Here is a 55,829-nt window from a genome sequence, read left to right as displayed (position 1 = left end):
GCAGCGGGTCGAGCGGTCGCAGCGCGGCGGGCTGCTTGCCGCACACGATCTGCTCCGACAGCAGCTGCCCCGTGACGGGCCCCAGCGTCAGACCCCACATGCCGTGCCCGCCCGCGACGAAGACGCCCGGCATGCGGGTGGCGCCGACGAGCGGGAGCCCGTCGGAGGTCACCGGCCGCGGCCCCACCCACTCGTCCTGGCGAGCGCTCCAGTCGACGCCGCGCAGCAGCGGACGGGCCGAGCGCACGATCGCCTCGATGCGAGCCGGCTCCGGCGGTGCGTCGGGGTCGCGGAACTCCATGGTCCCGGCGACCCGCATCGCGCCCTGGTAGGGCGTGCAGGCGACGCGCACGGCGGGCAGGTAGACCGGCCCGGGAACGGGATGCTCGGTCGGGACGGTGAAGGAGTAGCCGCGCCCCGCGCGCACCTGCCTGCGGACGCCGAACCCGCGGGCCAGCGGCGACAGCCACGCGCCCGTCGCCAGCACCACGGCGTCGGCGGTGATCCCGTCGTGCTGTTCGCTCCTGACGACGAGCCGCGAGCCGCTGCGGAACACGTCGCGCACGGCGAAACCGGTGCGGATGCTCGCCCCGCGCGCTTCGGCACCGCGAGCGAGGGCGCGCGTGAACTCGCCGGGGTCGACGAAGCGCTGCCCTTCCAGCCGCAGCACCGCCTCGATGCGCGAGGACAGCTGGGGCACGTCGACCTCGGCGATGTCCGGCTCGCTGAACTCGACGTCCTGCCCGGCCTGCCGGATCTTCTCGAACTCGTGGCGCAGCTCGGCGACCTGCTCGCGCCGCTCGAACGCGGCGGTGATCGGGGCGGGCACCGCGCGAGCCCGCACACCGCCCCGGGCCAGCTCGTCGAACGCTCCGAGGCAGGCGGCGTTGAGCGGTGCGAAGGCTTCCATCGACCGGCGCCATGCGCGCGCCGTGCAGTGGCGGGCGAACCGGGCGAGAAACGACCAGAGCCCGGCGTCGGCTGATGCGGGCACGTACAGCGGCGCGTCGCGGTCGGTCAGCGAGCGCAGCCCGTAGCGCAGGACGCCGGGTTCGGGCAGCGGGACGGTGAACCCGGGGGAGACGTATCCGGCGTTGCCCCAGGAAGCACCGGCGGCGACCGCCCGCCGGTCCACGACCGACACCTCGACGCCGTGCTCCCGCAGGAACCACGCCGTCGACAGCCCGACCACACCGGCACCGACCACGACGACCTTCTCCGGGGCCCGGTCCATCCCGTCCTCGCGCATGTCCTCCACCTCTCCTGCTCCGACAGCGACGAGCATGGCTCCGGCTGGCGGCGAAGTCGCTGTGGATTTCGCACAATTCGAGCGGCTCAGATTGGCCGAACCGCACCGTCTCCGGGTTCGCGCTTGACCTTCACATCTGTGTGAATGTTTCACCGTGGGTGCCATGGACAACGAACTCTTCGGCTACAGCCCGATCGTGGAGCGGGAGCCGATCCACTGGCCGGGTGGTGCGCGGGTCGCCTTCTACGTGGGCGTGAACATCGAGCACTACCGGGTCGACCGCCCGGCGACGAGCATCTTCGAGGGCACCGCGCGGCTGGTGCCGGACCCGCTGAACTACGGATGGCGCGACTACGGGCCTCGGATGGGCCTGTGGCGGCTGGTCGACAGCCTCGACCGGCACGGGATGCGCGCGAGCGCGCTGCTCAACTCCGACGTGGTCGAGCGGTACCCGCAGATCGTCGAGGCCGGGCTGGCCCGCGACTGGGCGTGGCTGGCCCACGGCAAGAACAACTCCACGTTCCAGGCCGACCTGCCAGCCGACGAGGAACGCGCCTACCTGGGCGAGGTCGTCGGCACCATCGAGAAGGCGACCGGTCGCCGGCCGCGCGGGTGGATGGGACCGGGGCTCACCGAGAGCTTCCAGACGCCGTCGCTGCTGGCCGAGCTCGGCCTGAGCTACGTCCTCGACTGGACCAACGACGACCAGCCGTACCGGCTGAACGCACCGGGGATGCTCAGCGTCCCCTACGCCATCGAGCTGAACGACATCAGCCTGTTCGTGGGCAAGAGCCTCAGCGGGCCGGACTTCGTGCGGATCGTGGAGGACCAGCTCGAGCAGCTCCACGCCGACGCGGCGGGCAGCGGCCGGGTGATGGCGCTGGCCCTGCATCCCTTCGTCATCGGCCAGCCCTTCCGGGCCAAGTACCTGGACCAGGCGCTGGAGCACGTCGCGAACCACCCCGGCGTGTGGCTCACCACCAGCGACGACATCGCGGAGCACTACCTGCGTTCGGCATAGCCTGAGCTGTCGTTGAACCGACTCATCCTGCTTGGCGGCGCGGGTGGCGGAACCTCAGGCGCCCTCTGGCTCCGGGATCTTTTTCTCACGTATCCAGCCATACGCCGCGAAAAATGCGGGGGTGGGCCAAGCGGCTTCGCTGCTTTGGAATCTAGACAGCCAGGGCGATGATCATGGCGAGCCGGGCGTCCGGGTCGTCCAGTTCCAGCGGGACGATCTCGGCCATCTTCCGCATCCGGTTGCGGACCGTGTTCGGGTGGATGCCCAGGCGCGCCGCGGCCGCGGCGAGGTCGGACTGGCACTCCAGCCACGCGCGCAGCGTCTCGGCGTAGTGCGTCCCGTGGACCTCGTCGTGGCGGCGCAGCCGGGCGACGGGGCCGCGGGCTGGCTGGCGGCCGGCGCCCGCGGCCCGGCGCAGCCGCTGGAGCAGGATCTCGTGCCAGTCGTCGTCGTAGACCACGGCGACCTCGGCGCCGCCGCGGGCGGCGTGCAGCGCCAGGCTCTCGTCGGCCTCCTGCCTGCTGCTCACCAGCTCTCCCGGTCCGGCGGCTCCGCCGATCCCGGCGAGCACGGTGATCCCGGACGGGATGTCGCGCGCCAGCGTGCGCACCCACTCGCGGGCGCGGGCCGCCTCGTCGTACGGGAGGACCGTGTAGACGGTGTTGGCGAACAGGGCGCTGCGCCCCGGACGCGTCCAGCCGAACCCGGTCGTCGCGCGTTCGAAGGCCAGCAGCGCCGACGCGGCGTGCTCGCCGCCGTCGTGGGCCTGCACCGCCACGACCCGGAAGCTCGCCCCCCGGAATCCCAGCCTGCTCAGTTCGGCGGCGGGGTCGCCGTCGCCTTCGACGAGCCCGATCACCAGGTCGGACTCGATCTGGCGTTCCAGGTCCGCGCTCGCGCGACTGCGCAGCATGTGCAGCGCGGCCGTGCGCGCCCCGTTGACCAGCGCGGTCTCGCCCGCCGGGCCCAGCGGAGCGGGCGTCTCCACCCAGATCGAGCCGAGCAGCTCCCGGCCCGCCCGCACGGCGGCCACCGCTCGGCCGCGCCCCGCGCCCGCCTCCAGCGGCTCCACGAAGAGCGGCTGGTCCGACGCCGCGAGGTGCTCGAACACGCCTCGGGCGGCCAGCTCGCGCCGCACCGCCTCGGGCACCCTGCGTCCGAGGATCGTCTCCAGCCGGGCGGGGTCGGCACCGGTCTGCTCGCTGGAGTAGGCCAGCACGCCGCAGTGGTGGTCCTCGATGGTCACCGGCCCGCCGACCGACCCGGCCAGCGTGTCGGCGAGCGCGAACAGGTCGGTCGGCCCGCGTCCGGCCTCGGTCTCGCGCCCCTCCAGCACCAGGCCGTAGACGACACCGGCGAGCTGGCCCCACGACACCTCCGGGGCCGCGACCACGACCGCGACACCGCGCTCCCCGGCGGTCGCCAGCGCCCCGTCGCCGAGTTCGGATGCCCGGAAGACGACGACGGCGGCGCGCGTGGACGCGAGCAGTTCCGCCGCCGCCGATGCGTCGACCCCGACGGCGAGCAGCACGTCGTCGGACCGGTCGGCCGGTTCGGCGGGATCGTGCAGCGCCACCGAGCGCAGCTCGGTCCGCCTGCTGCGCGGCGCGCACACGAGCCTGGCGCCCAGTCCACCGAGGACGTTGATCAACCGGTCCAGCTTGACCATCTGGTGCTCCGCTACCCGGCGGCCCCGCCGCTGCGGGGACCGCGCTCACCCTTCGGCATCGAAGCTAACCGCCTCCGCGCGCGGGCCGCGCGCGGGCCGGGGACACCACCGATGGGCTGTGGGCGCCCCCCGGCTCGCGTCCCGGCGAGGGTCAGCAGGTCACCAGATGTCGAAGATGCCCCGGTGGGCCAGCCACTGGTTCAGGTCGCGGTGCAGGCTGATCTCCTCCAGCGTGCGGTGCACGGTCCGCAGCGCGTAATCGGCTTCGCTGAGCCGGATCAGCCCACCGGAGACCGCGTCGGCGAACTCCTCGTACTGGGCGATGCGCGCCGGCCCCTGGTCGGGCACCTCCAGGCCGAGCAGCAGGTCGGTGGTGGTCCAGGAGCGGGTGTCGCGCTCGACGTGCACCGCGGTCAGCAGGCTCGGCCCGCGGCGGGAGTGCCTGCGGCGCGGGCGGTGGCGGGTGAGCTTGAGGCCCAGGTCGGGCAGCAGCCAGGTGACCTCGCTGTCTGCGGCGGGGTCCTCGGGCGTGGAGCACTCCAGCGACAGCCCCCAGGGTTCTACGCGGCACACGTCCAGTCCCATCACGGCGCCCGAGGAATGGGACCGCCGAGCGCTGAACAGGTCGATAACGTCCACCAGCCGAGGAGAAGAAGCCACCATGCCCACGGCGCAGAGATTAATGGCAAAAAGCGTGGTGTAGATCAACAGTAGCGACTTTTAACATAACTTTTCAGAGCTCGTCGGATATCGATTCCGCGCGTGCCGCCTCCGTCACCGGGATGGCGGTAGCGGGAGTGCGCACCGCTTCGGCAGACTCAAGAACGGTGCCCGGGCCAGGAGAGTTCGATTCCGTTGTGCCGCAACCACTCCGCCAGGTCGTAGCCGTGCCGGGCCAGTCCCTCGACGGCGGCGCAGGCGGTCTCCAGCGCCTGCCGCGCGGTTGGCTCGTCGAGCAGATCCGCTTTGGTGGCAACCAGGAACTCGTCGACGTCGAGCAGCCGCGCCTCGCGGCCGGCGCGGACTTCGATGTCCAGGTAGTGGTCAACGGTGCGCCAGCTCTCCTCGCCGCGCTCGACGCCGACCACGTCGAGGTAGAAGTCCAGATCCCGCTCGTGGCCGGGGTGCCAGTCGAAGCGGCTGATCCGCAGCCCGAGTCCGGGCAGCAGCCACGACCGCAGGTAACGAAGCCGCGGGTGGCCCGGCATCGGGCGCGCGAGGTAGAGGCCGAACGGCTCCACGCGGTAGAAGTCGACGTCTCGCACGATCTGCTTCGGATCGGTGTTCGTGCGCGCGGCGAGGTCGAAGATCTCGGTCTTCGGCGGGTGGACCGGCAGCCCCAGCCGGTTGGCGATGTCGCGCTGGGTCGTCACGTCCGCACCCTATGCAGGGGCGCGACGTCGCGTCCAACGCCGCGCCCGGTTTCCTGCGACAATACTCGCCACCTCCGATCCGGTCGGGGTCAAGCTCTCCTCCCCCCACGCTGCGGCATCATCGAGGGGGCCATGGTGGCCAGGCCCGCCAGCAGCACGACCGCGCCGCCGATGACGTTGCAGAGCACGGTGGTGGCCGTGATCGCGGTCCCGCTGATGACGAATACCGACAGGATCGCCCAGAGACCCAGCACCGGGCAGACCCACGCGATCCCGTGCGTGCGGTGGAAAGCCGCCGCGAAGCACAGGCCCAGGACCGCCGTGGCCAAGCCGGTGACGAAGTTGTTCATCGCCAGCGAGCCCACCCCGCTGAACCCGGCGATCCATGGGGAGAGGGCGATGAACAGCCCGCCGAGGACGATCGCCCCGTCGGCGGCCTGCGCGGTGGGGGTCTCGGCGGCCCGGTCGTAGCGGGCGCGCAGTTCGGCAAGGTCAGGATGCCCGGTGATCGGTGTACTGGTGGACATCACACCACCTCCAGAAGCGGCTGCGACCGTCCCCGGTGGCAGAGCCGCCGGAGCGGTCGACCCCAGTATCAGCCCGCGGAAGCCGTTCGGCAGCGGCTCACCGGCAACCAGGGACGCCAGTGCCAACTGCGTTGCGGGAGGCGCGGCGGCGGTCTGTGGCGGCGGTGACCGGTGTGGCGCCTGGGGCGGCGCGGCGGCGACATCGGTGCGGTGTCGGTGCCTGGGGGTAGCGTGGACAACCGACGGCGGCGACGCCGGGAAGTGTCCACCCCCAAGATCTGGTTCGGCAGGCTATGGCTTTCGCGACTGAGCACCCCGTCCTGGCCCACTCCGAGTTCCGCCCCGTGAGCGACATCCCGCGCACGGGCGGGCGCTTCCGCATGGTCAGCGACTACCAGCCCGCGGGCGACCAGCCGCAGGCGATCGACGACCTGGAGCGCCGCATCAACTCGGGCGAGACCGACGTGGTGCTGCTCGGCGCCACCGGTACCGGCAAGTCGGCGACCACCGCGTGGCTGATCGAGCGGGTCCAGCGGCCCACGCTGGTGCTGGAGCCGAACAAGACGCTGGCCGCCCAGTTCGCCAACGAGCTGCGCGGGTTCTTCCCGGACAACGCCGTCGAGTACTTCGTCAGCTACTACGACTACTACCAGCCCGAGGCCTACGTCCCGCAGACCGACACCTACATCGAGAAGGACTCCTCGATCAACGAGGACGTCGAGCGGCTGCGCCACTCCGCGACGTCGAACCTGCTCAGCCGCCGCGACTGCGTGGTGGTCTCGTCGGTGTCGTGCATCTACGGCCTGGGCACGCCGCAGTCGTACCTGGACCGCTCGATCCAGCTGCAGGTGGGCGGGGAGACCGACCGCGACGTGCTGCTGCGGGCGCTGGTCGACGTGCAGTACACGCGCAACGACATCGCGTTCGCCCGCGGCACCTTCCGGGTGCGCGGCGACACCGTCGAGGTCATCCCCGCCTACGAGGAGCTGGCGGTGCGCATCGAGATGTTCGGCGACGAGATCGACCGGCTCTACTACCTGCACCCGCTGACCGGCGAGGTGGTCCGCGAGGTCGACGAGCTGCGCATCTTCCCGGCCACGCACTACGTGGCGGGCCCGGAGCGGATGGAGAAGGCGATCCGCAGCATCGAGGCCGAGCTCGACGAGCAACTCGCCAAGCTGGAGAAGCAGAACAAGCTGCTGGAGGCCCAGCGGCTGCGGATGCGCACCCAGTACGACATCGAGATGATGCGCCAGGTCGGCTTCTGCTCCGGCATCGAGAACTACTCGCGGCACGTCGACGACCGGCCCGCCGGTTCGGCCCCGGCGACCCTGCTCGACTACTTCCCGGACGACTTCCTGCTGATCATCGACGAGTCGCACGTGACCGTCCCGCAGGTCGGCGGCATGTACGAGGGCGACGCCTCCCGCAAGCGGACCCTGGTCGAGCACGGCTTCCGGCTGCCCAGCGCGCTGGACAACCGCCCGCTGACCTGGGAGGAGTTCGCCGACCGGATCGGGCAGACGGTGTACCTGTCGGCGACGCCGGGCCCGTACGAGATGGGGCAGGCCGGCGGCGAGTTCGTCGAGCAGGTCATCCGCCCGACCGGGCTGGTCGACCCGGAGGTCGTGGTCAAGCCGACCGAGGGCCAGATCGACGACCTGGTGCACGAGATCCGCGAGCGCGCCGAGCGCGACGAGCGGGTGCTGGTGACCACGCTGACCAAGAAGATGGCCGAGGACCTCACCGACTACTTCCTCGAGCTCGGCATCCGGGTCCGCTACCTGCACTCCGAGGTCGACACGCTGCGCCGGGTGGAGCTGCTGCGCCAGCTGCGGCTGGGCGAGTACGACGTGCTGGTCGGCATCAACCTGCTGCGCGAGGGCCTGGACCTGCCCGAGGTGTCGCTGGTGTCCATCCTGGACGCCGACAAGGAGGGTTTCCTGCGCTCCGGCACCAGTCTGATCCAGACGATCGGCCGCGCGGCGCGGAACGTCTCCGGGCAGGTGCACATGTACGCCGACCGGATCACCGACTCGATGCGGCACGCCATCGACGAGACGAACCGGCGGCGCGAGAAGCAGATCGCCTACAACGAGGAGAAGGGCATCGACCCGCAGCCGCTGCGGAAGAAGATCGCCGACATCCTCGACCGGGTCTACAGCGAGTCGGAGGACACCGAGGAGGTGGCCGTCGGCGGTTCGGGCCGCAACGTCTCGCGCGGCAAGAAGCCCAGCGGCGAAGCGGTGGGCAGCGCCGGCCTCCTGGAGGACCGCGACATCAAGTCGATGCCGCGCGCCGAGCTGGCCGACCTGGTCCAGCAGCTCAACGACCAGATGATGAGCGCGGCCCGCGACCTGCAGTTCGAGCTGGCGGCGCGCCTGCGCGACGAGATCCAGGACCTGAAGAAGGAACTGCGCGGGATGGACGCCGCCGGCATCGAGTGAGGCGGTCGGCGCCGCCGGCTCCGTCAGCGGCGCACGACTCGGTCGGGACGCCGTTCTCGGTCGGGATGCAGTACTGGATCTGGGCGCCGCGCCGCCGGATCTCCGTGCGCAGCACCGCGCACAACTCCGTGCGGCGCAACCGCGAAGCCGCACTGGGGATCTGGTTGCGGCTTCGGAAGACCCGGTCTGCCGCGGATTCCCCAGCGCTGGGCGGGAACCCGAGCCGCACCGCCCACGTCCTACGCCACGAACGGGATCGTGCGGGAGTGCACGGTCGAGGCGGCGGGTTCGCGGATGGTGGACGACATGGGGTACGGCACTCTGGAGCTCAGCGACTACGAGCGCCGGTACGTCGCGATGCTCGACGAGCTCCGCGGCGCCGGGGAAGTGGACCTCGTGCACGAGGAACTGGGGCCGGTCGCCGACATCGGGGACGCGCAGAACGCGTTCGGGCTGATCGCCGACCAGCACGGGGTGGTGCTGGATCCCGCGCTGCGGCGGCACTTCCTGGGCTTCGAGGTCGTCGGCTGCAAGTGGCGTGCGGGCGACCTGGTGGGCGAGTTCTCGGTGTGCCACCTCGCCGGGGCGATGGCGCAGACGGGCGCCTACCTGGAGACCGAGTTCGCGACCGAGGCGGAATCGCAGGTGTACCAGCACATGCACCCCTTCGACGAACATCCGGTGTCCGGCGACGGCGTGCTCTCGGCGCTGCTCTTCCCGGCCGGTGCCACCTCGCCGGAGGTCTGGTACTTCGACGGCACCAGCGAGCTGTACCGGCTCGACCTCGACTACGGCGGGTACCTCGACGCGCTGCTGGTGACCAAGGGCGTGGTCGGCTGGCAGCTGCTGTTCGCGGACGTCGACCGCGGATGCGACGAGTTCGATCTGGTGGCCGACGACCTGCGGGAAATGCTGGAGGTCTTCCCGCGGATCTTCCCCGGCCACGACTACGAGCCGCTGCGGGACCGGCTGGACGAGCGGGTCTGAGGGGTTCTGAATTCGCTTTTGGACTCGCCTTGCGCAGCGGGTCCGGTGGCGGAACCTCAGGCGCCCTCTGGCTCCGGGATCTTTTTCTGACGTATCACCGCGGGTTCAGGGGGTGGTTGCAACTCAGGGGTCGCTGGAGGCGGCCAGCGAGGCCGCGGGGGTGTCCGCGCCGACTGGGGGAAGTGGTTCCGGCAGGCTGGCGGGGTGATCAGCAACGTGAGAGCGAGATCTCGGGTCGGTATCTGTCGCTGGCGGGGCGGGAGGAGATCGCGATCCTGCACGCCTGGGGGCACGGCCGGGCCGAGATCGCCCGCCGGCTGAAGCGGCATCGCTCGACCATCGGCCGGGAGCTGGACCGCAACACCACCGGCCGTGACGGGTATCGGGCCAGCACCGCCCAGGTGGCCGCCGAACAGCGCGCCAAGCGTTACTGCTCGGCCACCCGGGAGGCTGGGGACCGCCGCACGGCGGTGGCCCCGGCTGGATCATCGGCCTGTTCTTCCTGCTGCTGCTCGCGGGCCTGATCACCGCCGTGGTCTGGCTGGCCGTCCGCGGCTCGCGGCAGCGCGACCGCTCCGGCGCCCAGCGCGCCAAGGACGTTCTCGCCGACCGCTACGCCAGAGGCGAGATCAGCACGAAGGAGTACCGGGAGCGGCTCGACCAACTGGGCTGACACGGTCGGGCGCGGCCGCTGCGAACGGCCGCGCCCGGCGGCACCGGTTGGGCGTCGGGTTCGGCGGGTAGCTTGGGCGCGGAGGTGTTTGGGCACCAGACCCCGCCCCGGCCGCGGATCTGGGACCTGGCCGCCTACCTCAAGTGCACCAGCACCATCCCGTCGTTGCCGGGGGCCACCTCCACCCGCCGGTACAGCTTCTTGATGTGGGGCTGCTTGAGCATCGCGAGAACGCGGTTCTTGAGCTTGCCGGAACCCTTGCCTGGAATGATCTCGACGAGCGGGACGTTCTCGCCGGCCGCGCGGAAGATCACGTTGCGCACCGCGTTGTCGATGTCCCTGTCGCTGCGGAAGATCGGGTGAAGATCCACGGTCAGCTTCGCCGGCATCGCGTTCTCCTTGATGTGATTCACTGACTTTACTCCCGCTGGACCCAAGCACGAAGCGAGCGAGGACCCAAGCCCTGTGCACGGATCGAGCGCGAACGCGCTGGGAAGCGTGCCCGTAAAGGACGCTCGGTCTGCCCTACGCCGAAGACCTCGCGGGCCGCTTTGCCGAGCGAGACACCTACAGCTTGGAATCTATCCTAAAAGGACCAGCGGGCGCTCATGCGGCGCTGTCCGATCCGGTCCTTCACGGTGGCGGGCGATCTCGCGCGACGCCGGCCGCATGATCGGGCAGAGGTGTTGCCCGGAATTGCCCTAGCGGCCACGGCGGCCTCGCCCGGTGGCAGGGGTGGAACAGCTGAATCAGCTGGCCGGTACCCGTCGCTGGAGTCACGTGTGATCAGGAATCGAAGCAGAGCCCGGCGGGGATGGCTTCCGCCGGGCTCGGTCCCGCTTGGGCGAGCCCGGGTGTGGCTTCCGCCCAAGGCGGACGGGCGGATGCGGACGCCCGACGAAAAGAGCCCCCGCACTGCTCGTGGTGGGTGGACATTTCTATCGCCGTCGGAGGGCCGGTCGTTGCGCGGCGGGCCGGGATTGCTCTTCGCCGGACCGGAAACAACTCGTTCGTCCGCATCGTCGTGCCGTCCAGCGCACCGAACGTGATCGGCGAACCCGTGTGACGCAGCGGAACTGCTCCATCGGAGCGCCACCGCGCTACCTTCGGGTGTTCCTGCTCTTCGCCGCTATTCCTTTTCCCGGAACTGAGTAATCTCATCCCTGCCCTGGGGGTCAGGGTGAGAAGAAATCGGTCACCATTCATGGTGGTCGCGTGGAAACACGGGGGTTTTGAATGAGGAGAAGAATCACGGTGTGCGCTGCCGCCTTCGGCCTGGTGCTGGGATGGACGGGGCTCGCCCATGCGACTCCGGCGACCGGCGAGGTGCGGGCAGCCGCGCCGAGCGCCACCGTCTCGGTGCTGTCCGGCGACGGTGACGCCGTCACGGCGGCGGAGTGCTACTACCCCGTCTACTCCGGGGACGGCGGCGCGATGGTGTGCTTCAACCCCACCGGGGAACACCTCTACATCTGCGACAATGCCTCGGACGGGCACCACCCGGTCGCCCGCTACTACCGCAGCGACAGTTCCGGGCTGAAGACCAAGCACGCCGACGTCGGGTTCGGCACCTGCCTGGACCACAACCTCTCCATTCCCGACTCGGGCTGGATCAATTACCAGGCGTGCAACTACGAAGGCAGCACCCAGCTCAGTTGCGGTTCTTTCTCCGGCCGGATTTCAGCGAACGGCTGATTCGGTCACGGTTTCCGAATGATGTTCCCGGGGCGGTGTGCGCCGTCCCGGGAACACCGGTCGGGTGTTGACTTCGAGTCCGCTGGAGCTCCTACCGTCGGCGCACCGGCAGCAGAGGAGGAACCCGTGACCGACCACTCCAGCCCACTCGACCACCCCGCCCCACTCGACCACCCCGCCCCACTCGACCACCCCGCCCCGCTCGACCATCCCGCCCCGCTCGACCGCGCCGCGGTCGCGCGCTGGGTCGGCGAGCGCGCCCACCCCATCAGCACCGGCACTTCGGACGTCGACCCGCTCAGCGACCTGGAACCGTTGCGCGGCATCGTCGGCGATGCCCAGGTCGTCGGCATCGGCGAGGCGACGCGGTTCGCCCACGAGCTGTTCGCGGTCAAGTTCCGCCTGCTGAGGTTCCTGGTCGAACGCATGGGTTTCCGCGCGCTGGTGATCGAGGAGGACTGGACGAAGGCCCAGCAGTTCGACCACCACATCCGCACCGGCGAAGGCGATGTCCGAGCGCTGCTCGACGACGCTTGGGGCGTGTGGCGCACCGAGGAGTTCGTGTCCGCGCTGGCGTGGCTGCGAGCCTACAACCGCGACCACCCCGGCGATCCCGTCCGTCTCGTCGGCATCGACTACGCGCGCGTGCGCGCCGACGCCTACGACGCGGTGCTCGTCCACGTGCGCCGGCACAGCCCGGACTCCGCCGAAGCGGAGCGGCACTACGCCGAGCTGCGGCCGAACGGCGCTGTCGCCGACCACGTCGAGTGGGTCCGTTCCCATCACGACCGGGCGGGACTGCTGGCGCGCGCCCGCCGGGTCCACCAGATCGTCAGCGCGCTGCCCGCGCACGAAGGGCAGGCCGAGGCCGAGTGGAACGCCCGCATCGTCGCCGGTTTCTTCGCCTACCACGCGGGAGAGCACGACAGCACTCTGATGGCCGACGGCATCATCCGCTGGCACGAGGTGACCGGCGCGCGCATCGTCTACTGGGGAGGGACGGGGCACTCCGCGGTGCACCGCCCGCAGGGAGCCACGCGCACCGCGGTGACCGACGGCACCTACCTCGGCGACCACTTCGGCGCCGAGTACGTTTCGGTCGCGCTGACCTTCGACCACGGCAGCCTGCTGTGGGAGGTGGTGCCGGCCTCGCCGGTGCTGGCCGAGTCGGTCTTCGCCGAGATCGACCAGGACGCGTTCGTGCTGGACCTGCGCGGCCCCGTGCCGAGCGAGGTCCGGCGCTGGCGCGACCTGCCGACCCGCACGCGCGTCATCGGCCCGCGCTACGACGCCGCCGCCGACGCCGACCACAGCCTGTCCGGCTGCGCGTTCGGCACCTGGTTCGACGCCGTGGTCCACATCCGGGAGGTCACGGCGGTCCGGTTCATCGAAGAACCCGCGCGTGCGGCACAGCGCGTCAGCGGAGGAGTTCGAGGTCGGCCTCGACCCGGAGACCGGGGACGCCGGAGCTGACGATCGCGAGGTCGTGGGGATGGTGGTGCGTACCCGGCTGCCACTGCCCTCCGGCCAGCGGGATGGTCGCGACGTTGGGGACCGGTCCCCGCGTCCAGTCCAGGACGCCGGCGATCGTCTCCAGCCGGGTCGTGCTGATCGCCTCGGCCACCGAGCCCCGTTCGGTGGGGTCGGAGGCGGTCGACAGGGCGTGCGCGGCGACCTCGAAGAGGGCGTAGGCCAGGCCGAGCGGCTGGAGCCACTGGTTCCCGGTCTGCCGCTCGTACGCCTGGACCAGCCCGTCCGGGCGCATGCCGTCGATCGACGAGCGGTACGGGTGGCGCGGCGTCCAGTAGACCAGGGTCGCCACCTTCGCCTCGGCCAGGTCCGGGCCGCTCGGGTAGGCCAGCCAGCGCGAGCAGGTGATCAGCCGAGGGAACAGGCCGCTCTCAGCCGCCTGCTTCCGGAACAACGCGAGATCGGCGGCGGTGGCGGTGCTGGTGATGACTTCCACCCCGGAGGAACGGAATCGCGCGATCTGGTCGTCGAAATCCGTAGCGGGTTCGTGGTATGCGGGCGCATCGACCAGTTCGTGGCCCCGCGCTTCGGCGACCGGGAGGAACCCGTGTTCGCGGTGGCGTGACCAGTTGCCCTGTTGGTCGTCGTTCCACAGCGCGCCGACTTCCACCTCGGGACCCACTCGTTGCCACATATCGGCGAATATCCCGGCGATGTCGCCGAGCCCCCAGCAGAAGTGGTACGTCCACCGGAACGGCCGGTCGGCGGTCGCGCCGCGCCCGTAGTAGTAGACCTGCCACGGGAAGGTGCTCGACACGCACGGCACGCCCAGTTCCTCGCAGGTGTCGGCCACCGCGGGCAACACCTGCGTACCTGCGAGCGTCACGACGACGGCGGCGCCTTCGTCCTGGACCAGTTCCCTGGTCGCGGTGCGCGCGGCGGTGGGTTCGGAACGGCTGTCCCGGCTCACGAGCCGGACCTCGTACTGGCGACCGGAGTTGGTGATCCGACGCAGCTTCGGCGCGAGCAGGTCCATCGCGAACTGCAGCGGGTCACCCAGCTTCGACAGCCGCCCGGTGCGCGCGACGACGACACCGGTGGTGAGTTTCCTGCCACGGCTTTCCGACATCCGCTCCGCCTTCCGTCCGGCGCGGCGATCCGCCGGCGCGACCATGTCTTCACGCTAGCGAGCGCGGCACCGCCCGGCGATCACAGCGAACGACGTCCACTCGGCCGAGCGAACAGGCGTTCAGAACCGGCGCAGGAGGCGGTGAAGGCGAGGGCTGGCCGTCGGGGTCGCGTCCGGGTCACGGGCGCAGCTCCGCGGGGAACCCGGTCCACCGCAGGGTCTCCGGAAGATGGCTCAGGTCGTTGAAGCACAACAGGGATGGAGGCCGGCCGGGGTGGTAGCGGATGATGGTGAGCGAGCAGTTCGCCGCGTTCAGGCCCATCCAACGCCAGTCCGGCGCGTCGAGGGCGTGCCGGACGAACCAGCCGATGACGAAGGCGTGCGTGACCAGCAGCTCGTGGCTGTCGGACTCGGCCTCGCCGGTGAAAAGCCGGATCGCGGCTTCGGCAAGCGAAGCGCCCCGCTCCAGTTCGACCGCCGGTTGGGCGTTGATGAACTCCCGATATGCGGCCGGAAGCTCAACGCCGTCCGTTACCGGAGGCACGTGGTCACCGAGCGCTTCCGACACCGTGACCGCAACGTTCGGGACCTTCTCGGCGACCAGCTTCGCGGTCTCGACGGCGCGCGGCCACGGGCTGTGGTGGATCGCGGAGAGAGGGACGTCGCGCAGGCGTTCGCCGAGCAGCGCGGCCTGGGCGCGGCCTGCTTCGCTCAGCGAGTCGCCGGCCGGGGCATCTCCGTGTCGTGCGAGGTAGAGGGTGCGAGACGCCATCGAAGGCCGTCCCTGGTTCAGAGCCGACGCAGGAAGGCGGTGAAGGCAGTGGGGGTGAAGACGAGGGCGGGGCCGTCGGGGTCCTTGGAGTCCCGGACGGCAACGGCCTCGGGCACCCGGGCGACCTCGACGCAGTTGATGTTGCTGCCGCTGTAGCTGCTCTTTTGCCAGGTCAGGGTGTGCGCATCGATGGTGGTCATGTGCCGGTCGCCTCCGAGTCCAGCCGTCGAGCCAGGTCCGTCATCAACTGTACCGACTGCCGTTCGTCCAGAGCCCGTTCTGACAAGGTGCGGAGAGCGGACTCGTACCGCTCTATCTCGATGCGGTCCTCCAGGAATATGCACGAGGTCAGGGTTTCCGCGAAGATGACCGGCGACCGGCCTGAGCGTCGTAGGACCGTGAACGCTCCCTCGATCCCAGGGTGCGCGAGCCCGTCGTTCGGCACGACGCGGACGTTGATGTTGGGCAGCGTGCTCGCCTCGACCAGGAACTCGAGTTGGCGACGCAGTACGTCACCGCCGCCGATGCGCCGGTGCAACACGAGTTCGTCGAGTATGGCGAGCAATCGCGGTGGTCGCTCCCGCCGGAGCACCTTGTGCCGGTGGAGCCGTGTGACCATGCGTGCCTCGATCTCGGACTCGGGCTTCACGCCAACGCCCTGCATGATCGCCCGGGTGTACTCACCTGTCTGGAGCAGTCCCGGCACCACGATCGCCTCGAAGTTGACGATGCTGTCGGCTTTCGCCTCCAGCGACACGAGTGTTCGTTGCCGTTCCGCGAAGCCCGGGTGGTTGCGCTGCCACCAGCCTCGGCGTTCGGACTCCCTTGCCAGAGCGAGGAGCTCCCTGCGCTTCTCGCCGGTCACGCCGTAAAGCACCAGCAGGCCGGAGACGTCTTCGGCCGACGGGGCGCTGATGCCGGTTTCGATGCGGCTGAGCTTGCTGCCGGAGGCGTCGATGCGCCTGGCCGCGTCGACGAGGCTGAGGGTGTTGGCCTCGCGCAGCGCGCGGAGTTCGTCGCCGAGTTCCTGGCTGCGGACCGTTGGGTCGGACTGCGTCATGGGGTTCCCCCGGGGTTCGAGTGGAGGCGCCATGATCCCGGCGCCGAGGTGCGCGAAACAGCCGGGCGCGCCGGTGTTCGCGCACAACCACCCCAACGCTCGACGTTTTGCCCTCGGTGCAAACGAAAGGCGGGCCGCCGGCACTGCCGACGGCCCGCCCTTCGCTTCCAGGATCAGGCGAAGGCGCTGATGCCGGTGATGGACTTGCCGACGATGAGAGTGTTCATCTCCCGCGAGCCTTCGAAGGAGTACACCGCCTCGGCGTCGGAGAAGAACTTCGCGATCTCGTGGTCGAGCACGATCCCGTTGCCTCCGAACAGCTCCCGCGCCCAGGACACCACCTCGCGCATGCGGGTCGTGGTGAACGCCTTGGCCAGCGCGGCCTGGTCGGCGCCCGCGGTGCCCTGCTCGGTGAGCTGCGCCAGGCGCACCACCACGCCGAACATGGCCGTGACGTTGCCGAGCATCTTCACCAGCAGGTCCTGGATCATCTGGAACGACGCGATGGGCTTGCCGAACTGCACGCGCTCCACCGCGTACTCGCGCGCCAGCTCGTAGGCGCGCATCGCCACGCCGACGGCCTGCCAGGCCACGCCGCCGCGGGTCTTGGCCAGCACGCGCGCGGTGTCGCGGAAGCTGTTGATGCCCTGCAGCCGGTTGGCCTCCGGCACGCGCACGCCGTCCAGGACGATGTCGGCGTTCTGCACGGTGCGCAGCGCGATCTTGCCCTCGATCTTGGTTGCGGTGAAGCCGGGCGTGCCCTTCTCGACCACGAAGCCCTTGACGTTGCCGTCGGCCTCGTCGCGCGCCCACACCACGACCAGGTCGGCGAAGGTGCCGTTGCCGATCCAGCGCTTGGCGCCGTCGAGCACCCACTCGTCGCCCTCGCGCCGCGCGGTGGTGCGCATGCCGCCCGCGACGTCGGAGCCGCCTTCGGGCTCGGTGAGGGCGAACGCGCCGATCTTGTTCATCGCGACCATGTCCGGCATCCAGCGGTCCCGCTGCTCCTGGTCGCCACCGCCGTGGATGCTGCCCATCGCCAGTCCGCTGTGGACACCCGAGAACACCGCGAGGGACGGGTCGACCCGGTTCAGCTCGACGCTGAGGAACCCGGTGAACAGCGCGCTGCGCGGCTTTCCGTCGCCGTAGTCGGGGTACTGGACGCCCGCGACGCCGAGCTTGGCGAACTTCTCGATCGCCTCGGCGGGGAACTCCGCGTTCGCCCACGCCTCGTTGGCGATCGGCTTGATCTCACGCTCCAGGTACTCGCGGATCTCGGCCAGCTCGGCGCGCTCGGACTCGGAGAGCAGCTCGGCGAAGCCGAAGAAGTCGGGGTTGGGGTTCACCTTGGCCATTTCTGATCAGTCACCTTCGATCTGGGAAATCGTGTTGATGGCGTTCTGCTTGCGGTCGCGGATGCGCGCGCGGGTGCGGTAGGCATCGGGGCCGGCGCCGTAGGCGTCCTCGGTCTGCTCGACCACCAGGGCGATGTCCGACGGGGTCGGCTCGGGCTGCCCGAGCTCCTTCCAGCGCTCGGCCATCCCGGCGCCGAGGTGGCGCATCATGTGCCGGATGCCACCGGGACCGCCGCCGAGGTGGAAGCTCTCGAACGGCCCGACCGCGGCGTAGCGTCCGCCCAGCGACGACTTCATGACGGTGTCGAGCTCGTCGGCGCGCACCACGCCTTCCAGGACCAGGTGGGTCGCCTCGCGCATCACCGCGCTCTGCAGCCGGTTGGCGACGAAGCCCGGCACCTCCTTGCGCAGCCGCACCGGCGTCTTGCCCAGGGCGGTGTAGAAGGCGGTCGCCGCCTCGGTCACCCGCTCCTCGGTGCGCTCGCCGGGGACGATCTCCACCAGCGGCACCACCTGCGGTGGGTTGAACGGGTGCGCGATGAGCAGCCGTCCCGCGACGTCGTCGGGCAGGTGTTCGGCGATGGCGCTGGCGACGATGCCGGAGCTGGACGATGCGAGCACCGCGCGCGGGGGCGCGTGACGGGCGATGTCGGCGAAGAGATCCTGCTTGAACTCCAGGCGCTCCGGCCCGTTCTCCTGCACCAGGTCGGCGTCGGAGACCGCGTCGGCGAGGCTGTCGGCGATCTCGATGCCGGCGAGCAGCTGGTCGGGATCGCGCCCCATGCTCTCGGCCAGCAGCGGCATCGCGTCGCCGACGACGGAGGCGAGGTCGTCGCGCGGGTCGGTGATGCGGACCTCCAGGCCGTGCGCGGAGAACAGCGCCGCCCAACCCAGCCCGATGGTGCCCGCACCGACCACCGCGATCGTGTTGCTACCTCCGGGATTCCACTCAGGACTCATGACCATTCCAGGTAGTCGTGGACGGGAACCGCACCGCCGAGGGTGAGGTCGGTGACGATGTGGCTGGCCGAAACGACTTCCCGCACCGGCAGGTCGGCCAGCGGAGCCAGCACGTGCTCGAAGAGCTGCAAGCGAGCCGGACCGGTGTAGGACTCCTTGACCACGATGTCGGTGATCTGGCTGCGCACCAGCTCGCAGACCCTCGGCTCGCCGCCGTAGCCCGGCACGATCTTGAGCATGAACGTGGGCACCGTGATCCGCGTCCGGGCCTCGTCGGCGTCGAGCGGATGGTGCTTGTAGCCCATGGTCGCGTTGGCCACGCGCAGGCTCCCGACGTCGACGGTGCCGACCAGCGCGGCGCCGTCGGCGTACAGCGCCGGCTTTCCCATCACCTTGGGGTATGCGCTGATCTCGCGGCCGGCGGCCGTGGCGGGGAAGTTGTCGAGGTACATGGCGTGCAGGTACTCGCCGCGCTCGTCGCCCAGCCGCACCGGGATCGCCTGCCCCGCCTCGACGTAGGGCCCGAACGAGGTGACGTCGCCCATCTTCATGATCTCGAACCGCACCAGCGGCTCGTCGATCTCCAGCGGTTCGGGCACCGCGGCCCGCAGCGCGTCGGCATCGGTGCGGTAGACGATGTTGAGGTACTCGCGGTCGGTGAAACGCGCCGCCACCGGCGCGTAGGCCGGACTGGTCAGCGGTGTGCTCACGCTGCGCAGGATCTGCTCGCGGTCCATCAGCGTCCCGTCCATTCCGGACTCCGCTTCTCACCGAACGCGCGGACGCCCTCGGCGAAGTCGTCCGAGCGCACGAGTGCCGCGATCTCCTTGTGCTGCTTGGCGAACGCTTCCTGCTCGGGCGCGGCCCCGGCCTCGCGGACGATGCGCTTGACCGCCGCCAGCGCCAGCGGCGCGTTGCGGCTCAGCTCGTCGGCCACCGCGAGCGCGGCGTCCAGCGCGGTGCCCTCCGGCACGACGTCGTTGGCCAGACCCAGCGCGTGGGCGCGTTCGGCGGTGATCGTGCGCCCGGTCAGCAGCAGCTCCATCGCCACGTGGTGCGGAATCCGCTTCGGCAGCCGGATCACGCCGCCACCGCCCGCGATCAGGCCCCGCTTGACCTCCGGCAGCGCGAAGCGCGCGGTATCAGCGGCGACGACGAGGTCGCACGCCAGCGCCAGCTCGAAACCGCCGCCGAACGCGAAGCCCTCGACCGCCGCGATCAGCGGCTTGGCCGTCTCGGCCTCGGTGATCCCGGCGAAGCCCTTGCCCGCGACGCTGACCGACTCGCCGCGCGCGGCGGCCTTGAGGTCCATGCCCGCGCTGAACGTGCCTTCCGCGCCGGTGAGCACGCCCACCCGCAGCGCCGGGTCGGCGTCGAGCTCGTCGACCGCCGCGGCGATGCCCTCGGCCACCTCGGCGTTGACGGCGTTGCGCGCCTTCGGGCGGTTGATGGTGATCACGAGTGCGTCGCCGCGGGTCTCGGTGCGCACCGCCGTGTCGGGAAGTGCGGTGGTCATCACTGCTCCTCGTGGGCGTCTGAGTTCGCTTCGGTGCTCGCGGAGTGCCTGGCGAGCTCGGCCAGGACCTCCTCGGTGTGCTGGCCGGGCAGCGGGGCGTGCCTGCGGACCGAGGCAGGGGTGGCGGAGAAGGACATCGGCACACCGATCACGCGGTAGGCGCCCTCGCTGGGGTGCTCGGCGACGTCGAGCAGCCCGCCCTCGCGCACGTAGGGGTCGGTCGCGGCCTCGTCGAGCCGCAGCACCGGGCCGACCGGGATGCTGTGCTTGGCGCACACCTCGATCCACTCCGCGGTGGTGAGCTCGGGCGTGACCTCCTCGATCATCCGCGTGATCGCCTCGCCGTGGCTGCGCGCGTCCAGGAACTCGCCGTTGACCCGCGGGTCCTCGGCCAGGTCCGGGCGGCCGGCGGCGTGGAAGAGGTCGCGGCAGTTCTGCGGGGTGTAGGGGATGATCATCGCCAGTCCGTCCTTGGTCGGACGGGCCCGGTGGCCCTTCATCAGCGACTGCGGGAAGCCGGTCGGGCCCATCGCGGGCTCGAACGTCCGCCCCTGCAGGTGCTCGACGAGGTTGAACGACAGCAGCGTGTCGGCCATCGGGACCTCGACCAGCTGGCCCTGCCCGGTCGCCCGCTGGTGCACCAGAGCGGCCAGCGCGGAGTAGGCGATGGTGAGGGCCGCCACCTTGTCGGCGAAGATGCTCGGCAGCACCGCCGGCGTGCCGATGTCGCCGGCGCGCTGGGCGAGGTCGAGCAGCCCGGAGGCGGCCTGCACGGTCTCGTCGTAGGCGGCCAGCTCGGCCCGGTCGGAGTCGGGGCGGAAGCCCTGCGCGTGGGCGTAGACCAGGCGCGGGTTGGCCTCGGCGAGGGCCGCGTAGTCCATGCCCAGGCGTTGCAGGGCGCCGATGCGCATGTTCGTGATGAGGATGTCGGCCTCACCGATGAGCTCCAGCGCCCGCGCGCGGCCGTCGTCGTCCTTGAGGTCGAGCTCGACGCTGCGCTTGTTGCGGTTGACGTTGAGGTTCAGCGGGGTCATGCCGGGTGTGCGGTGCAGCGTGCCGTAGCGGACGGTGTCGCGGGGCGACTCGATCTTGATCACGTCGGCGCCGAGGTCACCCAGGATCTGGGCCGCGTAGGGCCCCATCACCACGGTCGCCATGTCGATGACGCGGACACCCGCAAGCGGGCCCGTCCTGTTCCCGGTGGCGCTCGTCACGGAATTCGTGGGCGCGGTCATCACCACTCCTGATTCGAAGAGAAAGGCGCGGCGTCTGCTTTTCGCGGCGCTTGTTTGGCTCGCTAACGACGCTAGTGATGACTTCCCGGAGGTCGCAATCGATCAGTGACACCAATGCGCGAAAGGCGGCGTGACCGCAGCGGTCACGCCGCGTCCGGCACGATCTCCGCGGCCCGTTCCACCAGCTTGCGCAGGTCGGACTCGGCCCGGTCGCTCCGCCACACCAGGCCGGTGGCCAGCGCGGGATCGAAGTCGTCGAAGGGCAGCACCACGTTCGACTCGGTGCGGTAGCGGTGCATGCTGCTGCCCGGATCGAGCATCGAGATGGAGAAAGCCGATCCGTTGGAAATGATTTCCGCGCTGGCGCCGTAGTCGCCGGAATTGAGCGTGATGGTGTTTCGGATGCCGGCGTCGGCCAGCCGAACCTTGAGCTGTTCGAAATAGGTCGGCACCATTCTCGGCGCCGGGCTGACGTAGGTGTGGTCGACCAGCTCCGACAGCGACACCGACTCGCGCCCGGCGAACTCGGCGGCGGGCACCACCGCGCCCAGCGGCTCGCGCATCACCTCGAGCACGCTGACGCCCTCGGCGTGCACCGGCAGGTGCACCAGCGCCATGCCCAGCTCGCCGCGCTGCACGGCGGCCAGCAGGTCGGCGCTGCCGCCGGGCCACCGCTTGAGCACGTACTCCTCGGCGCAGGCCCGCTCCAGCTCCTTGACGCGCTCGCGCATCCGCTGGTGCAGCCCCGGCGGGATTCCGATGTAGACGGTCGGGCGCGCGGAGCTCGTCTTCTCCCGCAGCCGCCAGGGGATGTCGTCGAAGCGGCCCAGCACGTCCTTGGCGATCGGCAGCAGCGCCGAGCCCGCCTGCGTCAGCCGCACGTGGTGGGAGTCGCGTTCGAACAGCCGGGTGCCCAGCTCGTGTTCGAGGTCGCGGACCCGCCTGCTGAGCGGAGAAGTCGCCATGTGCAGCCGGCGTGCGGCCTGCGAGAAGCTCAGGTTCTCGGCGACCGCCACGAAATACCGCAGGTGGAACATCTCCATGGTGCGCTCTTGACCTCGGTGGCACTCGGCGGCGGGAACGGGCGCGCGGCGGGATGCGGTGCGGTGGTGCTCGTTCGCCCCCGCCCGGCACGGGCCCCGGCGCGGGCCTCATCGTACGCCGGGCGCGGGGTGGCGGCCGTGCGCGACGACAGGGGAGCCGGTCGCGGGGATCAGGAACGGACCTCGGCGAGGTAGTCGGCGGCTCCGGCCGGATCCATGAACCAGAGGAAGAAGTCGCGCGGCTCGTCGAAACCGTTGACGAAGCGGCGCGCGACCCGCGGGTTTTCCGCCGCGGTGGCCAGGAGTTCGAGCACGTGCGGCGGAGGAGGAGCCAGCAGCGCGTTGGTCCAGCCGGTGGGGAAGCGCGCGTAGTCCCAGTACAGCTCGAAGGCGCCGCGCATGAACTCCGCGTCGAACGGCCGGCCTCCGTGCGCGGTGATGCTCGCCAGGTACGAGGCCGCGCACTTGCTCGCGTTGTTCGAACCCTGCCCGGTGATCGGATCGTTGAGCACCACGACGTCGGCCATGCCGAGCACGACCGCTCCGGACGGCAGGACTCCCACGGGGTGGCGCACGGTGGGTGCGAAACGTCCCGTGAGGACTCCGCCGTCGTCGGTCAGCGACACGTCCCGCGAGCGCTCGCCCTCCCACGGCACGAACGTGTCGAGCACCCACTTCGACCTGGCGAGGTGCTCGGCCGGGGTCCGCACGTCGCCCCAGCAGTCCATGGGTCCGCCGGGCACGCCCTCGAAGACCATGATGTCGCAGGGTCCGCTCGTGGTCAGCGCGGGCATCGCGAAGTACTCGCCGACGCCCGGGATCACGTTGAAGAAGACCGCCGAGTGCTCCGGCACGGGACGCATGCCGCGGACGTAGGTCAACGCCAGCGCGCGCTGCGGCGTGGCGTGGGCGGACCTGCGCTCGTCGCGCGGGAACAGACCGGAGATCTCGCCCTTGCCCGCCGCGACCACGACCAGGTCGGCCTCCCGGGCGTACTCCTCCAGATCCGGCACGGTCGCCTCGGCGTGCTCGACCTCGCCGCCCCGGCGCTGGAACTCCCGCAGCCAGGCCGGGAACTTCACGCGCTGGTCGACCGACTGCGCGGGCAGGTCCAGCCGCGCGATCCAGTCGACCGACCGGCCGCCGGCACCGTCGGCGATGCTGAAGCCCATCCCCTCGACCGGCGGGCACGACTCGTCCCAGAACCCCAGCCCCAGCGCGCGTTCGCGGGCGAGCGCGCTGCCGAACATGCACTGGCTGGACATCACCCGCCCGTCGCGGATCTGCTCCGCGGTGCGGTCGGACACGACGGTGACGCGATGACCGGCGTCCAGCAGACCGACGCCGAGCTGGAGCCCGGCCTGGCCGGCACCGACGATGACGATGTTGCGCATCGGGAGGGACCTCCCCGGTGGGCGGCGATCATTCGACGATGTGTTGATCGGTGCGGTGCGCGGACCCGTTGCACCCCGATGTGGTGATCGTGTGGGGCGTTCTCGTCGTTTCCGGTTTCAGCAGGTGCCGAGGGCGGTGTCGAGGGCGCCCTTCTCGGAGTCGGTGATGGTGAGCTTGTACTTGTGCTTGGAGGCCACCCACATCGAGGCGTAGGTGCAGTGGTAGCCGGTCTTGGACGGCATCCACTGGTCGGGCGTCTGATCGCCCTTCTCCTGGTTGATGTTGTCGGTGACGGCGATCAGCTGCGGGCTGTCGAGGTCGTTGGCGAAGGCCTCGCGCTGCTGCTGGGTCCACTGGGCGGCGCCGGAGCGCCAGGCGGCGGCCAGCGGGACGACGTGGTCGATGTCGACGTCGCTGGGCTTGGTCCAGCTGCCGCCGTCGTAGGGGCTGTTCCAGGTGCCGGAGGTGGGGTAGCAGTCGGAGCCGGTCTGGACGTTCTCGCCGTCGCGCTTGAGCACGGCCTCGCGGGTGTTGCAGTTGTCGGGGCCGTTGCTCCAGTGCGGGAACTTCTCGCGGTCGTAGCCGTCCATGGAGCCTTCGGGGGCCACGGTCAGCTCGGCGAGCCAGCTCTTGGCGGTGGCGGCGTCCGGGATTCCGGGCGGGGAGGCATCGGAGGGCGGCGCGTCGGTCTGGGGTTGCGAGGCGTCGGCCTCGGGCGGAACGGCGACCTGCGGCGGCGGGGCGTCCTGGGACGCGGCGGTGCACCCGGTCAACACCGCGACGGGCAGGCACAGAACGCCCGCGAGGAGACAACGGAAGTCCATGGCCGCCCCACCTCTCGATCGATCACCGACCCTACTGAACGACGCACCGGTCGATCGCCGGTCGTACGAGTGAAGGCTGTGGGCGAACCGTGTGGCCGCCGCCGCCCGAACGGGTGCAGGAGCGACGAGGCGGCCGCCGCGGTGTGGAGCGCGCCACCACGGAGCCGCTACACTGCACGTGCTGCGACCCGTTGGGGGATGCAGAAGAAGGGCCAGGCCGCCTGGGGCACTACCGGGAGCCTGGCCTGACGTTTTGCGGCGACGTCGCGCTCAGCAGCCCGTGTCGAGGCAGACGTCGTAGATCCGGTCCGCCAGCACATCGCGGTATTCCGCCTGCCCCAGGCGGTCCGCACGGCAAGCGCCTGCGGTGATGTCAGCCGCGGCAAGCAGGACCTCATGCGTTCCGGGGCAGTGGTCGACGTGGAAGCGGGTGCCCCTCGGCAGTGCGGCGTGACGGACGCCTGCCACCGTGCGCACGTCTCCCGCGTCCTGCACCTTGTGCCGCGCTTCCAGGATGAGCGTGTCGACGCCCGCACCGTGCAACTCGACTACCAGTCTCGCCAGGCACAGCGCGCGGGCGCGTTCCTGTCGACGCGGCGGTACAGGAGTGCCGATGACGACCATGTGCAACCCGTCGACGCCGGCGAGTTGCTTGGCGGCGTGGCGACGCTGCTCGTCGTCCATGGCGGTCCAGTGGATCTTCCTGCTGGGGTGGTGGCGTTGCAGGTCCTGGAGCACCGCACGCGCATGATCGAGAGCGTGCGGTTCGAACACTGCCGCCGAAAGCACGTAGAACCCTGCGTCGGGGTGTTCGTGGAAAGACTCGTCTCCGTAGGCGTGCACCGTTTCCCCAGTCTGGTCACCGACCCGGAACGGGCGGCGGTAGGACAGTGCCGGACACACTACGGGCGGACAGGGTCGAGGCCGCAAGTTCGGTAACTGGAACGGGAGTCTTCTTCGTCCGCGTGGTGGACAACCTCGCACGACACCGGCCGTGAGCACGGAAGCCGAACCACGCGTCGCCCCGCTAGCTGCTGATGTCCTTCTTGGCGAAGCGGCCGAAGGCCAGCAGCAGGAAGACGGTCGCGTACAGCAGGCCCGAGAAGGCGCCGTTGGCCATGCCGGTCCAGTCGACGTCGGCCGAGAGCAGGTCCGACCACGCCCGCGAGTGGTGGGTCGGCAGGTAGGCGCGCAGGTCGCCGAGCGCGGTGATCTGGTCGAGTATCTGCGACACGATCGACACCAGCACCGCCCCGCCGACCGCGCCGAGGGGGGAGTCGGTGCCCACGCTCAGCCACAGCGCCAGGCCCGCGATCCACGTCAGGTGCGCCGCCAGGTAGGCGCTCGCCACCGCGACCCGGACCACGCCGCCCGAGAACGGCACCGCCTCGCCGGTGGTGCCCATCATCTCCGCGGCGCCGAACCACACCACGCCGACCACGACCGCCACCGCCGCCAGCAGCAGCAGCCCGACGGCCGACAGGATCGCCGCGGCCACCGCCTTCTGCCGCAGCAGCCTGCCGCGCGGGACCGGCGCCGCCAGCAGGTACTTCAGGCTCGCCCACGACGCCTCGCCGGCCACGGTGTCGCCGAAGAACAGCGCCACCATCACCACCAGCAGGAAGTTCGTCGACACGTACAGCGTGAACATCGCGAAGTTCGGCCCGCTGGAGGTGGCGAGCTCGGCGAGGTTGCGCGACCGCCCCCGGCCGTCGTCACCGAGCTCGAACGCGAGCAGGAGCAGCAGGGGCAGCACCGCCAGGAACCCCAGCGCGAGCCGGGTGCGGCGCCTGCGCAGCTGGCGCGCCAGCTCCACCCGCAGCGGCAGCGTGCGGGTCGCCCGGTAGCCCTCGATCCCGCCGTCGGGCTGGCAGGGTCTGCGCGGGCCGGCCTTGACGACCCTGGTCTCCGGCTCCGAGTCGGTCATCCGCGAGCGTCCTCTCCGACCAGTTGCAGGAAGGCGTCCTCGAGCCTGCGGCGCGGCCCGACCTGGCTGACCATCACCCCGGCGGCCACCAGCGCGTTCACCGCGATCCCGGCGCTGTGCCCGCCGAGGTCGGCGTGCACCACCTCGCCGTCGGCGGTCACCTCGCCCAGACCCTCGATCGACCGCAGCGTGCGCACGGCCAGATCCGGCGCGTCTACCCGGAAGCTCACCTCGCCGTCGACGGCGATGATCTCCTCCACCGGGCCCGCGCTGACCAGCTCACCGCGCTGCATCAGCACCACGTGCGTGCAGGTCCGCTCGACCTCCGAGAGCAGGTGGCTGGACAGCAGCACCGCACGCCCGGTCGCGGCGTAGCGCCGCAGGATCTCGCGCATCTGGTGGATCTGCGGCGGGTCCAGGCCGTTGGTCGGCTCGTCGAGGATCAGCAGCTCCGGCAGGCCGAGCATGGCCTGCGCGATCGCCAGCCGCTGCTTCATGCCCTGGCTGTAGGTGCGCACCGGCCGGTCCGCGGTCTGACCCAGGCTGGCGATCCGCAGCACCTCGTCGAAGCGCGCCTGCAGCATCGGCCGCCCGGTCGCCGCCCAGTAGTACTTGAGGTTCTCGGTGCCCGACAGGTGCGGCAGGAACCCCGGCGTCTCCACCAGCGAACCGACCCGCGACAGCACCGGAGCGCCCGGCACCAGCCGGTGCCCGAACAGCCGGACCTCTCCGTCGGTGGGCCGCAGCAGGCCCAGCAGCATCCGCAAAGTGGTGGTCTTGCCCGCGCCGTTGGCTCCCAGCAGACCGACGATCTGCCCGCTCTCGACCCGCATCGACAGGTCGCTGACCGCGGTCAGCTTGTCCGAGTACTGCTTGGTCAGGCCGCTGATCACCAACGGCGTCCCCGTCAGCGCCGGATCGACGTCGGGCACGTGCCTGCGGCGCACGCGGGCGACCACCCAAGCCAGCAGGCCCACGACGACGATCCCGGCGATGCCGATCAGCGGCAGCACCGGCACGCCGGCATCGTTGATCGTCGTGCCGCGCACCGACGGCACCGAGAGCTGCTCCGCGCCGGCCAGCGCGATGCGGTGCACCGCGGGCTCGGTGGGCGTGGCGTAGGCCCAGTCGGTGGTGGTGACGGCGAGCTCGAGGTGGTGGCCCGGCTCCAGCGATCGGACCACGCCGGGCAGCGCCACGTCGACCTCGCGCTCGGTGCCGTCGGGCGTCAGGCCGGTGACCCGCATCGGCGACACCCCGTTGCCGAGCAGCGTGCGCTGTCCCTCCGGGCTGATGTCGTAGAGCTTGGCGAACAGCACGGCCTCGCCGGTGGTGGGCTGCCCGGGGACGGCCGCCACCGAGATCCGCGTCTGCGGCACGCCGGAGATCATCGTGCGCGTCCGCGCCGGATCGGTGCGGAACACCGCGGCCTGGCCCGGCAGGTCCGAGGCCAGCGTCCGGCCGAGGGCGCTCGCGGCGTCCTCGACGTCGCCGGCCCCCGGCAGCGAACTGGTCGACGACGGGCTGCCGCCGGGCGGGTTGATGACCGGCTGCGCCTCACCGAGCAGCGGCAGCGCGAAGCGGGGAGTGCGCTCCGACCGCACGCCCGGGTACTCGGGCGCGGCGACGGTGCGCACCGGGACCTCGCCGTTGCGGCGCGGGTTGCCGGGGATGTCGTACTCGAACACGGTGCCCGGGTCGGGGACCGTCTCCGGCGGCATGCCCGGCTCCTGCGGGCTGCTCACCCCGAGGTGGAAGGCGAACCAGTCGGCGATCCGGGCGCGCACGGCCGGGCCGGGCGGCTCCCCGTCGTGGCCACCGGCGTACCAGACGACCTTGACCTTGGTGCCCGCCTCGGCGATCTGGCGGGCGTTGGCGTCGGCCTGGTCCAGACCGAACAGGGTGTCGCGCTCGCCCTGCACCAGCATCGTCGGAGCCTTGATGTTGCGGGTGACGCTCTTGGGCGAGACGGCGTCGAGCAGGGCGAGCGTCCGCGCACCGGCCCGGCCCGTCTGCGAGACCTCGTTGTAGGCGGCGCAGACCTCCGGCGTGAAGTTCCCGCACGTCAGCGGAGACGGACCGGCGGGCCCTTCGGTCGGCTCGGACACCGGGGGATGGCCTGTCCGGGTCGGCTCGGCGGGACCGCCGGGCTTTTCGGCGGGCGCAGTCCGGCTGCCCGCCGAGAACAGCAGTCCGGCCCACCCCTCCTTGAACACGCCGTGCTCGCCGTAGGAGCCGCGGGCGGCCGTGTCGTCGGGGATGGGAGCGGCCGAGGCGGTGTTGGGGATCAGCGCCTGGCCGAGGTCGTTGTAGGTCATCACCGGTGCGGTGACGTCCACCCGGGGGTCGGAGCCGGCCAGCAGCAGGCTCAGCGCACCGCCGTAGGACGAGCCGGTGACCCCGACGCGCGGGTCGCCGTCGTGGTCGCGCAGCACCTCGGGCTGGCGGGCGAGCCAGTCCAGCAACTGGCGGGCGTCGGCGACCTCGTACTCCGGCGCGTTCAGCGCGATGCGGCCGGTGCTGGCGCCGAAACCGCGCGAGGAGTAGGTCAGCACGGTGAACCCGCGCGCCGCCAGCTCCTTCGCCTCCTGCGCGACGCTGTTCTTGTCCCCCCCGAAGCCGTGCGAGAGCAGCACCGCCGGCGCCGGCGTCTCGGCAGGCGCGTAGAGCGTGAGATCGATCTGGACCCTCTCGTTGCCCCCGGGCCCGTCGACGACGTCGAGCAGGGCCTCGCGCGGCGGTGCCGGCTCGGAAACCGCCGTCCGCCGTTCGCCGCCGGAGAGCAGGAAGACACCGAACCCGAGAAGGGCGACAAGGATCACTGCCGCAAGGACGAGGCCCTTGCGGCGCCGGGGGGTGGGGGACACGAAGCCGACACTAGGTGAAGACAGCGGCACCAGTTCCATCCAGACGCGGGCGAAGACGAAGACGCTATGAACCAGAGACCAAACAGCAACCGGACGAGTCGATTCTCGCCCGAGTGGGTGAGGTCGTCGCCGCATCCCCGCGTGCGGTCCGGGCGGCCTCGGCCGACCGGCGGGCGTGATCATAACCAGTCAACCACGCGTTCGATCAATGCCGGAACCGAGAAGGTCGAGGAAAAATCCCAGCGGTGCCCGGGACGGAAAAATTCACACGTGCCGCCGGCGCTGCGGTTTCCCGCCGATTCCCGCGAAGTTCTCCCGGGGCGGCGGCTCGGCGTGACTTTCACCTCTCCATGCGGACCAGGGTGTGCAGGCGCATCCGGGCGTACCGCCCACCGGGCGCCATCGGCGCGTTTCGGTCGTGCGACGACGGGCCGCCTGTCGCCCTGGCTTACCGGCCGGCCGACGCCCGCCGAGCCTGCTGCACCGCGCCGCTGGGCGGTCGTCCGCCGCCCTGCGCCCGGGCGTCGGTGGCCCAGCCCGCCCAGCCGTCGTCCAGCCGAGCCGCGCGCCCCGGGGTTCGCCACGGCGTCGAGCCATGGGCCCACGGCGCCGCGAGGCTGCGCGTGCCGCCGCCCGCGAGGCTCCGCCCGCCGCGCCGCGAGGTTCCGCGTGCCGCCGCCCGCGGGCCGCGCGAACCGCCGCCAGACGGCCCGGGCCGGCGCCGGGACTGCCCACCGCCGGCTGCGTGCCCACGTCGGCCGGCGTTCGCCCGCCGCCGACCTGCGCGTACAGCCGTCTCGCTCACCGTCCGTGTTCGCCCGCCGACGGTGTGAACCGCTGGGCACGGCATTGCCAGCCTGGGCGGGGGCCTCGTACGGTCGCCGCGTGATGATATTCGGTGCCGATGGTCACCCCGGGTGGTGTCCAACCCGGTACATAAGTGACAATCTTGGCAAGGTTGTGGAGGGGAGTATTCCTTCGCGACGGCATCGTCATCACGGTTTCGCCCGCAGCTCACGCCGGGGCGGCGCCCGGTGCCGCCGACCGGCTGAGGCTGGTGGAAGAGACCTCCGGTCCCCGGCGCATGCCCTGAACCGGAGGTGATCCATGGGCGCCGACATGGTGTTGGCCCAGAACGTGAAGCCCGTCGCGGTCGACACGATGCACGTGCATTGGTGGGTGTGGGCTGCGACGTTGGGCGGCTTGGCCGTCCTGCTGATTCTCGACCTGGTCATCGTGGACCGCAAACCGCACGAGGTGACCACCAAGGAAGCCGCCAAGTGGGTCTGCTTCTACGTGGGATGCGCGATCCTGTTCGGCATCGGGGTCTGGATCTTCGGTGACGCGCACTTCGCCATAGAGTATTTCACCGGATACATAACCGAGTATTCGCTGAGCGTGGACAACCTGTTCATCTTCATGGTGATCATGTCCAGCTTCGCGGTGCCCTCGATCCACCAGCACCGGGTGCTGCTGATCGGCATCCTGCTCGCGCTGGTGATGCGTGGTGTCTTCATCGCCGTGGGTGCGGCGCTGATCGCCAAGTTCGTGTGGGTCTTCTTCCTCTTCGGCGGCTTCCTGCTGTGGACGGCCATCGGCATGGTCCGCAAGAAGGACGAGGAAGAGGAGTACAAGGAGAACGCGGTCGTCCGCTGGGTCCGCAAGATCTACCCGGTGACCGAGGACTACGACGGCACCAAGATGTCGAAGAAGATCGACGGCAAGCGCTACCTGACGCCGATGTTCGTGGTCATCGTCGCCATCGGCAGCGCCGACCTGCTGTTCGCCGTGGACTCCATCCCGGCGATCTTCGGCATCACCCAGGACCCGTTCCTGGTCTTCGCGGCCAACGCCTTCGCGCTCATGGGCCTGCGGCAGCTGTACTTCCTGCTCGGCGGTCTGGTCGACAAGCTGGTCTACCTGTCGGTCGGGCTCGCGGTGATCCTCGGCTTCATCGGCTTCAAGCTGATCCTGCACGCGCTGCACGAGTACCACCTGGTGCCGGAGTGGCTGGAGATCAACAACTGGATGTCGCTGGGCGTCATCGTGGTGGTCCTGGCGATCACGACCTGGGCCAGCCTGGCCAAGTCGAAGAAGGACGAGGTCGAGGCGCAGCAGTCGGAGAGCGGCCGCGCCTGACCTCTCGCACGAACCGGCGGCGCCGCGGAACCCGTTCCGCGGCGCCGCCGTCGTGTTCGGCACCGTCCGTCCAGGAGGGACGCCGGTCCGAAGCTGACTTCGAACTCACCGTGCGCAGGGGTGCGCTGTCCTTGCCGGAGGACGTCTGAGAGCCCGGTGGCCGGTGCCGGTGGCCGCGGGTGGGCCGAGCGGCTGCGACGCTTCGAAGATCAGCGACAGGGCTCTGGGAGCAGCGGGTCGCCGGGACCCCGGCTCAGTCGAGCAGCGTGTAGCTCAGTTCCTTGCAGACCCGGCCCAGCGGGACGTCCAGGCCCGGGTGGTTGAGCGGCAGCAGCACGTCCGGCGACTCCGGCAGCGCGCTGGCCGACGGCGGGTCCCACAGGCAGATCGACGGGTTGCCCGCGTCCATCGAGGACCGGTACCAGAGCCCGTCCAGCTCGGGATAGGCGGCGCGGATGCTGCGCGCCCACGCCTGGGTGCGCTCCTTGGGCCCGCTGCTGATGGCCTGCGACGCGCCGGCGCGGGTCGGCCAAAGCCCGGAGAGGTCCAGCAGCCGCAGCGTGCGGCGCGGCCGGAACAGCACCAGGTGCGGGCTGCGCGTCCGGCGATCCACAGTGGAGGTGGCCTGGAAGACCTCGGCTATGCAGGTGCGCACCGACAGCGAGAAGTAGAGCACGCCGTGCTCGCGGGTGACCGTCGGACCGCCCTGCTGGTTGGGCACGTGCGGGTCGAAGCGCGCGTGCGGCAGCGGGCCGGCGTAGCGGAAGGTGTCCCACTGCTGGGGATGGTTGCCACCCGAGGTGAACACGCGTACCAGCCTGGTCCCGGCGGGTACCGCGATGACGTCCTCGGTTCGCCGGAGCATGGCCTGCAGCACTGCGGGCGCAGGCGGCTGGGGGAGCCGTGCCAATTGGGGGTTCCTGGAGTCGTCTCGTCGGCGTCGGGCGTCGGACTAGGCGGGCATGCCGATGGTCGCGGCGAGGTCCGCCACCTGGCGCGGGCTGCCGCCTGCCAGCAGCCACTCGCGCGGGCTGACCGCCCGTTCGCCGATCTCGAGGTCCTCCTGGGGGGTCGCCATGAAGTTGGCCAGCACCAGCGCGGGCTGGTCGATGGGCATCGCCGCCAGCACGGTCTCCAGTCCCGGCAGCACGTCGTTGTCGCTGAACTGCCACGCGGGCAGCCGCCAGCCGCCGCGGTCCTTCCAGCCGATCAGCCTGCGGTCGCCGATGCGGTGGCGGATGCGGCTGCTGTCCACCCCGATCCGCTCGGCGGCCTGGTTGACCGACAGCGCGGTGTCGCGCAGCACGGCCTGCTCGGCGACGGTCCGGGCGCGCGGGTCCACTTCGGTGTCGGTGAGCGGCGCGAGGTCCAGACCAGCGTCGGTGAGCGCGAGGCGTTCGGCGGCGGAGAAGTGCGCCGCGGGGTCGGTCGGGGGCGAAGTCAGCTTCTTGGCTGCGTCCTCGACAAGGGAGAGGAATTGGCTGGCCGTCACCTTCAATCCGGCGCGGGCCAGCACTGTCTCCAACGCGGCTGTCATGGCACCAGGATACCGCGATTCCCGCGAAAGGTGTGCGCCATCGTGCGCCCGGTGTGAAAAATCACTACTAGTAGCAAGAAGAATGCACGCGGTAACAGCGTTGACGAGTTGCAACGGGGTGACCTTTCCACCTACCGGTTGTCGATCACCCCGTTGTGATCGCGACTTGTTACGGGAGTGAATCAAGGTGCGCACGAACGGGGTTGGAGAACGCGCCCCCGCTGGTGGCGTCCCAGTTGATCGACCACGTCATCACCCCGCTGAGTCCTGGGTGCCCCTGAGCTGGGCGGAAGCTGCCGCAATCGGTCACCGCGGTCAGGCAGTCCAGAGCGTTGCCGATCACCGACGGGTCGACGTAGCCGCTGCCGGCCGCGGAGGGCGAGGCCGGGAGGCCGAGGGAAACCTGGTCGGGGCGCAGGGTTTCCAGGAGTATGCACGCCTGTGCGGTGATGAAGTCCACTGAGCCCTGACTGTGGACACCGCCGTCGCATCCGTTCATCGACCCGGAGTTGTAGTACTGGGTGTGCACGACCGTCACAAGATCCTTGACCTGCTCGATGAGCTGCAGGTACGAGCCGCCGGGCTGCACGTCGAGGGTCTGCGGCGCCATCGTCAGGTGAAAGTCCGGGCCCGTTCTTTCGCGAAGTTGCCGGATCGCACTCGCTGTGTTGGGCACGTTCAGCCCGTGTTCCAGGTCAATGTCCAACCCGTCTATGCCGTAGTCGGTAAGTATTTTTCCTACCGAATCCACGAAGTTCGACGCGTTTGCCGGGCTGCTCAGGTCCACATTGCCCCGCTCGCCGCCGACGGAGAGCACGAATGCCTTGCCCGCCGCTTTCTTCGCCGCGATGTCGGCTTTGAGGTCGGCGTCGGTGTAGCCGCCGAGCGCGGTCGCGAGCTGGGGGTCGACGCCGAAGGTGACCGCGCCGGGCCGGGCGGGGTCGGCGTTGGCGAACGCCAGCGCGATGAGGTCGTAACTGTCCGGAACATTACTTACGCGCAGCGGCTTGGCGTTGTTGACGAAGTTCTGCCAGTAGCCGGTGAGCTGGTGCTTGGGCAGTGCCGGCGCGGTGGGTGCGGTCGCGGCGGTCGCGGGTGCGGCGTCGGGGATGGTGGCCGCCTGGGCGACGGCCGGTGTGACCGCCAGGGCCGAGGCGAGTGCGGCGACGGCCAAGGGCTTTCGACTGGGCATGGCTCCTCCGGGGGGCGAGCGATACCTGCGTCACAAAAATGGACTAGACCACTGCTGTCGTCAAGATCCGCGAGCGTCGTAGGGCGAGGGTTGCGCCGGTCGGAGCACGGTGGCCCCGCCAGGGTTGACGCGAGCCGCCGAGCGTCGTTGACTGGCCCGTACCGACTGGTCGGTCTTGAATGGAGGTGGCGCGTTGGTCAGCGCGTACGACGAACGGCCCTGGCTGGCTCTCTACGGGGAACTGCCTTCCGAGCTGGTTCCCGAGCACGACACCCTGCTCGCGATGTTCGACGCGGGCGTCGCGCGGCACCCCGACCGGGTCGCCACCACCTACTTCGACGGGCGGCTGACCTACCGCGAGCTCGACGAGCTCAGCGATGGACTCGCAGCTCACCTGGCCGGTCGCGGCCTGGCCGCGGGCGACCGGATGGCGGTCTACCTGCAGAACGTCCCGCAGTTCGTGATCGCCGTGCTCGCCGGCTGGAAGGCCGGGGCGATCGTGGTGCCGCTGAACCCGATGTACCGCTCGCACGAGCTGACCAGAATCCTCGCCGACGCCCGCCCCACCGCGGTGGTCTCCTCCGAGCGCGGCTGGCACGACGTGCTGGGCGAGGTGGCTCGCGACGCCGGCATCGGCATCGCACTGACCACCAGCGACCTCGACCTGCAGACCCGCGACGACGAACGGCTGTTCGCCGGCCACCGCCGCGGCCCTGCCGCCGACGCCGTCGACCTGCTCGAGGCGGCGCGTGCGGGCGGTCGGCGGCCGGAGGTGGCGGTCTCCGGGGACGACGTCGCGCTGCTGGTCTACACCTCGGGCACCAGCGGCGTGCCCAAGGGCGCCACCAACACCCACGGGAACCTGGCGTTCAACTGCGCCGGGTTCAAGGCGCGCGCGGGCCGGGAGGCGCCGGGCTTCTTCGCGCTGGCGCCGCTGTTCCACATCACGGGCATGGTCTGCGAGCTCGGCGCGGCTATCGCCCTGGGCGGCAGGCTGGACCTCGCCTACCGGTTCGAGGCGGGCGTCGTGCTCGACGCGCTGAAGGAGCACCGGCCCGACTACATGATCGGGCCGTCCACGGCCTACATGGCGTTGATGAACCACCCCGACGTCAGCGCCGACCACTTCTCCTCGCTCGAACACATCTACTCCGGAGGCGCGCCGCTGCCGTCGGCGGTGGTCGAGCGGTTCCGCGAGCTGTTCGGCCACTACATCCACAACGGATACGGTCTGACCGAGACCACCGCCACCGCGACCTCGGTGCCGACCCACCTGGAAGCGCCGGTGCACGAGGAGTCCGGCACGCTCAGCGTCGGGCTGCCCACCTTCAACACGGTGCTGCGCATCGTCGACGACGACGGCCGGGACCTGCCGGTCGGCGAGGTCGGCGAGATCGTCATCGAAGGACCGATGGTGGTGCCCGCCTACTGGAACAAGCCGGACGAGACGAAGGCGGGGATCCGGGACGGGCGCCTGCACACCGGCGACGTCGGGTTCATGGACCCGCAGGGCTGGTTCTACGTCGTCGACCGCAAGAAGGACATGATCAACGCCTCCGGGTTCAAGGTCTGGCCCCGGGAGGTCGAGGACGTCCTCTACTCCCACCCCGCGGTGCGGGAGGCGGCGGTGGTCGGCGTGCCGGACGCCTACCGGGGGGAGACGGTGAAGGCCTTCGTCAGTCTCCGCGCCGGCGCGCGGGCGACCGGCGAGGAGCTGGCCGAGCACTGCAAGCAGCGGATGGCGGCCTACAAGTACCCGCGCAGCGTCGAGATCATCGACGAGCTGCCCAAGACCGCCACCGGCAAGATCCTGCGGCGCACCCTCCGGCAGGGTGCGACCGGCAGCACCGCAACCGGGAAGGGAACCGAATGAGCAAGCGTTTCGACGGCCGGGTCGCGATCGTCACCGGTGCCAGCAGGGGCATCGGACTGGCCATCGCCGAGCGGCTGGTGTCCGAGGGCGCGAAGGTCTGCCTGACGGCGCGCAAGCCCGAGCCCCTGGAGGAGGCTGTGCGGACGCTCGGCGGTCCCGAGCACGCCATCGCCGTGGCGGGCAAGGGTGACGACGCCGAGCACCAGGCCGAGGCGGTCGCGCGCACCGTGGAGACCTTCGGCCGGGTCGACGCACTGGTGAACAACGCGGGCATCAACCCCGCCTACGGGCCGATGATCGAGCTGGACCCCGGAGTGGCGCGCAAGACCTTCGAGGTCAACGTGCTCGGCGCGCTGTCGTGGACGCAGCAGGTCTACGGGGCGTGGATGCGCGAACACGGCGGCTCGGTGCTCAACGTGTCCTCTGTGGCCGGTCTCAAGCCCGCGCCGGGCATCGGTTTCTACGGCGCCACCAAGGCGATGCTGGCCCACGTCACCCAGGAGCTGGCGGTGGAGCTCGGACCGTCGATCCGGGTCAACGCCGTGGCGCCCGCGGTGGTCAAGACGAAGTTCGCCACCGCGCTCTACGAGGACAAGGAGGAGGCCGTCGCCGACGCCTACCCGTTGAAGCGGCTCGGAATCCCGTCCGACATCAGCGGTGCGGCGGCGTTCCTGCTCTCCGACGACGCGTCGTGGGTCACCGGCCAGGTCCTGGTGCTCGACGGCGGTGTCACGCTCACCGGAGGTGTGTAGTGCTCGCGGACTCGGTGGTGGTGGTCACCGGCGGCGGCAACGGCATCGGCGCCGCGATGGCCCGCAAGTTCGCCGCGCAGGGCGCGCACGTGGTGGTCGCCGACCTCGACGCGGGCGCCGCCGGCCGGGTCGCCGACGATGTCGGCGGCCTCGCGGTCGGTGGGGACGCGGCGAGCGAGGAGGGCGTGCGGCGGCTGGTGGACGCGGCGCTCGACCGGTACGGGCGGATCGACGTCTTCTGCGCCAACGCCGGCGTCGCGCACGCCGGCGGCCCGGAGGCACCCGAGGAATCCTGGGCGCAGGCGTGGGAAGTCAACGTCATGGCCCACGTCCGGGCGGCCCGCGCGGTGCTGCCGCACTGGCTGGAACGGGGAGGTGGGCACTTCCTGGCGACGGTGTCGGCGGCCGGGCTGCTGACGATGCTCGGCTCGGCGCCGTACGCGGTGAGCAAGCACGGCGCGCTGGCCTTCGCCGAGTGGCTTGCGGTGACCTATGGCGACCGCGGCATCACCGTGCAGGCGCTGTGCCCTCAGGGCGTGCGCACCGACATGCTCGGCAACAGTGGCGAAACCGGGCAGAGGCTGCTCGCCGACGGCGCCCTGGAACCCGAGGAGGTCGCCGACGTGGTGCTGGAGTCCTTCGCGGACAAGCGCTTCCTCATCCTGCCGCATTCCGAGGTCGGCGAGTACTACGCGCTGCGCGCCGCCGATCCGGACCGCTGGCAGGGCGGGATGCGCAAGTTGCAGCGCCGCGTCCAGCAGGCGTGAGCCCGCGGCGGTGCCGGGTGCGACCGCCCGGCGCCGCCGCAGGCAGCCGGTCCGCGCGTGTGGGGTCTGGCTGGTCAGTACCCTGGGTGGCTGAGGTTAGGGAGGCAGTCATGGCGCGTGCAGGGAGCGTCGGCGCGCGGGTTCGCGGCCCGGAGACCGAGGGTGAGCCGGTGCCGCAGCGGCTGCTTTCGGTGGCCACGAAGCTCTTCGCCGAGCAGGGCTTCGAGACGACGTCGGTGCAGCAGATCGTCGACGCGGCCGGGGTCACCAAGGGGGCGATGTACCACTACTTCGGCTCCAAGGACGACCTGCTCTACGAGATCTACGCGCGGGTGCTGCGGGTGCAGACCGCGCGGATGGAAAGCGCCGCCGACAGCTCCGAGCCGGTGGAGAAGCGGCTGCACGCGGTCGCCGCCGACGTGGTCGCCACGACCGCGGCCAACCTCGACGACACGGTGATCTTCTTCCGCTCGATGCACCTGCTGCACCCGGACAAGAAGGCCGAGGTGCGCGCGGAGCGGCGCCGCTACCACGAGCGGGTGCGCAGGCTGATCGAGGAGGGCCAGCAGAGCGGGGTGTTCCGCTCGGACAAGTCGGCCGACCTGGTGGTGGACTTCTTCTTCGGCGCCGTGCACCACCTGGGCACCTGGTTCCGCCAGGACGGGGAGCTGACCGGTGAGCAGGTCGGGGAGAACTTCGCCGATCTGCTGCTGGCGTCGCTGCGCCCCTGACGGCGCTTCGGCGCCGCCCGCGGCGGGTTCGCCGCTTCGGCTGGATGGCTCGGCGGCGCGGTTCACCGCTTCGGCGGCACGGTTCGGCGGGATGGTGTACACCGACCAGTCGCGCCGATAACATACCGACCAGTCGGTCTCAGTTTGCGAGGTGTCTCATGGTCAAGGCGTGGCAGGTCCACGAGCTCGGGCAACCGCGGAACGCCATGCGGTTGGAGGAGGTCCCGGACCCGAAGCCCGAAGCCGGCCAGGTCGTGGTGCGCGTGAAGGCGAGCCCGGTCAACTTCCCCGACGTGCTGCTCTGCCGGGGCGAGTACCAGGTGAAGCCGCCGCTGCCGTTCGCCCCCGGCGTGGAGCTGTGCGGCGAGGTTGTCGAGCTCGGCCCCGACGTCGAGGGCCTGGCCGTCGGCGACCGGGTCGTGGGCGGTGCCGTGATGCCCCGCGGTGCCTTCGCCGAGCACGCCGTGCTGGACGCCTCCCGCGCGCTGCCCGCGCCCGAGACCCTGTCGGACGCCGAAGCCTCCGCCCTCTACATCGGGTACCAGACCGGCTGGTTCGGCCTGCACCGGCGGGCGGGGCTGCGGGCCGGGGAGACGCTGCTCGTGCACGCTGCCGCGGGTGGGGTCGGCAGCGCCGCGATCCAGCTCGGCAAGGCAGCGGGCGCCACGGTGGTCGGCGTGGTCGGCGGACCGGAGAAGGCCCAGGTCGCGCGTGATCTCGGCGCCGACGTCGTGGTCGACCGCCACCAGGAGGACTTCGTCCAGGTGGTCAAGGAGCTCACCGGTGGCCGGGGTGCCGACGTGATCTACGACCCGGTCGGCGGTGAGACCTACCAGCGCTCGACCAAGTGCATCGCGTTCGAGGGCCGCATCCTGATCATCGGGTTCGCCGGCGGCACCATCCAGACCCCGGGGCTCAACCACGCCCTGATCAAGAACTACTCGATCGTCGGCCTGCACTGGGGCCTGTACGTGCAGCGCGACCCGGAGACGGCGCGGCAGGCGCACGCCGAGCTGGCCAAGCTGGCCGAGTCCGGCGCGGTGCGCCCGCTGATCAGCCGGCGGGTGGCCCTGGAGGAGCTGGCCGAGGCGGTCCAGGAGGTCGGCGACGGCAAGACCGTGGGCCGGGTGGCCTACGACGTCTCGGCGTAGCGCGGCGGCGGCAGTCCACTGTGGCCGGACGTCGTCGCGAGCGGCGCGAACGGCGGCGTGCGGCTTCAGTCGAGCTGCTTGAGGGTTTTCATGGTGAAGCGCGATGTCACGCGTGCGACCTTGGGGATGGTCATGACGTGCCTGCTCAGGAAGGTCTCGTAGGCGTCGAGGTCGGCGACCGCGACGCGCACGAAGTAGTCGGGCGCGCCGAACAGCCTCCGCAGCTCCCGGACCACGGAGAACCCGGCCATGGTCGCCTCGAAGTGCTCGACGGTCCGCGCGTCCTGTGCTTCGAGCGTGACCTCGAGCAGCACCTCGAACGACCGTCCCAGGTGCGCTGGATCGGTGACGGCGCGGTACCCGCGGATGACTCCGTCGGACTCCAGGCGTTGCACGCGGCGCAGGCAGGGCCCCGGCGTGAGGCCGACGCGGCCGGCGAGCTCGACGTTGGTCAGGCGGCCGTCGCGCTCCAGCTCGGCGATGATTGCGCGATCGAGTTTGTCCATGCGTGAATGTTGCCCGGAGGCGGCGCGAGCGGGCAATGTTCGCAACCAAACACCACGGGTGTTGCGGGAGCATGGACACGTGCAACAACCCGTACTCGACTCGCCGGACGCGGTGCCCTCGCCCTCGCCCTCGGCCTCGCGGCGCGAGCGCATCGCGGCCGGCATTCGCGACTCCTCCTCGGCGGGGCTGGGGATCTTCCCGCTCGGCATCGCCCTGGGCCTGCTCGTCGTCCAGGCCGGGCTGCCGTGGTGGCTGGCGCCCGCGCTGTCCCTGGCGGCGTTCGCCGGCTCGCTCGAACTGCTCCTGGTCGCCATGGTGGCCGCGGCCGCTCCGCTGGCCGCGGTCGCGCTGACCGTCTTCGTCGTGAACTTCCGCCACGTGTTCTACGCGTTCTCGTTCCCGCTGCACCTGGTGCGCAACCGCTTGGCACGGGCCTACTGCGTCTACGCGATGATCGACGAGGCCTACGCCGTCTCCGCCTCGCTGCCCGCAGCCGAGCGCTCGGCGGCCCGCCTGCTGGCGATGCAGATCGCGAGCCAGGTCTACTGGGTCGGCGGTGGCCTCGTCGGCGTGACGGTCGGGGTCGCGCTGCCCGCGCCGATCGAGGGACTGGAGTTCGCGCTGTGCGCGTTGTTCACGGTGCTGGCCCTGGACGCCTTCGCCTCGCGGCGCGAGATCCCCTCGGTGCTGCTGGCCGCCGCCAGTGCCGTCCTCGCGCTGGTTCTCGCGCCGGGAGCGGCTCTTTTCGTCGCCCTGCTGGTCTTCGTCGCGCTGCTCTTCGTCCGCTACGGCGTCGCCGTCCGGTCCGGCACCATCCGGGAGGTCGTCGATGCCTAGCACCGGCTACCTCGTCGCGGTGCTGGCGATCGTCTTCGCGATCACCCTTGCGCTGCGCGCCCTGCCCTTCGCGGTCCTGCGGCTGCTTCGCGAGTCCCGCGTGGTGCGTGCGCTGTCGTTGTGGATGCCCGTGGGCATCCTCGCGATCCTGGCGTGCACATCCCTGCACGGCACCGTCACCGCCGCCCCGGGCGCTGCCCCGTACGCGCTCCTGGCCGTGGCCGTCACCATCGGAGTCCACCTGGTCTCCGGCCGGCGCACGATCCTCAGCGTCGGAATCGGCACCGCCTGCTACGTCGTCCTCGTTAACGTGCTGTGACGATGGACCACCGAACCGAGCAACGAACCAGGAGAGGACCTTTCCGTTGACCGACCCGATGACCGGCGCGCCCGGCTACTTCGAGCGGCTCGGCCCGAACCGCTACCGGCCGACCGTCCACGCCGTCGGGGCGTGGAGCACCGACGAGCAGCACTTCAGCCCGCTCGGCGGACTTCTGGTCCACGCCATCGAGGCGGAGCGGGCGCGCGAACAGCGGCCTGGGCTGCTGATAAGCCGGATCAGCTTCGACATCCTGGGCCGTCTCGCCCTCGACGAGTTCGACGTGCGGGTGGAGACCACCCGGCCCGGCCGCACCATCGAGCTGGTGGAGGCCACCGCGGTCATCGGCGGGCGCCCCGCCGTGCGTGCTCGCGCGTGGCTGCTGTCCGAGCAGGACACCAGCGCCGTCGCCGGCGGTGAACCGGACCCGCTGGCGCAGCCGGAGTCGCTGGAGCCATGGGAGCTGAGCACCGTGTGGCCCGGCGGGTACATCCGGTCCCTGGACATCCGGCCCGTCGGCACACCCCAGCCCGGGCGCACCACGGCGTGGGTGTCGACCTCCACCGCGCTGGTGGCGGGCGAGGAGGCGAGCCCGCTGGCGTCCTACGTCGCGCTCGTCGACACCGCCAACGGCATCGCGGTGCGCCAGGAGCCGACGAAGTGGATGTTCCCCAACGTCGACCTGTCGATCCACCTCCACCGCCGGCCCGAGGGCCGCTGGACCGGGCTGGACACCAGCGTCGTCTTCGGCGGCAACGGCCAGGGCGTCACCAGCACCGTACTGCACGACGTCCGGGGGCCTGTCGGACAAGCGCACCAGATCCTCACCGTACGGCCGCTGGAGTCGTAGCGCTTCGCCGATCCGTTGCAGGACGCGGGCTTTCCGCGCGGATGACGCCCGGCCCCGCCGCGTTGCGGCAATCGGCGCCAAGGGGTTGCGCCGATCCCGCCGACCGGGTGCGGTGTCCCGCAAGCGCGTGGCACGCGCACGGCAAGTCGGGCTGCCGGACGGGAGCGGTGGATGACCAGCGCCGTCGTCACGGGTGCCAGGGCCACCCGGCTCGATCGGGTGCTGAACGTCCTGGAACGGGCCGGGAACCGGCTGCCCGAGCCGTTCCTCCTCTTCGGACTGCTGCTCGTCGTGGTCGCCGTCGTTACGCGGACATCCCGCTGGGTCCCGGTATGGGGATCCACATCGGACGATGAAGGGCCCGGGCGCCGACCAGGCATCCGGGCCCCTTTCGCCTCCGCCTCAGAACACCAGCCGGGAGAGGCTTTCGGCGACGCAGGCGGGCTTGTCGACGCCCTCGATCTCGATGGTGACGTTGACCGTCAGCTGCAGCCCCTGGTCGTTCTCGGCGACGTCGGCCAGCTCGGTGTGCGACCGGACGCGGGCGCCGACGGGCACCGGGTGCGGGAAGCGGACCTTGTTGAGGCCGTAGTTGATCCCCATCTTCACGCCCTCGAACCGGTAGGTCTGCGCGTTGAGCGCGGGCAGCAGGCTCAGCGTCAGGAACCCGTGGGCGATGGTGCCGCCGAACGGCCCCTGGGCCGCCCGCTCGGCGTCGAGGTGGATCCACTGGTGGTCCAGGGTCGCGTCGGCGAACTGGTTCACCTGCTCCTGGGTGATGGTCAGCCAGTCGCTGGTGCCGAGCTTCTCGCCCTTGGCGGCCACGACCTCGTCCCGGTTGGCGAACACGCGCATTCGTTTGCTCCTAGCTCTCCAGTCCGACCAGTTCGGCGATGCGGGCGCGGTGGCGTTCGGCGATGCCGAAGGCCAGCTGCGAGCTCTTGGCCCGGCCCAGGTACAGGTGCACCGGGTGCTCCCAGGTCATGCCGATCCCGCCGTGCAGTTGCAGGGCCTCCTCGGCGGCGAGCACGACGAGGTCCGAGCAGTACGCCTGCGCGACCGCGACCGCCAGCTCGGTCTCCTCGCCCGAGCCGGTCAGCGCGTCGGCCGCGCCGCGGGCGGCGGCCCTGGCGGTGCTGACGCCCGACCACAGGTCGGCAAGCCGGTGCTTGACGGCCTGGAAAGAGCCGATCTGGCGGCCGAACTGGTAGCGGGTCAGCGCGTACTCCACAGTGGAGTCCAGGCAGAGCTGGGCGAGCCCGGTCTGCTCGGAGGCCAGGGTGCCCGCCGCGACGGTCAGCGCGCGCCGCAGCACGCGCGCCGCATCACCGCCGACGCGCTGCGCGGCCACCGCGCTCAGGTCGAGCGTGCCGATCCGCCGGGTGAGGTCCAGGGGAGTCGCCGGGGTGGTGGTGACGCCCGCCGCCGAGGTGTCGACCAGGTACAGCGCCGGGCCGTCCTCGTCGGTGGCGGGCACCAGCACGCGGTCGGCGACCTCCAGGTCCACCACCGAGGTCACGGTCCCGGTCAGCGTCGCGCCCTCGGCCTTCACCGCCGACGGGAACGGCGCGTGCGGGGCCGTCGTCAGGGGCACCGCGACCGTGCCGACGAGCGAGCCGTCCGACAGCCGCGGCAGCAGCTCCCGGACGCCCTCGGCGTCGGCGCACCCGGTCAGGGCGGTCGTGGCCAGCAGGTTGCCCAGGAACGGCACCGGTGCCACCGCCCGGCCCAGTTCCTCGGCGACCACGCCGAGCTCGCGCGCACTGGCGCCCGCGCCGCCGAGCTCCTCGGGCACCAGCAGCGCCGCCAGCCCGAGCCCGCCGGCCAGCGTGCGCCACAGCTCCAGGTCGTAGGGCTGGTCGCTCTCGCACCTGGCCAGCACCGACGTCCAGTCGCAGCGGTCGCGCAGCAGCCTGCGCACGCCTGCCCGCAGGTCGTCCTCCACCTCGCTGTAGAGCAGGTCCGGCGCGCTCATCGCGGCAGCTCCTTCCACGGCACGTCCTTGTCGGTGCGCGGCTCGGCGGGCAGGCCGAGGATGCGCTCGGCGATGATGTTGCGCAGCACTTCCGACGTGCCGCCCTCGATGGAGTTCCCCTTGGCCCGCAGGTAGCGGTACCCGGCGCTGCGCGAGGTGAAGTCGGTGGTGTCCGGGCGCCGGAACGTCCAGTCGTCGTAGGTCAGACCGGCCTCGCCGAGCAGCTCCAGCTCGAAGCCGGAGATCTGCTGGTTCAGCCGCGCGAACGCCAGCTTCACCGCCGAGCCCTCCGGACCGGGGCTGCCGACGGCGAGCTGCTGGCGCAGCCGCAGCCCGGTCAGCCGGGTCGCCTCGGCCTCCACCCACAGCCGCAGCAGCCGGTCGTGCAGGCCCGGTGTGCGCAGCTCCGGGTGCTGCCGCCACTGATCGGCGACCACGCCGATCATCCCGGACTCGCGCGCGGTGTTGCTGCCGCCGATGGCGACCCGCTCGTTCATCAGCGTGCCCATCGCGACCTGCCAGCCCTGGCCGACCTCGCCCAGCCGCTGGGAGTCGGGAATCCGCACGCCGGTCAGGAAGACCTCGTTGAACTCGGCCTCACCGGTGATCTGGCGCAGCGGGCGAACCTCGACGCCCGGATCGGTCATGTCGCACAGGAAGTAGGTCAGCCCCTTGTGCTTGGGCAGCCCGGGGTCGGTCCTGGCGACCAGGATGGCGAAGCGGGCGGTGTGCGCCAGCGAGGTCCACACCTTCTGCCCGTCCAGGACCCACTCGTCGCCGTCGCGCACCGCGCGCGTCGACAGCGCCGCGAGGTCCGATCCGGCGCCGGGCTCGCTGAACAGCTGGCACCAGACCTCCTCGCCGGTCCACAGGGGACGCAGGTAGCGGCGGCGCTGCTCGTCGTGCCCGAACTTCAGGATCGTCGGCGCGGCCATGCCCAGGCCGATGCCGATGCGCTGCGGGTCGTTGTCGGGCGCGCCCGCCGCCTCCAGCTCCGCGTCGACCACCTGCTGGAGCTGCCTCGGCGCCGCGAGCCCGCCGAGGCCGACCGGGTAGTGCACCCACGCCAGACCCGCGTCGAAGCGGGCGCGCAGGAAGTCGAGGCGGTCCTCGACCGCGGGATCGTGCTCGGCGAGGAAGGCCCGCACCCGCTCGCGCAGCTCTTCGGCCGTCACCGTGCTCATGCCCGCGGCCCGCCCGCGACGTAGAGGACCTGGCCGGAGACGAAACCGGCCTGCTCGCCGACGAAGAACGACACCGCGTTGGCGATGTCCTCGGGCGCCCCGGCGCGGGCGACCGGGATCTGGGCGACCGCGGCCTTGGTGAAGTCCTCGAAGGACACCCCGACTCGGTCCGCGGTGGCCTTGGTCATGTCGGTGGCGATGAAGCCGGGCGCGATGGCGTTGGCGGTGACGCCGAACTTGCCCAGCTCGATGGCCAGGGTCTTGGTGAAGCCCTGCAGGCCGGCCTTGGCGGTGGAGTAGTTGGCCTGCCCGCGGTTGCCCAGCGCCGAGGTCGACGACAGGTTCACGATGCGGCCCCAGCCCGCCTCGGTCATGTACTTCTGCGCCGCCCGGCTCATCAGGAACGACCCGCGCAGGTGCACGTCCATCACGGTGTCCCAGTCGTCATCGGTCATCTTGAACAGCAGGTTGTCCCGCAGCACACCGGCGTTGTTGACCAGCACCAGCGGGGCGCCGAGCTCCGCCGCGACCCGCTCGACGGCGGCGTCGACCTGCGCGGAGTCGCTGACGTCGGCACCGACCGCCAGCGCCCGGCCGCCCTCGGCCTCGATCGCCGAGACGGTGTCGGCGCACTGCTTCTCGTCGAGGTCGACGACGGCGACGGCCAGGCCGTCGGAGGCCAGCCGCTTCGCGGTTGCCGCGCCGATGCCCCGGGCGGCGCCGGTCACGATCGCGACGCGGGTGTTGGACTCGGGCATGGGTGGTTCTCCTTCATCGGTTCGTCGGGGGAAAGGCGTTGCGCAACGGTGGATTACCACACCGGCGCATCGCCGGGTCAGCGGTACTTCTTCAGCTCGCGGCGGGCCAGCGAGCGGCGGTGGACCTCGTCGGGGCCGTCGACGATGTGCAGCGTCCTGGCGTGGGCGTAGAGGTTGGCCAGCGGGAAGTCCTGGCTGACGCCCCCGCCGCCGTGGGCCTGAATGGCGCGGTCGATGACCCAGGTGACCATCTCCGGCACCGCCACCTTGATCGCCTGGATCTCGGTGTGCGCGCCCTTGTTGCCGACGGTGTCCATCAGCCACGCGGTCTTGAGCACCAGCAGCCGGGTCGTCTCGATGCGGATGCGGGCGTCGGCGATCCACTGCTGCACCACGCCCTGGTCGGCGATCGGACCGCCGAAGGCGACGCGGTCGCTCACCCGGCGGCACATCAGCTCCAGCGCGCGCTCGGCCATGCCGATGGCGCGCATGCAGTGGTGGATGCGCCCCGGACCGAGGCGGGCCTGGGCGATGGCGAAGCCCTCGCCCTCCCCGGAGACGACGTTGGAGGCCGGGACCCGCACGTTGTCGAAGACGATCTCGGCGTGCCCGCCGTGGTCGCCGTCGCTGTAGCCGAAGACGTACATGCCGCGCTTGACGTGCACGCCGGGGGTGTCGACCGGCACCAGCACCTGGCTCTGCTGGCGGTGCCGCTCGGCGCCCGGGTCGGTCTTGCCCATCACGATGAGGATCTTGCACCGGGGGCTCATCGCCCCCGACGACCACCACTTGCGGCCGTTGATGACGTAGGAGTCGCCGTCGCGCTCGATGCGGGTGCCGATGTTGGTGGCGTCGGAGGAGGCCACGTCCGGCTCGGTCATGCAGAACGCGGAGCGGATCTCGCCCTCCAGCAGCGGCTTCAGCCACTGCTCGCGCTGCTGCTCGGTGCCGAACATCGACAGCACTTCCATGTTGCCGGTGTCGGGTGCCGAGCAGTTGGTCGCCTCCGGCGCCAGCCGCGGGCTGCGGCCCATGATCTCGGCCAGCGGCGCGTACTGGAGGTTGGTGAGGCCCGCGCCGTGGTCGCCGGGCAGGAACAGGTTCCACAGGCCCTGCGCGCGGGCCTTGGCCTTGAGCTCCTCGACGATCGGCGGGTGCGCCCACACGTCGTCGGACTCGGCGAGCTGCTGCGCCAGCACCGGCTCGGCCGGGTAGACGTGCTCGTCCATGAACGCCGTGAGCTGTTCGCGCAGTTCCTCGGTCCGCGCGTCGAACGCGAAATCCATGTCATACCTCCTTGAGGGCGGCCAGGCCCTGGGCGACGAGTGGTGCGACGAGCCCGCCGACGTGGTCGAAGCCCTCGCCGACGGTCTGCTTGCGGGTGTAGCGGTAGTGGATGCCTTCCAGGATCACGGCGATCTTGAAGTAGCCGAACCCCGCGTACCAGTCCAGTTCGGACAGATCGGCGCCGCTTCGCTCGGCGTAGCGGTCGAGCAGCTCGCGCGCGGTGGGGAAGTCGTACTCGGGGCCGACGCCCTTGGCGATCGGGTTCTCGGGGATCCCGCGGAAGCCCTCCCAGTACACCGCGAGCAGGCCCAGGTCGGTGAACGGGTCGCCGAGGGTGGCCATCTCCCAGTCCAGCACCGCGGAGATCCGCAGGTCGTCGCCGACGATGACGTTGTCCAGCCGGTAGTCGCCGTGCACGATCGCGGCGCGCGCGGTGTCCGGCACGCTCGCGGCCAGCCGGTCGCGCAGCTCCTCGATGCCCTCGATGTCGCGGCTGTGCGAGGCGGCGAGCTGCTTGCTCCAGCGCCGCACCTGCCGCTCCAGGAAGCCTTCCGGGCGGCCGAAGTCGCCGAGGCCGACCGAGGCCGGGTCGATCGAGTGCAGGTCGGCGAGCACGTCCACCAGCCGCATCGACAGGTCCCTGCGCTCGGGGACGCTGAGCCGCTGGGTCAGCTCCGGCTTGCGGTAGACGGTGCCCGGGACGTAGCGCATGACGTAGAACGGCGCGCCGATGACGTCGTCGTCCTGGCACAGCAGCAGGGTCTCGGGCACCGGGACGCCGGTACCGGCCAGCGCGCTCATCACCCGGTGCTCCCGGCCCATGTCGTGCGCGGTGGCCAGCACGTGGCCCAGCGGCGGCCTGCGGACCACCCACCGGTCGGTTCCGTCGGTGACGAGGTAGGTCAGGTTCGACCGTCCGCCTTGGACGATCTCGGCGCTCAGCGGGCCCCGCGCCAGCCCCGGCAGGTGCGCGTCGAGGTGCTCGCGCAGCGCGTCGAGGTCGAGTCCGGGCAGCTCGTTCATCTGCTCTCCTGGGCGTGGTCGGGCTGGAGTGCGGGCAGGAGCTCGGTCAGCTCGCCCCGGGTGCGTTCGGCGTCGACGTGCAGCACGGTGTGCATGCCCAGCTCGGACGCGGCGTCGACGTTCGGCGGGCCGTCGTCGACGAAGACCGCCATCCGGGGGCTGATGCCGAGCCGGTCGAGGGCCAGCCGGTAGATCTCCGGCTGCGGCTTGCGCAGCCCGGTCCGGCCGGAGATGACGCTGACCTCGAAGAGCTCGTCGAGCAGCTCCCACGGGTAGTCGTTGCCCCAGCTGTTGGACAGCAGCGCGGTGCGCACGCCGCGGTCGCGGAGCTCGCGCACGAGCCCGAGCATGGCGTCGTCGTGGCGCATGTGCCCGAACAGGCGGCTGAGCAGGCCGTCGGGCGACACCGGCAGGTCGTCCTCGGTGCGCAGCCGCGCGGCCAGGATCCGGTTGAACTCCTCGGCGTCGATCTCCCCGGTCTCCAGGCGGTGGATCGGAGTGCCGGGCGGGGCGCTGCGCGACAGCCATTCCTTCAGCGCCGCGGAGTAGGTCTCAGGCCGGATCCGCTCCGCCCTGGTCCACGCGGCGATCGCGGCCCGGCCGGGGGTGGTGAGGACCCCGCCGTAGTCGAAGATCACCGCACGAATGTCGTTCGAGCCCATGCTCAGGACCGTACCGACTAGACGGTATGTGCGCTAGCCCTCGAAGGGCGCAAGGTGGCGCACACGGTGCGACGTGCGGCGATGCGGGCGGCCGTGGCCAGAACGATGACGCGTGCGGCTGCGGGCGTCGGCTCCCGGGTGCCTGTCTCGCGTGGCGGTGCGGGTGGCGTGGACCGAGCGGCTGCGCCGCTGAAAAGCTCAAGGACAGGCTCGGCGACCGCGATGTCGACGCCTGCGGCGGGTAGGTCGTGCTCAGGAAGCGAAGGTCCTGCGGAACCGGCCCGCGAGATCGAGCAGCTCCTCGGCCGAACGGGCGCTGCCCTGGAGGTCGACGAACGCCTCCTCGACCCCGAGCTCGGCGACCTGCCGCAGATACCGGCAGACGTCCTCCACCGTGGAGGTCGCCGGATCGCCCGAGGGGCCGTCCTGGAGCTGCGGGTTGATCCGCAGCGCGGTGCGCACCGGCTCCCGGCCCGCCTTCCGCGCGTGACCGCGCAGCGCCGCGAGCACCTGCTGCAACGCCTCCGGCGGCAGCGGCAGGCCGAGCCAGCCGTCGGCACGGCGGCCGGCGCGGCGCAGCGCGGCGGGCGAGGCGCCGCCGAGGTAGATCGGCAGGCGGTCCTGCACCGGCTTCGGTCCGAAGGTGCCGCGGCTGATCGTCCAGAACCGGCCGCGGTGCTCGACCGGATCGGGCGACCACAGGGCTTCGAGCACGTCGATCGTCTCGTCCAGGCGCGCCCCGCGCTGCTCCCACGGCACCGAGACGGCCAGGTACTCGTCGCGCGACCAGCTCAGCCCGAACCCGGCGACCAGCCGGCCACCGCTGAGCCGGTCGATCCCGGCGAGGGCGCGCGCGAGGTGGATCGGGGAGTGCAGCGGAGCGTTGAGCGTGCTGGTGCCGAGCCGGACGCGGCTGGTGGCCGTGGCGGCGACGGTGAGGGTGAGCAGCGGGTCCAGCCCGGCCCGGAACAGCTCCGGGAACGTCCCGTTGCCGCCCGGGTACGGATCCATCGGCTCCAGCGGGGCGTGCACCCGCTCGGCAGCCCAGAGGGAGTCGAAGCCCATCGACTCGGCCTCGGCCGCGACGCTCGCGACGGCGGACGGGTCGGCGAAGGGGCCGAACTGCGGCAGTGCCAGGCCGAGGCGCATGGCCGCCATGCTGCCGTGCAGGATGGACCACCGGCAACAGCGCGGGCCGGACGCCGATGCGAGGAGGACACCATGAGCACGCCGGTGGGTGTGATCGGGCTGGGACCGATGGGCGCGAACCTCGCGCTGCGACTGGCCGAGGCGGGACTGGACGTGGTGGCCACCTCGCGCAGCCAGGGCACCCGGGAAGCGGCCGCGCGGGAGGGCGTCCGGGTCGTCGACGACGTGCGCGCGCTCGCCGGGCGGTTGCGCGCGGCGAGCCCGAAGCCGGTGGTGGTCGTGTCGCTGCCGTCGGGACCGCAGGTGCGCGCCGCGGTGGTCGACGGCCTGCTCGCCGACGGCGGGGAGTTCGTGGTGGTCGACACCAGCACGTGCGCGCCCGCGGACGCGCGGTCGCTGGCCGACGACCTGCACGCGCGCGGCTGCGCCGTCGTCGACGCCCCGGTCTCCGGCGGCCCGACCGCCGCGCGGGCGGGTTCGCTGTCGGTCATGGTCGGCGGCACCGAGGCCGACGTCGCCGCGGCCGACGAGGTGATCCGAGCGTTCGCCGGCCGGGTCGTGGTGTGCGGAGGCCCCGGTGCGGGCCAGATCGCCAAGGCGTGCAACCAGCTCGTCGTCACGGCGGGCATCGCGGTCGTCGCCGAGGCGCTGGTCACCGCGTCCGCGCTGGGCGCCGACCCGGCCGCGGTGCGCGAGGCGCTGCTCGGTGGCTACGCCGCCAGCCGCATCCTGGAGCTGCACGGCGACCGCATGCTGCGCCGGGACTTCACGCTCGGCGCGGCCGCCAGGACGCAGCTCAAGGACATCGGCATCATCCGCGAACTCACCGAAGGCGTGGTGGACAACCAGGTCTTCGAGGCGGCGGCCAGGGCGATGGAGGAGCTCGTCGAGTCCGGCGGCGGCGACCTCGACCACAGCGCCGCCGTCCGGATCGTCGAGCGGCGCGCGGGCCACAGCCTGGGCTGAACGCGGGCACGGATCCGCCGAAGTCGCGCCGGCGCGCAACATTCGACGAAGTTCTCACCGCGGGAAAGGTGCGTCGAACGCTCCCGGGTGCGGACGGGTGGCAGCAGAGTGGCAGGGCAGAAGCACTCGTTCGGCCGCTGCCGGTCACCGAGAGCCGAGCCGTTGCGGCGAACGGGTGTTGCCGGAATCTCGGCATTGGCGAACATCGCCCCGCTGCCGGCGGTTGACCCCGGCGTGGCGGATCACGGTCGGTGCAACCGGGAAAAACCTGGCAATTCCGCGAACCCGCACTTCGTTGACGCCGTCCCTACTCGTCAGTAAATATCTCCAGCGCCGCGCGGCCCTTCGCCCATCCCCCGACTGTTTTCCGAGGTGAGGCCAATGAAGTCCGCTCATCGTCCAAGTGGCAGACGCACCTTCGTCGCGACCGCCGTGGCCGCCGTCGCGGCCCTGGCGTTCACTCCCCAGGCCGCCGCGGCGTCGTTCGACGTCAACTTCGACTGCTCCGGAGACTCCCCCGTGGGTGAGCAGCTGTTCACCCTCTCCCAGACCACCGACGTGACCGCACCCGCGACGGTCGCTCCCGGCGCGGCGCTGGACGTCGTGATCGACCCGGCGGTGAACACCATCCCCGGTGAGGTCAACGGATACACCGTCAAGCGCGTCGAGGGGCTGGACCTGAAGATCCCGATCCCGGCGAACTCGACCTTCGTCTCCGCCGACCTCGCGGGCGGCTCGAACCTCGGGCCGAACCCGCCGACGATCACCCTCGACGGCAACGTCGCCGTCCTGCACCTCGACGGCCCGATCGGCGGCGGCCAGCAGTTCGAGCTGCCCACGGTCACCGCGCACCTGACCGCGGGGCAGTCCGGGACGATCGAGACCAAGCTGCACGGCACCAGCCACGACGACCCGGGCCTGACCTTCACCGCGGTCGTCGGCTCGATCATCGGTGACCAGCAGGTGCCGTCGCGCTGCTTCCCGAACCCGAACCCGGTGCTCACCACGACCACCATCGGGTAGTCCGTTCCGCGAGGCCGCACTCCGCGGACGCCGGTTCCGCCTGGCCGGCGCCGTGGAACGGCACCGGGGACGCGCAACCACCCGGCGCCCGTCCGGATCTTTCCGAACCGGACGGGCGCCGGTGTGCTCGACGATCCTCCCGTGTCCACATCGGATTGCCGCGCCGGCTGCGCCCCATGGGCTTCCACGCGGTTGGTGGACCGGGCTCCTGTCGGCGAGACTGGTGCCATGCGGTTGCTGCTGATCGCGGACACGCACCTGCCGAAGCGGGCCAAGGCGCTGCCGGACGAGGTCTGGGACGCGGTGGCCGCGGCGGACGTCGTCTTCCACGCCGGTGACTGGGTCGACCTGGCTTCGCTGGAGGAGCTGGAGGCGCGCAGCGCCCGGCTGGTCGGGGTGTTCGGCAACAACGACGGTCCGGAGCTGCGTGCCCGGCTGCCCGAGGTCGCGCGGGTCGAGCTGGGCGGGGTCCGCTTCGCGATGATCCACGAGACCGGCGCGGCCGAGGGCCGGGAAGCGCGGTGCGACCGGTGGTTCCCGGAGACCGACGTGCTGGTCTTCGGACACAGCCACATCCCGTGGGACAGCGTCACGCCGGGCGGTCTCCGGCTGCTCAACCCGGGCTCGCCCACCGACCGCCGACGCCAGCCGCACTGCACCTACATGACGGCGGAGGTTGTCGACGGACGGCTCGGTGCGGTGGAGCTGCACCGCCTCCCGCGGCGGAAGGCGAGCTGACTGACCGGGAGCGGAGACCGAAGTTGTCCACATCGGACTGAAAGGCGCTGCGGCGCGGGGAAATCCCGCGCCGCAGCGCCGGTCAGTGCTCGCGCGGGCCCTCCGGGACGGGGGACCGGAGGGCCCGCGCGAACGGGCGAAAGGTCAGGCGTTGTCCTCCTTGAGCATGTCGGAGCACTTCTCACCGATCGCCATGGTGGTGATGTTGGGGTTGACCGCCACCAGGAACGGCATCGCCGAGGCGTCGGCCACGCGCAGGCCCTGCACGCCCTTGACCCGCAGCCGCGCGTCCAGCGGGGCGTTCGGGTCGTCGTCGGCGCCCATCGGCACCGACGCGGCAGGGTGGTAGACGGTGTTGTGGGTCTTGCGGATGTAGTCGGCGATCTCGTCGTCGGTGACCACGTCCGGTCCCGGGTGCAGCTCGGCGCCCGCCCACTCGCGCATCGCGTCCTGGGACACGATCCTGCGGGCGAGCTTGATGCCCTCGGTCATCACCCGCATGTCGTGCTCGTCGGTGAAGTAGCGCGGGTCGACCGCGGGCTTGTCCCGGTAGTCCCGGGACCGCAGGCGCACCGTGCCGATCGAGCGGCTGCGGGTGACGTTCGGGGTCAGGCAGAAGCCGTTCTCGGTGGTCGGGTAGCCCTGCCGCGCGGTGTGCATGTCGAAGGGCACCGAGCCGTAGTGGAACATCAGGTCCGGCCGGTCCAGGCCGGGCTCGGTGGTGGTGAAGATGCCGATCTCCCACCACTGCGTGGAGTCGGAGACCATCGGCTGCTTGGCGTCCCAGCCGATGACGCCCTCGGGGTGGTCCTGCAGGTTCGAGCCGACGCCGGGGGAGTCGACCAGGACCTCCACGCCGAACTCGCGCAGGTGCTCGGCCGGGCCGATGCCCGAGAGCATCAGCAGCTTCGGGGTGTCGATGGCGCCGGTGGACAGCACCACCTCGCGGCGGGCCCCGATCCTGCGGGTGTGGATCAGGTCGGGGGCCAGGACCTCCACGCCGGTCGCGCGCTTGCCGTCGAAGCTGACCTTCTTGGCGCGGGCGTCGGTGCGGACCTCCAGGTTCTGCCGCTTGCCCATGATCGGGTGCAGGTAGGACACCGACGACGAGGAACGGGTGCCGTCCTCGCGGGCGTTGATCTGGAACCAGTTCGCGCCGTGGGTGACGGTCTTGCCCGAGTTGAACTCGGTGATCGGGATGCCGGCCTGCTCGCAAGCCTGGAGCAGGGCCACGCCCGACGGGTCCTTCGGCGGGACGCTGCGCAGGGTCACCGGGCCGCTGCGGCCGTGGTGGTCACCGGGGCCGTCGTTGGTCTCCAGCCGCTTGTAGAGCGGGAAGATGTCCTTGGCGCCCCAGCCGGTGGCACCCATCGACTCCCACTCGTCGAGGTCCTCGGCGGGCGCCCAGAACGCGATGCAGGAGTTGTGCGAGGAACAGCCGCCGAGCACCCGGGCGCGGGCGTGGCGCATGAAGGAGTTGCCCTTTTCCTGCGGCTCGATCAGGTAGTCCCAGTCGTAGCCGGACTCCAGCAGACCCATCCAGCGGTTGAGCTCCAGGATGGCCTTGTCGCCGACGTCGGACGGGCCGGCCTCGAGCAGGCACACGGTGACGTCGGGGTCCTCCGACAGCCGCGCCGCGACCGCGGCGCCGGCGCTGCCACCGCCGACCACGACGTAGTCGAAGACATCGTCGAACTGTTCGGTCATCTTCGTGATCTCCGTTCTCTGCTCAGGAAATCGCCGGCTTGGGATCGGCGGTGGTCTCCGGGGGCTCGGACGCGGGAGCGGCGGCATGCTCGGCCAGGACACCGATGCGGTGGCGCTGGACGAACCAGTAGTAGAGGAACCCGCCGCCCGCGGCGATCCCGACGAACAGGACCGAGCTCCACTGCAGGTACCAGTGGAACGGCGGCTCGGCGTTGTAGACCTCCTGGCGCGGCCAGGCCAGGTTGATCGTCATGCCCAGGCCCCACAGGACCGCCAGGACGTTGACCGGCAGACCGAACTTGCCCAGGCAGAACCGGCCCTCCTGCTTGGCCGACGACCACTTGCCGCGCAACCGCGCGACCAGCATCGGGATGGTGACCATCAGGTAGGAGATGTAGATCAGGATGATCGCCAGGCTGGTGACCGCCGAGAAGATCTGCGGCTGGCCGATGTTGACCACCAGCAGCACCACCGCGATGACACCGATGATGATCGCGGGCGTCACCGGGGTCTGGAACCGCGGGCTGACCCTGGCGAGCTTGGAGCCGCCGGGCAGCGCGTTGTCGCGGGCCATGGCGAAGGCGATGCGGATCGCGGCGGTGTGCACGGCCAGCACGCACACGGTGATCGCGATGAACACCACCAGCAGGAACATCCGGCCGACCATCGGTCCCAGGGCGTCGGTGAGCACGAACTGCAGGCCGTCGGAGGTCAGCTCGGGCGCGTTGAGGTCCCTGGCGGCCATGAGCGCCAGCAGGATGATCAGGCCGCCGAGCACGAACGAGGCGACCAGCGAGCGCAGGATCGCCCGGGGCGCGTTGCGGCGCGGGTCGATGGACTCCTCGCCCAGCGAGGAGGCGGTGTCGAAGCCGTACATCACGTACGACGAGGCGATCGCGGCGACCAGGAACGCGCCGAGGTAGCCGCTGGAGTAGGCAGACCCGGTGTTCTGCGTCTCCATGACGACCTCGGGACCGCGGGTCGCGGCCACGGCCAGGAACAGGATCAGCAGCACCGCCGCGACCAGTTCGATGAACACGCCCGCGCTGTTGATGCGGGCCATCAGCTTGACGCCGAAGGCGTTGACCAGCGTGGTGAACACGATCAGCGCGGTCGCCAGCACGACGCCGTTGGAGGCCTCGCTGGTGCCGGTGCCGTCACCGATGAACTGGAAGGCGCCCCAGATCTGGGGGAGGGTGTGCTGGTAGGCCAGCGCGGTGGCCGCGATCGAGACGATCGAGGCCAGCAGCATCATCCAGCCCGCCAGCCAGCCGACGTGCTGGCCACCCAGCTTCTTCGACCAGTTGTACACCGATCCGGCGATCGGGTAGTGCGATGCCAGCTCGGCGAAGCTCAACGCCACCATCAACTGCCCGAGGAACACCAACGGCCATGACCACCAGTAGGCGGGACCGCCGGATGACAACCCGAAGTAGGACAGTTGGAAGGTGCCGGTGAGCACCGAGATGTAGCTGACCCCGGCGGCGAAGGTGTGGAAACCGCCGAGC

Annotated in this window: 54 protein-coding genes (2 of these 54 cut by a window edge); 19 read left to right on the top strand and 35 right to left on the bottom strand. The window is 71.0% G+C overall.

Annotation, left to right across the window (positions count from 1 at the left end; translation table 11 throughout):
• A protein-coding gene (locus tag SACE_RS26200) for an NAD(P)/FAD-dependent oxidoreductase (RefSeq protein WP_011874716.1) crosses the window boundary here: on the bottom strand, positions 1 to 1,249 show its 5' portion. Its footprint begins 5 nt before the window's first position; the window shows 1,249 of its 1,254 coding nt (coding positions 1-1,249); its start codon is at positions 1,247 to 1,249; its stop codon lies off the left edge, out of view.
• A 163-nt stretch (positions 1,250 to 1,412) separates the two neighbouring features.
• On the opposite strand from SACE_RS26200, the gene SACE_RS26195 reads away from it, so the two are divergent.
• The gene (locus tag SACE_RS26195) at positions 1,413 to 2,270 is read left to right on the top strand and encodes a polysaccharide deacetylase family protein (RefSeq protein WP_009950263.1); all 858 of its coding nucleotides are present in this window, start codon (positions 1,413 to 1,415) and stop codon (positions 2,268 to 2,270) included.
• 151 nt (positions 2,271 to 2,421) lie between these two features.
• Here SACE_RS26195 and SACE_RS26190 read toward each other — a convergent pair whose 3' ends face one another.
• The 4 genes from SACE_RS26190 to SACE_RS26175 form a co-directional block, all read right to left on the bottom strand.
• On the bottom strand, positions 2,422 to 3,939 hold the full coding sequence (locus SACE_RS26190) for a PucR family transcriptional regulator (RefSeq protein WP_009950264.1): 1,518 nt from the start codon (positions 3,937 to 3,939) through the stop codon (positions 2,422 to 2,424).
• 159 nt (positions 3,940 to 4,098) lie between these two features.
• Positions 4,099 to 4,578, bottom strand: a complete 480-nt coding sequence (locus tag SACE_RS26185; RefSeq protein WP_009950265.1) for a ribonuclease FAU-1 family protein — start codon at positions 4,576 to 4,578, stop codon at positions 4,099 to 4,101.
• Between the two features lie 179 nt (positions 4,579 to 4,757).
• Positions 4,758 to 5,312, bottom strand: a complete 555-nt coding sequence (locus tag SACE_RS26180) for a ribonuclease FAU-1 family protein (RefSeq protein ID WP_009950266.1) — start codon at positions 5,310 to 5,312, stop codon at positions 4,758 to 4,760.
• Between the two features lie 89 nt (positions 5,313 to 5,401).
• Positions 5,402 to 5,839 carry an SPW repeat protein gene (locus SACE_RS26175; protein WP_009950269.1) on the bottom strand — a complete coding sequence of 146 codons (438 nt, stop codon included), beginning with the start codon at positions 5,837 to 5,839 and terminating at the stop codon, positions 5,402 to 5,404.
• Between the two features lie 293 nt (positions 5,840 to 6,132).
• On the opposite strand from SACE_RS26175, the gene uvrB reads away from it, so the two are divergent.
• The 4 genes from uvrB to SACE_RS38445 all read left to right on the top strand — a co-directional run bounded on the left by uvrB (position 6,133) and on the right by SACE_RS38445 (position 9,946).
• Complete coding sequence (uvrB, locus tag SACE_RS26170; RefSeq protein WP_009950271.1) at positions 6,133 to 8,286, top strand: excinuclease ABC subunit UvrB; 2,154 nt, start codon at positions 6,133 to 6,135, stop codon at positions 8,284 to 8,286.
• 258 nt (positions 8,287 to 8,544) lie between these two features.
• Positions 8,545 to 9,273, top strand: coding sequence for a hypothetical protein (locus tag SACE_RS26165; protein ID WP_009950272.1), 729 nt, complete (start codon positions 8,545 to 8,547; stop codon positions 9,271 to 9,273).
• 182 nt (positions 9,274 to 9,455) lie between these two features.
• Positions 9,456 to 9,797, top strand: coding sequence for a helix-turn-helix domain-containing protein (locus tag SACE_RS37955; protein WP_009950274.1), 342 nt, complete (start codon positions 9,456 to 9,458; stop codon positions 9,795 to 9,797).
• Positions 9,798 to 9,805: 8 nt separating this feature from the next.
• Entirely contained in the window at positions 9,806 to 9,946 is a 141-nt protein-coding gene (locus SACE_RS38445; protein WP_009950275.1) for an SHOCT domain-containing protein, read from the top strand.
• A 134-nt stretch (positions 9,947 to 10,080) separates the two neighbouring features.
• On the opposite strand, the gene SACE_RS26155 is transcribed toward SACE_RS38445, so the two are convergent.
• Positions 10,081 to 10,335 (bottom strand): Smr/MutS family protein, encoded by a 255-nt coding sequence (locus SACE_RS26155; protein ID WP_011874712.1) that lies wholly within the window; start codon positions 10,333 to 10,335, stop codon positions 10,081 to 10,083.
• Positions 10,336 to 11,200: 865 nt separating this feature from the next.
• Between SACE_RS26155 and SACE_RS26150 the strand changes: the two genes are divergently transcribed.
• Positions 11,201 to 11,641 carry a hypothetical protein gene (locus SACE_RS26150; RefSeq protein WP_009950277.1) on the top strand — a complete coding sequence of 147 codons (441 nt, stop codon included), beginning with the start codon at positions 11,201 to 11,203 and terminating at the stop codon, positions 11,639 to 11,641.
• 126 nt (positions 11,642 to 11,767) lie between these two features.
• Entirely contained in the window at positions 11,768 to 13,114 is a 1,347-nt protein-coding gene (locus tag SACE_RS26145) for an erythromycin esterase family protein (RefSeq protein ID WP_009950278.1), read from the top strand.
• Here SACE_RS26145 and SACE_RS26140 read toward each other — a convergent pair.
• The 15 genes from SACE_RS26140 to SACE_RS26070 all read right to left on the bottom strand — a co-directional run bounded on the left by SACE_RS26140 (position 13,059) and on the right by SACE_RS26070 (position 29,149).
• Positions 13,059 to 14,240 (bottom strand): ABC transporter substrate-binding protein, encoded by a 1,182-nt coding sequence (locus SACE_RS26140; protein WP_011874711.1) that lies wholly within the window; start codon positions 14,238 to 14,240, stop codon positions 13,059 to 13,061. The genes SACE_RS26145 and SACE_RS26140 overlap by 56 nt on opposite strands.
• A gap of 178 nt (positions 14,241 to 14,418) precedes the next feature.
• Positions 14,419 to 15,012, bottom strand: coding sequence for a histidine phosphatase family protein (locus tag SACE_RS26135; protein ID WP_009950280.1), 594 nt, complete (start codon positions 15,010 to 15,012; stop codon positions 14,419 to 14,421).
• Between the two features lie 17 nt (positions 15,013 to 15,029).
• Positions 15,030 to 15,212 carry a DUF397 domain-containing protein gene (locus SACE_RS26130; RefSeq protein WP_009950281.1) on the bottom strand — a complete coding sequence of 61 codons (183 nt, stop codon included), beginning with the start codon at positions 15,210 to 15,212 and terminating at the stop codon, positions 15,030 to 15,032.
• Positions 15,209 to 16,216, bottom strand: a complete 1,008-nt coding sequence (locus SACE_RS26125) for a helix-turn-helix domain-containing protein (protein WP_231849790.1) — start codon at positions 16,214 to 16,216, stop codon at positions 15,209 to 15,211. Before SACE_RS26125 ends, SACE_RS26130 begins: the two co-directional genes overlap by 4 nt.
• 29 nt (positions 16,217 to 16,245) lie before the next feature.
• Entirely contained in the window at positions 16,246 to 17,427 is a 1,182-nt protein-coding gene (locus SACE_RS26120; RefSeq protein ID WP_009950283.1) for an acyl-CoA dehydrogenase family protein, read from the bottom strand.
• 6 nt (positions 17,428 to 17,433) lie between these two features.
• Positions 17,434 to 18,387, bottom strand: a complete 954-nt coding sequence (locus SACE_RS26115; RefSeq protein WP_231849788.1) for a 3-hydroxyacyl-CoA dehydrogenase NAD-binding domain-containing protein — start codon at positions 18,385 to 18,387, stop codon at positions 17,434 to 17,436.
• On the bottom strand, positions 18,384 to 19,139 hold the full coding sequence (locus SACE_RS26110; RefSeq protein WP_009950286.1) for an acetoacetate decarboxylase: 756 nt from the start codon (positions 19,137 to 19,139) through the stop codon (positions 18,384 to 18,386). Before SACE_RS26110 ends, SACE_RS26115 begins: the two co-directional genes overlap by 4 nt.
• Entirely contained in the window at positions 19,124 to 19,903 is a 780-nt protein-coding gene (locus SACE_RS26105) for a crotonase/enoyl-CoA hydratase family protein (protein ID WP_009950287.1), read from the bottom strand. The genes SACE_RS26110 and SACE_RS26105 overlap by 16 nt, the downstream gene beginning before the upstream one ends.
• Positions 19,903 to 21,138: a CaiB/BaiF CoA transferase family protein gene (locus tag SACE_RS26100; RefSeq protein WP_044547574.1), complete on the bottom strand. Its 1,236-nt coding sequence runs from the start codon at positions 21,136 to 21,138 to the stop codon at positions 19,903 to 19,905. Before SACE_RS26100 ends, SACE_RS26105 begins: the two co-directional genes overlap by 1 nt.
• Positions 21,139 to 21,281: 143 nt before the next feature.
• Positions 21,282 to 22,181, bottom strand: a complete 900-nt coding sequence (locus tag SACE_RS26095) for a LysR family transcriptional regulator (protein ID WP_009950289.1) — start codon at positions 22,179 to 22,181, stop codon at positions 21,282 to 21,284.
• A gap of 170 nt (positions 22,182 to 22,351) precedes the next feature.
• Positions 22,352 to 23,575, bottom strand: coding sequence for a styrene monooxygenase/indole monooxygenase family protein (locus SACE_RS26090; protein WP_011874709.1), 1,224 nt, complete (start codon positions 23,573 to 23,575; stop codon positions 22,352 to 22,354).
• A 117-nt stretch (positions 23,576 to 23,692) separates the two neighbouring features.
• Positions 23,693 to 24,400 (bottom strand): HNH endonuclease family protein, encoded by a 708-nt coding sequence (locus SACE_RS26085; RefSeq protein ID WP_011874708.1) that lies wholly within the window; start codon positions 24,398 to 24,400, stop codon positions 23,693 to 23,695.
• Positions 24,401 to 24,670: 270 nt separating this feature from the next.
• Positions 24,671 to 25,174, bottom strand: coding sequence for a hypothetical protein (locus tag SACE_RS26080; RefSeq protein WP_143538226.1), 504 nt, complete (start codon positions 25,172 to 25,174; stop codon positions 24,671 to 24,673).
• Between the two features lie 253 nt (positions 25,175 to 25,427).
• Positions 25,428 to 26,327: an ABC transporter permease gene (locus SACE_RS26075; RefSeq protein WP_009951509.1), complete on the bottom strand. Its 900-nt coding sequence runs from the start codon at positions 26,325 to 26,327 to the stop codon at positions 25,428 to 25,430.
• Positions 26,324 to 29,149, bottom strand: coding sequence for an alpha/beta fold hydrolase (locus tag SACE_RS26070; protein ID WP_009951511.1), 2,826 nt, complete (start codon positions 29,147 to 29,149; stop codon positions 26,324 to 26,326). The genes SACE_RS26075 and SACE_RS26070 overlap by 4 nt, the downstream gene beginning before the upstream one ends.
• Positions 29,150 to 30,355: 1,206 nt before the next feature.
• Here SACE_RS26070 and SACE_RS26065 point away from each other — a divergent pair.
• Positions 30,356 to 31,333, top strand: coding sequence for a TerC family protein (locus SACE_RS26065; protein ID WP_029621949.1), 978 nt, complete (start codon positions 30,356 to 30,358; stop codon positions 31,331 to 31,333).
• A 253-nt stretch (positions 31,334 to 31,586) separates the two neighbouring features.
• On the opposite strand, the gene SACE_RS26060 is transcribed toward SACE_RS26065, so the two are convergent.
• From SACE_RS26060 to SACE_RS26050, 3 genes are all read right to left on the bottom strand, one after another.
• Positions 31,587 to 32,243, bottom strand: coding sequence for an RES family NAD+ phosphorylase (locus tag SACE_RS26060; RefSeq protein ID WP_011874706.1), 657 nt, complete (start codon positions 32,241 to 32,243; stop codon positions 31,587 to 31,589).
• Between the two features lie 42 nt (positions 32,244 to 32,285).
• Positions 32,286 to 32,870 (bottom strand): hypothetical protein, encoded by a 585-nt coding sequence (locus SACE_RS26055; protein ID WP_011874705.1) that lies wholly within the window; start codon positions 32,868 to 32,870, stop codon positions 32,286 to 32,288.
• Between the two features lie 169 nt (positions 32,871 to 33,039).
• Positions 33,040 to 34,062, bottom strand: coding sequence for a chitinase (locus SACE_RS26050; protein ID WP_231849786.1), 1,023 nt, complete (start codon positions 34,060 to 34,062; stop codon positions 33,040 to 33,042).
• 193 nt (positions 34,063 to 34,255) lie between these two features.
• Here SACE_RS26050 and SACE_RS26045 point away from each other — a divergent pair, with 193 nt between their 5' ends.
• The 5 genes from SACE_RS26045 to SACE_RS26025 all read left to right on the top strand — a co-directional run bounded on the left by SACE_RS26045 (position 34,256) and on the right by SACE_RS26025 (position 39,336).
• Positions 34,256 to 35,935 (top strand): class I adenylate-forming enzyme family protein, encoded by a 1,680-nt coding sequence (locus SACE_RS26045; protein ID WP_009949459.1) that lies wholly within the window; start codon positions 34,256 to 34,258, stop codon positions 35,933 to 35,935.
• Positions 35,932 to 36,687: an SDR family oxidoreductase gene (locus SACE_RS26040; protein WP_009949461.1), complete on the top strand. Its 756-nt coding sequence runs from the start codon at positions 35,932 to 35,934 to the stop codon at positions 36,685 to 36,687. The genes SACE_RS26045 and SACE_RS26040 overlap by 4 nt, the downstream gene beginning before the upstream one ends.
• Positions 36,687 to 37,454 carry an SDR family oxidoreductase gene (locus SACE_RS26035; protein WP_009949463.1) on the top strand — a complete coding sequence of 256 codons (768 nt, stop codon included), beginning with the start codon at positions 36,687 to 36,689 and terminating at the stop codon, positions 37,452 to 37,454. Before SACE_RS26040 ends, SACE_RS26035 begins: the two co-directional genes overlap by 1 nt.
• Before the next feature lie 110 nt (positions 37,455 to 37,564).
• Complete coding sequence (locus SACE_RS26030; protein WP_009949464.1) at positions 37,565 to 38,185, top strand: TetR/AcrR family transcriptional regulator; 621 nt, start codon at positions 37,565 to 37,567, stop codon at positions 38,183 to 38,185.
• Positions 38,186 to 38,343: 158 nt separating this feature from the next.
• A complete protein-coding gene (locus SACE_RS26025; protein WP_009949465.1) occupies positions 38,344 to 39,336 on the top strand; it encodes an NADPH:quinone oxidoreductase family protein in 993 nt (330 codons plus the stop codon).
• 65 nt (positions 39,337 to 39,401) lie between these two features.
• Here SACE_RS26025 and SACE_RS26020 read toward each other — a convergent pair whose 3' ends face one another.
• The gene (locus tag SACE_RS26020) at positions 39,402 to 39,842 is read right to left on the bottom strand and encodes an Lrp/AsnC family transcriptional regulator (RefSeq protein WP_009949466.1); all 441 of its coding nucleotides are present in this window, start codon (positions 39,840 to 39,842) and stop codon (positions 39,402 to 39,404) included.
• Between the two features lie 79 nt (positions 39,843 to 39,921).
• On the opposite strand from SACE_RS26020, the gene SACE_RS26015 reads away from it, so the two are divergent.
• Genes SACE_RS26015 through SACE_RS26005 form a run of 3 tightly spaced genes read left to right on the top strand, consistent with a single transcriptional unit; the run spans position 39,922 to position 41,849 of the window.
• A complete protein-coding gene (locus SACE_RS26015; protein WP_009949467.1) occupies positions 39,922 to 40,680 on the top strand; it encodes an AzlC family ABC transporter permease in 759 nt (252 codons plus the stop codon).
• Complete coding sequence (locus SACE_RS26010; RefSeq protein WP_009949468.1) at positions 40,673 to 40,999, top strand: branched-chain amino acid transporter permease; 327 nt, start codon at positions 40,673 to 40,675, stop codon at positions 40,997 to 40,999. Before SACE_RS26015 ends, SACE_RS26010 begins: the two co-directional genes overlap by 8 nt.
• Before the next feature lie 46 nt (positions 41,000 to 41,045).
• Positions 41,046 to 41,849 (top strand): thioesterase family protein, encoded by an 804-nt coding sequence (locus tag SACE_RS26005; protein ID WP_009949470.1) that lies wholly within the window; start codon positions 41,046 to 41,048, stop codon positions 41,847 to 41,849.
• Positions 41,850 to 42,251: 402 nt separating this feature from the next.
• Here the strand turns inward: SACE_RS26005 and SACE_RS26000 are convergent, their stop codons facing one another.
• From SACE_RS26000 to SACE_RS25965, 8 genes are all read right to left on the bottom strand, one after another.
• The gene (locus SACE_RS26000) at positions 42,252 to 42,704 is read right to left on the bottom strand and encodes a MaoC family dehydratase (RefSeq protein WP_009949472.1); all 453 of its coding nucleotides are present in this window, start codon (positions 42,702 to 42,704) and stop codon (positions 42,252 to 42,254) included.
• Between the two features lie 10 nt (positions 42,705 to 42,714).
• Complete coding sequence (locus SACE_RS25995) at positions 42,715 to 43,824, bottom strand: acyl-CoA dehydrogenase family protein (RefSeq protein WP_009949473.1); 1,110 nt, start codon at positions 43,822 to 43,824, stop codon at positions 42,715 to 42,717.
• Positions 43,821 to 45,008 (bottom strand): acyl-CoA dehydrogenase family protein, encoded by a 1,188-nt coding sequence (locus SACE_RS25990; protein WP_011874702.1) that lies wholly within the window; start codon positions 45,006 to 45,008, stop codon positions 43,821 to 43,823. Before SACE_RS25990 ends, SACE_RS25995 begins: the two co-directional genes overlap by 4 nt.
• Positions 45,005 to 45,766, bottom strand: coding sequence for a 3-oxoacyl-ACP reductase FabG (gene fabG / locus SACE_RS25985; RefSeq protein ID WP_009949475.1), 762 nt, complete (start codon positions 45,764 to 45,766; stop codon positions 45,005 to 45,007). Before fabG ends, SACE_RS25990 begins: the two co-directional genes overlap by 4 nt.
• A gap of 77 nt (positions 45,767 to 45,843) precedes the next feature.
• Entirely contained in the window at positions 45,844 to 47,052 is a 1,209-nt protein-coding gene (locus SACE_RS25980; protein WP_009949476.1) for an acyl-CoA dehydrogenase family protein, read from the bottom strand.
• Position 47,053: 1 nt separating this feature from the next.
• The gene (locus SACE_RS25975; RefSeq protein ID WP_009949477.1) at positions 47,054 to 48,076 is read right to left on the bottom strand and encodes a phosphotransferase family protein; all 1,023 of its coding nucleotides are present in this window, start codon (positions 48,074 to 48,076) and stop codon (positions 47,054 to 47,056) included.
• Positions 48,073 to 48,738 carry an HAD family hydrolase gene (locus SACE_RS25970; protein ID WP_011874701.1) on the bottom strand — a complete coding sequence of 222 codons (666 nt, stop codon included), beginning with the start codon at positions 48,736 to 48,738 and terminating at the stop codon, positions 48,073 to 48,075. The genes SACE_RS25975 and SACE_RS25970 overlap by 4 nt, the downstream gene beginning before the upstream one ends.
• A gap of 252 nt (positions 48,739 to 48,990) precedes the next feature.
• On the bottom strand, positions 48,991 to 49,887 hold the full coding sequence (locus SACE_RS25965) for a TIGR03619 family F420-dependent LLM class oxidoreductase (protein ID WP_011874700.1): 897 nt from the start codon (positions 49,885 to 49,887) through the stop codon (positions 48,991 to 48,993).
• A 72-nt stretch (positions 49,888 to 49,959) separates the two neighbouring features.
• Here SACE_RS25965 and SACE_RS25960 point away from each other — a divergent pair, with 72 nt between their 5' ends.
• From SACE_RS25960 to SACE_RS25950, 3 genes are all read left to right on the top strand, one after another.
• Positions 49,960 to 50,853, top strand: a complete 894-nt coding sequence (locus tag SACE_RS25960; protein ID WP_009949482.1) for an NAD(P)-dependent oxidoreductase — start codon at positions 49,960 to 49,962, stop codon at positions 50,851 to 50,853.
• Positions 50,854 to 51,234: 381 nt separating this feature from the next.
• Positions 51,235 to 51,876: a hypothetical protein gene (locus SACE_RS25955; protein WP_011874699.1), complete on the top strand. Its 642-nt coding sequence runs from the start codon at positions 51,235 to 51,237 to the stop codon at positions 51,874 to 51,876.
• Between the two features lie 228 nt (positions 51,877 to 52,104).
• Positions 52,105 to 52,614, top strand: a complete 510-nt coding sequence (locus SACE_RS25950; RefSeq protein ID WP_009949484.1) for a metallophosphoesterase family protein — start codon at positions 52,105 to 52,107, stop codon at positions 52,612 to 52,614.
• Between the two features lie 144 nt (positions 52,615 to 52,758).
• Here the strand turns inward: SACE_RS25950 and SACE_RS25945 are convergent, their stop codons facing one another.
• Together SACE_RS25945 and SACE_RS25940 are read right to left on the bottom strand one after the other, a co-directional pair.
• Positions 52,759 to 54,321: a GMC family oxidoreductase gene (locus SACE_RS25945; protein WP_009949486.1), complete on the bottom strand. Its 1,563-nt coding sequence runs from the start codon at positions 54,319 to 54,321 to the stop codon at positions 52,759 to 52,761.
• A 22-nt stretch (positions 54,322 to 54,343) separates the two neighbouring features.
• On the bottom strand, positions 54,344 to 55,829 hold the 3' portion of the coding sequence (locus tag SACE_RS25940) for an APC family permease (protein ID WP_009949488.1). The gene runs 65 nt beyond the window's last position; the window shows 1,486 of its 1,551 coding nt (coding positions 66-1,551); its start codon lies off the right edge, out of view; the stop codon is at positions 54,344 to 54,346.

The organism is Saccharopolyspora erythraea NRRL 2338 (assembly GCF_000062885.1).
GTDB classification, from domain to species: Bacteria; Actinomycetota; Actinomycetes; order Mycobacteriales; family Pseudonocardiaceae; genus Saccharopolyspora_D; species Saccharopolyspora_D erythraea.
Note: the sequence above shows the minus strand (reverse complement) of the source record. Positions and strands in the feature narration are given on the sequence as shown.

Bases quoted from the DNA above. Each gene is read 5' to 3' on its own strand.
- SACE_RS25990 (WP_011874702.1), bottom strand. From the start codon at position 45,008: ATGAGCACGGTGACGGCCGAAGAGCTGCGCGAGCGGGTGCGGGCCTTC.
- SACE_RS25975 (WP_009949477.1), bottom strand. From the start codon at position 48,076: ATGAACGAGCTGCCCGGACTCGACCTCGACGCGCTGCGCGAGCACCTC.
- SACE_RS26190 (WP_009950264.1), bottom strand. From the start codon at position 3,939: ATGGTCAAGCTGGACCGGTTGATCAACGTCCTCGGTGGACTGGGCGCC.
- SACE_RS26040 (WP_009949461.1), top strand. From the start codon at position 35,932: ATGAGCAAGCGTTTCGACGGCCGGGTCGCGATCGTCACCGGTGCCAGC.
- SACE_RS26130 (WP_009950281.1), bottom strand. From the start codon at position 15,212: ATGACCACCATCGATGCGCACACCCTGACCTGGCAAAAGAGCAGCTAC.
- SACE_RS26090 (WP_011874709.1), bottom strand. From the start codon at position 23,575: ATGCGCAACATCGTCATCGTCGGTGCCGGCCAGGCCGGGCTCCAGCTC.
- SACE_RS26155 (WP_011874712.1), bottom strand. From the start codon at position 10,335: ATGCCGGCGAAGCTGACCGTGGATCTTCACCCGATCTTCCGCAGCGAC.
- SACE_RS26095 (WP_009950289.1), bottom strand. From the start codon at position 22,181: ATGGAGATGTTCCACCTGCGGTATTTCGTGGCGGTCGCCGAGAACCTG.
- SACE_RS25970 (WP_011874701.1), bottom strand. From the start codon at position 48,738: ATGGGCTCGAACGACATTCGTGCGGTGATCTTCGACTACGGCGGGGTC.
- SACE_RS26115 (WP_231849788.1), bottom strand. From the start codon at position 18,387: ATGAGTCCTGAGTGGAATCCCGGAGGTAGCAACACGATCGCGGTGGTC.
- fabG (WP_009949475.1), bottom strand. From the start codon at position 45,766: ATGCCCGAGTCCAACACCCGCGTCGCGATCGTGACCGGCGCCGCCCGG.
- SACE_RS26085 (WP_011874708.1), bottom strand. From the start codon at position 24,400: ATGGACTTCCGTTGTCTCCTCGCGGGCGTTCTGTGCCTGCCCGTCGCG.
- SACE_RS25945 (WP_009949486.1), bottom strand. From the start codon at position 54,321: ATGACCGAACAGTTCGACGATGTCTTCGACTACGTCGTGGTCGGCGGT.
- SACE_RS26020 (WP_009949466.1), bottom strand. From the start codon at position 39,842: ATGGACAAACTCGATCGCGCAATCATCGCCGAGCTGGAGCGCGACGGC.
- SACE_RS26065 (WP_029621949.1), top strand. From the start codon at position 30,356: ATGCACGTGCATTGGTGGGTGTGGGCTGCGACGTTGGGCGGCTTGGCC.
- SACE_RS26000 (WP_009949472.1), bottom strand. From the start codon at position 42,704: ATGCGCGTGTTCGCCAACCGGGACGAGGTCGTGGCCGCCAAGGGCGAG.
- SACE_RS26010 (WP_009949468.1), top strand. From the start codon at position 40,673: ATGCCTAGCACCGGCTACCTCGTCGCGGTGCTGGCGATCGTCTTCGCG.
- SACE_RS25950 (WP_009949484.1), top strand. From the start codon at position 52,105: ATGCGGTTGCTGCTGATCGCGGACACGCACCTGCCGAAGCGGGCCAAG.
- SACE_RS25960 (WP_009949482.1), top strand. From the start codon at position 49,960: ATGAGCACGCCGGTGGGTGTGATCGGGCTGGGACCGATGGGCGCGAAC.
- SACE_RS25955 (WP_011874699.1), top strand. From the start codon at position 51,235: ATGAAGTCCGCTCATCGTCCAAGTGGCAGACGCACCTTCGTCGCGACC.
- SACE_RS25995 (WP_009949473.1), bottom strand. From the start codon at position 43,824: ATGAGCGCGCCGGACCTGCTCTACAGCGAGGTGGAGGACGACCTGCGG.
- SACE_RS25980 (WP_009949476.1), bottom strand. From the start codon at position 47,052: ATGGATTTCGCGTTCGACGCGCGGACCGAGGAACTGCGCGAACAGCTC.
- SACE_RS26030 (WP_009949464.1), top strand. From the start codon at position 37,565: ATGGCGCGTGCAGGGAGCGTCGGCGCGCGGGTTCGCGGCCCGGAGACC.
- SACE_RS26175 (WP_009950269.1), bottom strand. From the start codon at position 5,839: ATGTCCACCAGTACACCGATCACCGGGCATCCTGACCTTGCCGAACTG.
- SACE_RS26110 (WP_009950286.1), bottom strand. From the start codon at position 19,139: ATGGACGGGACGCTGATGGACCGCGAGCAGATCCTGCGCAGCGTGAGC.
- SACE_RS26195 (WP_009950263.1), top strand. From the start codon at position 1,413: ATGGACAACGAACTCTTCGGCTACAGCCCGATCGTGGAGCGGGAGCCG.
- SACE_RS26135 (WP_009950280.1), bottom strand. From the start codon at position 15,012: ATGGCGTCTCGCACCCTCTACCTCGCACGACACGGAGATGCCCCGGCC.
- SACE_RS26120 (WP_009950283.1), bottom strand. From the start codon at position 17,427: ATGGCCAAGGTGAACCCCAACCCCGACTTCTTCGGCTTCGCCGAGCTG.
- SACE_RS26050 (WP_231849786.1), bottom strand. From the start codon at position 34,062: ATGCCCAGTCGAAAGCCCTTGGCCGTCGCCGCACTCGCCTCGGCCCTG.
- uvrB (WP_009950271.1), top strand. From the start codon at position 6,133: ATGGCTTTCGCGACTGAGCACCCCGTCCTGGCCCACTCCGAGTTCCGC.
- SACE_RS26140 (WP_011874711.1), bottom strand. From the start codon at position 14,240: ATGTCGGAAAGCCGTGGCAGGAAACTCACCACCGGTGTCGTCGTCGCG.
- SACE_RS26100 (WP_044547574.1), bottom strand. From the start codon at position 21,138: ATGACCGCGCCCACGAATTCCGTGACGAGCGCCACCGGGAACAGGACG.
- SACE_RS25965 (WP_011874700.1), bottom strand. From the start codon at position 49,887: ATGCGCCTCGGCCTGGCACTGCCGCAGTTCGGCCCCTTCGCCGACCCG.
- SACE_RS26075 (WP_009951509.1), bottom strand. From the start codon at position 26,327: ATGACCGACTCGGAGCCGGAGACCAGGGTCGTCAAGGCCGGCCCGCGC.
- SACE_RS26025 (WP_009949465.1), top strand. From the start codon at position 38,344: ATGGTCAAGGCGTGGCAGGTCCACGAGCTCGGGCAACCGCGGAACGCC.
- SACE_RS26055 (WP_011874705.1), bottom strand. From the start codon at position 32,870: ATGACAGCCGCGTTGGAGACAGTGCTGGCCCGCGCCGGATTGAAGGTG.
- SACE_RS26105 (WP_009950287.1), bottom strand. From the start codon at position 19,903: ATGACCACCGCACTTCCCGACACGGCGGTGCGCACCGAGACCCGCGGC.